The following is a 57,671-nucleotide window of genomic DNA, read 5'->3' as shown; positions in this document are numbered from 1 at the left end:
CGGACTCATCGTTTTCGCACTTGGATTTTGGGCCTGGTATCGATTAGAAGAAACCTTTCATAAAGATTTAAATTATACCGAATAATGGGAAAGAATTCTGTTGTCATAGGTGCATCTCCGAATTTTGAGCGTTATAGCTATAAGGCAACCGTTAGGTTAAATCAGTATGGGCATAAAGTATATCCGATTGGATTAAGAAGCGGAAAGATTGAAGGGATAGACATCATTACTGATAAACCACAAATTCCAAATGTAGATACTGTAACCTTGTATGTTGGTCCGCAAAATCAGGAAGCGTGGAAAGAGTATATCTTTAGTTTAAAACCCAAACGTATAATTTTCAATCCTGGTACTGAAAATCCTGAATTTCAAAATCAAGTTCAGTCAAAAGGAATTGAGTGTGTAGAAGCCTGCACATTAGTTATGTTATCAGTTGGAAATTACTAATGCGATTTATCATAAAGCCTTATAAAGAATTAAGTATTGATGAGCTGTATGAAGCTTTAAAATTGCGTTGCGCTGTTTTTGTGATTGAGCAAAATTGTAATTATCAGGATATGGATGATAAAGACAAAAAAGCGCATCATATTTTAGGTTATAACGAAGGTGAATTAGTAGCTTACGCAAGAATTTTACCACAAGGAATTTCATATAAAGAAGCTTCTATTGGCAGAGTTGTAACTTCAGGTAATTATAGAGGGAAAGGCGCAGGTAAAGAATTAATGCAAGAAGCCATTAAACAAACACTTTCATTATTTAAAACCAATGAAATTGTTATTTCTGCTCAATATTATCTACTTAAATTTTACCGTGATTTAGGTTTTGTGGAAGAAGGAGAAATTTATCCGGAGGATGATATTCCGCATATTCAAATGCGTTTGATAAAATAATCAGAGCGCGATTTCAGTTTTCAATTTATCGTGAACCAGAGGTTTAACTTTTTCCATAAACAGGCGCATTGATGATTCAACGAGTTCCGGTGCTAATAATCCGAAATTTTGTAGAAGTAACAAATGATGAATACCCATATGGTAAAGCTCAACTAATTTATTTGCGACTGTTTCAACCGAACCAAATAAATGAATGCCGCTTTGCATAACATCATCGTAAGTTTGTTGTTTTGCATACAAGCGAGTCTTTACATATAAGTTAAAAGCTTCTTCTGCATTTAGGCGAGCTTGCGCGTCTGTTTCGGCAACGTGCGCATGAAATGCAAATAAGCAGTCGGAAGGATTAGAATTACCGGACTCTGAAAATCCTTTTTTAAAATCGGCGACAAGCAACTTAATTTCAGAAAAATTGTTTACGGAAGCATACGGTACGCAAATGATATTGTGACCTTGTTTACCCACATGATAAGCCGCTTCAGAACGTAAAATAGCGACATATAGAGGAACATTTTTCTGTACAGGAAAAACATTGATACCAACATTATTCAGCGTATTGTATTTGCCTTTATAATTTATTTTTTGGCCGGTTAAGGCTTGTTTTAAAATAAAGAGATTCTCATCAAAGCGTTCACGTTTTTCATCAGGGTTTACGGAATAGCCTTCAAATTCATGCTTTAAATAACCGGAGCCTAGTCCAAGTATTAATCGGCCGTTCGATAAAACATCCAACATGGCATAATTTTCGGCCACCGTTAAAGGGTTATGGAAAGTTAAGATGGATATAGCCGGACCTAATTTTATTTGTTTGGTTTTTTGTGATAGAGCAGATAGAAAAACAGCAGGATTTGGAACAGCGCCATATTCATGAAAATGATGTTCGGCCACAAAAAAAGAATGGTAACCTAATTGATCTGCCAGAACACCTTGGCGTAAAACTTGAGCATATAAATCGGGAATAGAACGCTTAAAAGCAGGATGATGATCTTGTACAGAGAATATCGAGTATTTCATGCAATAAATGTATATATTTGCGTAATAAACTCCTAATTTTTAGTTAATTAAAAATACTATAATTAATATTATGTTAAATAAATATGTGAAAGAATAAGGAGGTTTTTAGGGCCTCCTTATAAATTTTTATTTCTTCAATTTAGCGCTAATCTCATTCGCTTTCGCCTCATCACCTGTCAATAAATACAATTTTCTTAACGATTGTAATGTACTTATATCATCCCCTTTTATTTGTAAAGCTTGCTCGAAATAAGGAATTGCTTTTTTGTATTGTTCATTCACTTTAGCGGTAATCTCCTTTTGCTTTTGAGCCAGCTTTGCAATGGTTGCATCGTTCATTTCTTTGTTATACATATACGTTCCGTAATTGTAATACAAAGCGCCCAAATTATACAAAGCGTTAAAACTGTACTCCGTATTACTTGGTTTTAAATCTACCGTCTTTTTATAATGCTCTTCCGCTTTAGAAAACAATTCGCTAAAGTTGGCCGGCTTCTCCAAATCTTTACCATCAGCGCCTTTTGGATTGGCCATGTTATCTAAAGTATTAGCCGCTATTAAATGTAACACCGCGTTATTTGGATCTTTCTCCAATGCTAAATTTAAATTATTAAGGGATTCTTGTTGCTTGCCTGACTTAATGTAATAATCTGTCTCCAGATTTAATAAAGTCATATCGTTTGGATACAAACTACGACCTTCCTTTAAAGAAGTTAATGCTCCGGTCGAATCATTCACAGCGCATTTAGCATTGTATAAATATTGATACGTGCCGGCATTAGCCATTTTCTCATCAATAATACGCTGATTAATCTTTACCACTTTACCGTAGTTTTTAGCTTTTGAAGCAGATAAAGATGCGTTAAATAAACTAACGGTATCTTTTCGCCCCTGATTAATCATATTACTTAATCCGAATGAATTTTCGAAATAATCAGCCGCTTCATCGTATTTTTTTGCTTTGTACGACCCAACTGCCAAATTATTTAAATCATCTACCATCGATAATGAAGTAGATAATAATTCCTGGAACGCGTCTTTTTCTTTTGTATTAGCTTTAACTGCTTCTACTGATTTAATGGCATCGAAAAACTCTTTAGTAGAAACAGTGCTATAAGCCATTTCCATTTTTTGCTTTTTGTCGCCACCCGCCGCTTTTTCTTCTTCTTGTTTTAAATTGTATTTAAACAATTCATAATAAATCTGCGCCCTATAGGTGTGCATTTTTACATTGTCTTTAGTTTCTTCATTGGCAGCTGCTAAATCAATGGCCTCTTTTGCCTTATTTAAATAAGAAACATCCGGCTTCTCTTTTACAGTGGCCTGATAATCGGTTAAACCGCGCCATGCGGCGTTAACTTTTGATTTTTGTGCTACTGCTCCACTTACGCAAACAGCTAAAGCTAAACTTAGAAAATTACGGATCATGAGAAAAATATTATTGTTTGTACTTAGCAGCCTTTTCCGGCTCGCCTAATTTGTTTAATAACTGAAACAAACGTTGTTTTGTTGCCTTATCAGGAGAAACTTCGTAAGATTTCTCTAAATAAGTAACGGCTTTCTTCCATTCTTCAATAGCTTTGGCATCATATTCCTTAGCTTTTGCCGCGTCTTTTGGAGGTAAATCACCTGCTTTTTTATTCCACTCATTTCCTTTATTAAAATAAACCACACCTAAGTTGTAGTTAGCAATTTCATAGTCCGGTTTAATCTCTAAGGCTTTTAAATATTCCTGTTCTGCTTTATCAAATTCATTCTTTTTAGTGTAGATGTTAGCTAAGATAGCATGCAGCGACTCATTATCGTTTGCCTTGATAGCAGCCTGTAACTTATCAATTAACTCTACCGATTTCCCTTGCGCTAAGTAAATATTAATTTCAGAATTGATTAAGTCCATGTTGTCATCAAAAATGGCTTTACCCTTTTCAATGTATGATAAAGCTTTCGCTGTATCTTTTGCGCCTAACATGATTTGCGACATGTAAATATAAATTTTAGGTTCTTTATAGTTCATGGCAATCAACTTATCGGCAAACTCCTGCATTTTTGGAATATCATTTGCACGCGCATACATTTCATAACGGTTATAAATCAACTTTTCTTTGGTAATGTTATTACGTTTCATCCCTTGATCGAAATCATACGGCAAAGCCTGCTCTACTAATTCATAACATTTTAAAGCTTTCTCAATTTGCTTTTCCTGCGAATACCAGCCTGCTTTACGATTAACGGCAGATGCTGCGATTACAACCGGACCTTTTACATCTTCTTTGTAAATGTTTTCCTTCGCATCCAGCTTTAAGCAGTTGATGTAAGCTTCTAACGATTTCTCTTCAGCTTCCAAATCTAAATTTCTAACTTTCTCGTCTTTGTCCTCAAAAATGGCCTGATAAACTTTGCCTCTGTACATCCACATTTTGGCGCTGCCTTTTGTGCTTTCATGTACAGCCGCCGCGTCTGTTGCAGCCTTAGCTTTATCGTATTCTTTATTCTTTAAATAGTTGTACGAGTTTACAACCTGATTGTTCTGAGCCATTACTAATGCAGTGAACGCGGCCAGACTAAAAGTGATAATTGATTTCATATTTGTACTTTTTATTTATGCAAAAAACCAAACAGGTTCCTTGCGGCGCACTGTTTGGTTTTTATTGTTTGTTTTATTTATTAAGACTCAATAACTGTGCAAATCCACAATTAGTCTACCGAAATCTTTTTAAACTTAACGTTGTTTAACACTTCCTTGTTTTTAGCATCTTTCATTGCTCTATCTAAAGCTGCTTCAATGTAAGCCTTATCTCCAACGATAACTGTTGTTAATTTGTTTGGATCATACACCTTCTTAATGTGAGCATTCAACTCATCTTTAGTGATTGTCTTTAAAATCTGATTTTGTTGTGCTACATAATCTTTTGGTAAATTGTATCGAGCGATGTTTGCTAAGAAACCTGCCTTTTGCCAAGGTGATTCGTAACGTAAAGCCTCCACATTTAACATCGATTGCTTAGTAAATTCTAATTCTTTATCAGTAATACCGTTTTGTACGTAGTTATTAAACTCTTTCGTAATCTCTGCTAAAGATAACACAGTAGCAGGACGCTTAACAGATGAACTGATTAAGAATGTACCGTTAAATTTATTACCACTGAAAGATGAACGGATACCGTAAGTATACCCTTTGTCTTCACGTAAATTTAAATTCAAACGACTGTTGAATGCACCACCAAATGCGAAGTTTGCAATCTGGCTCTTGAAATAATCGCCTGTTGCATCATACTTCATCGCAGGATATCCCATCATGATAACTGAAGAAGGAGCAGCCGTTTTTTCCTGAATAAAGAACTGTTGCTCTGCTTTTGCAGGAGGCTCAGGAATAGCTTGCATCTTTACCTCCTTATTATTCATTTTATTTAAGAAATCTAACTTGCTTACAATTTCAGCGTCTGTTACATCACCTACTACCACGATGTTACCACCTGCAGTTGAGAAACAATTATTATAATAATCCTGGCAATCCTTTAATTCGATAGCATCAATGGTTTTTACGGTTGGCTCCATACCTAATACAGATGATGGTCCGTAAATAGCCTGATTAAATGCCTTGTTTGCTAAAGATTGTGCGTTTGTTTTTTGATCCTTCACACTCTCTTTGTATTGTTTCTTCGCTAACTTGAAATCTTCGGCACGCCATCCCGGATTCAATAATTTTTCTTCCAATAATTTTAATGTTGCATCTAAGTTTTTCTTCAAACACGATACATTAATAGTATTGTTCATTTTTCCGGCACCGATGCTAATAGAACTTCCTAATTTTTCTAATTCGGCAGCCATTTGCTCGGTGGTATAATTTTTAGTTCCTTCATTCATCAATCCGGTAGCTAATTGCGCTAAACCGAATTTCTTTAATTGGTCAGGAGTTAAAGCCATATCTCCACCATCTAAGTTAATAGTGATGTTGATCATCGGGCTTTCAGTTGCTTTTGTTCCTAATACTTTCATTCCATTTTTTAAAGTGGTTTGATAGAATTCAGGAGCTTTTACAGTTTTTGCTTCTCCGGCTTTCGGACGTTCAGCACGGTTAAAGTTATCTACATTTGGTTTGTATGATAATCCCGCATATTCCGGATTTGCAGGGAATGTTGCACCTGCGTTAGGATTGATACTCTTCACTGAATCTTTCTGATTCATGATTGGATACGTATTCAAAATAGCAGCACCCGAACCTTTGATGTATTTATTAAATACACGTGTGATGTCTTCTTTAGTTACTTTAGTGTAACGCTCAATCTCATCAGTAATTGTTGAAGGACGACCTAATAAGCGCTCCCACTCAGAAATTACACTTCCTTTATTGAATACTTCATCTAATCCATCGTAATAACGAGATTCCATCTCTGCTTTTACGCGAGCTAAAGCTTCATCGGTAATTCCGCTTGTTCCGAACTCATCAATGGTTGCTTTTACTTTCTCATCCAACTTGGTGAATAATCCTTCTAAGTTGAAGTCTTCAGGTGGATAAGCAAAAATTTGAATGCTGAACTCACCCGATAATTCTTCCGAACGGTGATCAACACCAGCCTGAATTGCCATTTCATTTTTAACGAAGTTTTTATAGAATAATGAGTTGTTTCCACCACCCATCATCATCGCCAATAAATCTAAAGCCGGTTCATCTTTGTGGTACTGACCAACAGTTGGATAAACACGTAAGTTTAATGGGAAATAAGTACGGTCTTTGTAAGCTGTATACTTATCGGTAGGAATTACAACCGGCGGTACACGTAATTTTTTCACTTCCGGACATGGTTTAATACCACCAAAATATTTGTCAATCATTTTTAAAGCATCTGCCGGTGTGAAGTCACCGCTAACGGTTAAGATTGCGTTGTTTGGTCCGTACCAACGTAAGAAGAAGTTTTTAACGTCATCTAAAGTTGCACGGTTCAAATCATCAACGTAACCAATTACCGGCCAACTGTAAGGATGTTTGAATGGATATAATGCCTTCCCGATTTCTTCTACGAATGCTAAACCATAAGGACGGTTTTCGAAGTTTTGTGACTTCTCATTTTTTACCGCATCACGTTGGTTTTCGAATTTTTTAGAAGTTAATGAGTCTAATAAAAAGCCCATACGGTCAGCTTCTAACCATAAACCCATTTCTAAGTAGTTAGATGGTAAAGTTTCGAAGTAAACTGTTTTATCACGTTGCGTAAAACCGTTCATGTTACCACCCGCAGTACTTACCATTTTAAAATGCTCTTCATCGGCCACGTGTAATGAACCTTGGAACATCATGTGCTCAAAGAAGTGAGCAAATCCAGATTTTCCTAAATCTTCGCGGTTTGAACCTACTTTATAAGTAACCATTACGTTCACTACAGGATCAGAATGATCTTCGTGTAATAAAATGGTTAATCCGTTTGGTAATTTCCATCTTTCATATGGAATTGATAGTTTACCAGGCTTTGCCTCTACCTTTTCTACTAGTGTAGGTTGAGCTACATAAGTGCTTATTGCAAAAACACTTAATAAACCTAAGATGATCGATTTTCTTTTCATGTGCTATTGTTTGTTAATTATTTGCCACATGGAATAAGCAAAGCTTATTTCATTGTTTGTTTTTATTGAGTCGCTAAATTATGTTTTTAATCTCTTTTTTTTACGCCATTTATTAGGCATTATTGTCCGTTGGTGTAGAATTTTCGGTGTTTTCAGGTGTCACCTCCGGATTTACCGGATTTTCACCCTCTCCCCCATTCTCACCGTTTTCGGTTTCATCTTCATGATCAACCTTCGTTACAGCGGCAATTTCATCATTATCCTGAATATTAATTAAACGTACACCTTGCGTTGCACGGCCCATCACACGAAGTGCGCTAATATTCATACGGATGGTAATACCATTTTTGGTAATAATCATCAAATCATTAGCATCGGTTACCGATTTAATAGCTACCAGATTACCGGTTTTGTCGGTGATGTTAATGGTTTTAACACCCTTACCGCCACGGTTGGTAATACGGTATTCATCAATTTCTGAACGTTTACCATAACCTTTTTCAGATACAACTAATACGTTTGCATTAACATCATCAATGCAAATCATACCAATCACTTCATTATTACCACCTTCTTCATCATTTAAATCGATCGCAATTACACCGGATGCGTTACGCCCCATCGGACGAACTTTTTCCTCGTTAAAGCGACACACCTTACCCAATTTAGTGGCAATCATGATTTCATTTTTACCGTTGGTTAAAGCTGCTTCTAATAATTGATCGCCTTCACGGATAGTTATCGCGTTGATACCATTAGCGCGTGGACGGGAATAAGCTTCTAAAGTCGTTTTCTTAATGATACCTTCTTTAGTACATAAGATAATGTAGTTGTTATTAATGTAATCTTCATCTAATAAATTCTTCACATTAATAAAGGCCTTCACTTTATCATCAGACGGTATATTCAATAAATTCTGAATAGCTCTTCCTTTACTTGTTTTGTTTCCTTCCGGAACTTCATACGCACGCAACCAGAATACTTGTCCTTTTTCGGTAAATAATAAAAGATAGTTGTGTGTGGTGGCGGTAAACATATGTTCAATAAAGTCTTCATCGCGCGTTGCGGAACCTTTTGAACCTTTACCACCTCTATTTTGCAAGCGGTATTCATTTAAACTGGTACGTTTGATATAACCCATGTGAGAAATGGTAATTACCACATCCTCATCAGCAATCATATCTTCCATTTTAAAGTCATCGCCGGCATAAACGATATCCGTTCTTCTGCCGTCGCCGTATTTTTGTTTTATTTCCGCAATTTCATCCTTAATGATTTTGTAACGCAAAACTTCGTCATTTAAAATAGATTTTAGATAATCGATTTGCTTCATTAATTCAGCATACTCTTCTTTTAACTTATCGCGTTCCAGTCCGGTTAATGCGCGTAAACGCATATCCAGAATAGCGCGGCTTTGAATTTCACTTAAACCAAAACGGCTCATTAACTCTTCGCGTGCCGAATCAGGCGTATCGCTTTCGCGGATGATTTTAATAACTGCATCTAGATTATCGATGGCAATTAATAAACCTTCCAAAATATGAGCGCGTTTTTCAGCCTGCGCTAATTCATATTTCGTACGGCGTACAACTACATCATGACGGTGTTCAATGAAATAATGAATCTGATCTTTCAGATTCAACATCATCGGACGACCATTCACTAACGCGATGTTATTTACTGAGAATGAAGTCTGTAAAGATGTGTACTTGTATAAATTGTTTAATACAACGTTTGAAATGGCATCGCGCTTTAATTCGTAAACAATACGCATACCATCTCTATCCGACTCATCACGTATATCGGAAATTCCTTCGAGTTTTTTCTCATTCACCAATTCAGCAGTTTTTTTAATCATTTCTGCTTTATTCAATTGGTAAGGAATTTCACTAACGATAATCCGCTCTCTGTCTTTTACGGTTTCAATATTTGCCTTTGCGCGTAACACAATACGCCCGCGGCCGGTTTCAAAAGCTTCTTTTACGCCTGAGAAACCATAAATAGTTCCGCCCGTTGGAAAATCAGGAGCTTTTACATATTGCATTAATCCCGCGATATCTATATCACGGTTATCGATATAAGCCATACAAGCATCACAAATTTCTGTTAAGTTATGTGGTGCCATGTTAGTAGCCATACCGACAGCGATGCCGGATGCGCCATTCACCAATAATTGAGGGATACGGCTTGGCATTACAGTTGGCTCTTGTAAAGAGTCGTCAAAATTCGGACGGAAATCAACCGTATCTTTTTCGATATCGGCAATAATTTCTTCGGCAATTTTTCTTAAACGCGCTTCGGTATAACGCATCGCAGCAGGAGGATCGCCATCCATACTGCCAAAGTTTCCTTGTCCGTCAACCAACATGTAACGTAAGCTCCAATCCTGAGCCATACGCACCATGGTATCATAAACGCTCGCGTCACCGTGCGGGTGATATTTACCTAAAACCTCACCAACGATACGCGCCGATTTTTTATACGGACGGTTGTGCATTAAACCTAACTCCAACATACCGTAAAGTACGCGGCGGTGTACAGGTTTTAAACCATCACGCACATCGGGTAAAGCACGTGATACAATAACCGACATCGAATAATCGATGTAGGCCGTTTTCATTTCATCTTCAATGTTAATGGGGATAATTTTCTCTCCGTCTGCCATATTCCTTAGTTCTTAAAATTTATAATTTGCTGTGTTTTTGAGATCAATCATGAATTTTTGTCAGCCTGTTTTGTAACCAAAATAAATTCAATTCGTACACCTGAAAAACCATCATACATCCCCCTAAACTACCAATAAATCCGGTAGTTGAACTACATATTTATCAACAAATTTTTTGTTAAAAAAAGGGAGGATTTTCACAATCAAACCTCTTTTTAAACGTTACTTTTGATTGTGGCATAATAAATGCTATATAAATTTTAAAACGTACATTTTATGGAAGCAAAATTTTCGCCCAGAGTAAAAGATGTTATTACATATAGCCGCGAGGAAGCACTTCGTTTGGGGCACGACTTTATAGGAATAGAACACCTGATGTTAGGGATGATTCGTGATGGTGAAGGTGTTGGTATTCGTTTATTAAAAAAACTGAATGTGGATATTCAGGAACTTAGAAAAGGTATTGAGGGTAGCCTTACTCCCGGTGCCCGTAAATCTAACAACCTGGCTAATATTCCATTGGTAAAACAAGCTGAAAAAACATTAAAGCTTACTTACCTGGAAGCTAAAACTTTTAAAGCTGTTCAAATTGGAACCGAGCATTTATTATTGTGTATTTTAAAAGATAACGATAATGTTGTTTCTAAATCTCTCTTAAAATTTGGGGTAGATTATGATGCAGTTCGTACCGAATTGGAAGGATTTATGGATAATCCTCATAAAATTGAGAACACAGCTGCAGATGATGATGAAGGAGAAGATAGCGGCTTTAGTTCGGCCGGCGGACAAGGTGCTGCCAAAAAGCCGGGCGACAGTAAGTCAAAAACGCCTGTTTTAGACAATTTCGGCAGAGACCTGACCAAAATGGCAGAAGACGGTAAATTAGACCCTGTAGTAGGTCGCGAAAAAGAAATTGAGCGTGTTTCACAAATCTTATCCCGCCGTAAAAAGAATAACCCAATATTAATTGGTGAACCTGGTGTAGGTAAATCTTCAATTGCAGAAGGTTTAGCTTTACGCATTGTTCAACGCAAAGTATCGCGTGTGTTATTCGGAAAACGTGTGGTGACTTTAGATTTAGCAAGTTTAGTTGCGGGTACAAAATACCGCGGACAATTTGAAGAGCGTATGAAAGCCGTTATGAACGAGCTTGAAAAATCGCCGGATGTTATTTTATTCATTGATGAAATTCACACTATTATTGGTGCAGGTGGTGCAAGCGGTTCGTTAGATGCGAGCAATATGTTTAAGCCTGCTTTAGCTCGCGGAGAAATCCAATGTATCGGTGCTACTACTTTAGATGAGTACCGTCAGTATATTGAAAAAGACGGAGCTTTAGAGCGCCGTTTCCAAAAGGTATTAGTAGAACCGGCTACTCAAGATGAATCGTTACAAATTTTAAATAACATTAAATCGAAGTACGAAGATCATCATAACGTAACTTATACTGATGAAGCGATTAAAGCTTGCGTTAGTTTAACAGCGCGTTATATTACCGACCGTCATTTACCGGATAAAGCAATTGATGCTTTAGATGAAGCGGGTTCTCGTGTACACATCACTAACATTAATGTTCCTGAAAATATTCTTGAATTAGAAAAGAAGATGGAAGACATTAAGGAATTAAAAAACCAAGTGGTGCGTTCGCAAAAATATGAAGAGGCGGCTAAATTACGCGATACCGAAAAACAATTACAAGCGCAATTAGACGCTGCTAAAAAAGCCTGGGAAGAAGAAACTAAATTAAACCGTGTAGTTGTAACAGAAGACAATGTAGCGGAAGTGGTAAGTATGATGAGCGGTGTTCCTGTTCAACGTGTGAACCAAAACGAAGGCGAGAAATTAGTGAAGATGAATGAACTTTTAAAAGGTAAAGTAATCGGACAAGATGCTGCGCTTTTAAAAGTGGTGAAAGCTATTCAACGTAACCGTGCCGGATTAAAAGATCCTAATAAACCAATTGGTTCATTTATTTTCTTAGGTCCTACCGGTGTTGGTAAAACACAATTAGCGAAAATATTAGCACGCCATTTATTCGATAACGATGAGGCATTAATCCGCATCGATATGAGCGAATACATGGAGAAATTTGCGGTGACTCGTTTAATTGGAGCGCCTCCGGGTTATGTGGGTTATGAAGAAGGCGGGCAATTAACTGAGAAAGTACGTCGTCGTCCTTACTCTGTTGTTTTATTGGATGAAATTGAAAAAGCGCATCCGGATGTATTCAACATGTTATTGCAAGTATTGGATGATGGACAATTAACTGACAGTTTAGGTCGTAAGATTGACTTCAAGAATACCATTATCATTATGACTTCAAACATTGGTGCCCGTCAGTTAAAAGAATTCGGAACCGGTGTTGGATTTGGAACTAAAGCGAAAGAAGACCAAGTTGATGATCATTCAAAAGGGGTTATTGAAAGTGCTTTAAAGAAAGCCTTTGCTCCTGAATTCTTAAATCGTATTGATGATGTAGTTATGTTTAACTCGTTAAGCCGTGAAGACATTCATAAGATCATTGATATTGAATTAGGTAATTTATTTAGCCGTGTAAGTTCATTAGGTTATACAATTAAAATTACTGAAGCTGCTAAAGACTTTATTGTAGAAAAAGGTTACGATGTTAACTATGGTGCTCGTCCGTTAAAACGTGCGATTCAAAAATACCTTGAAGATCCTATGGCTGAAGAAATCATCAAAAGTAATTTAACTGAAGGTGATGAAATTGAAGTAGACTACAACAAAGAAAAAGATGAAATCGTTGTAAGCACTCATAAACCTAAAGCTAAAAAAGGAAAGAAAGAAGATAAAGCGTAAGAGGTGGAAGGTTAAAGGTGAAAAGTTGAAAGTATAATGTGAAGGCCCCGGAGAAATTCGGGGCTTTCGTTTTATGGTCGCTGATACCGATAGCTATCGGGATGTTGAAGCGCCCTCACACTTTTGTTATAGAAGAAGCAATTTTTATCTTTATAGCATGAAAAAATTCTATTACCTCTCCTCCTGCAGCACCTGCGCCAGAATTATTAAAGACTTAAACCTCGAGAAACACAAATTCGTTTTTCAGGATATAAAAACAGACAAGATAACAGCCGCGCAATTAGAAGAAATGAAAGAAATGGCCGGTAGTTATGAAGCTTTGTTCAGCCGCGTGGCATTAAAATACAAAACCCTCGATCCAAAACCCTCGAAGGAAAGCGAGTATAAAAAACTGATACTCGAAGAATACACTTTTCTGAAACGCCCTGTTATTATTAACGGTAAACAGATTTTTGTAGGCAACAGTAAAAAGGTAGTTGAAGCGGCAGGCGCTTCGCTTTAATGCTAAAAAATGTTTTTTTGATATACATCAAATGTTCCTCCTTTTTCATGGTTCATCTTTGCTTAAAATTTTAAACCATGAAAACAATCAAATTAGTATTCGCAAGTTGTATAACGTATCTGTTATTTATTTCCTGTGCGCCATGGGAAGTACCCACTCACTTAGTTGGTAATTGGCAAGCCAAACAAAAAGTAACGGTACGTCAAAAGCAAAACGGCAAATTCGTTTTTATTGCAGCCCCCGACTCTATTCTAGTAAAATTCAGTATTGACAAAGACGGGAAAGTAAGCGGACAAATCGGAAACGCTACTTTTGAAAATTGTAAAGTAGTAAAGAACCGTGGCGATTTAGGCCGCAAATTAAATTTGGCGACCGATTATGTAATTAAAGGTGAATTAAACGGCGCTATCTTTGAGGGCGATCCTCATTTGAAAAAAGAAATAAGCGCACCATTTGATGTAAACGAAAATAAAATGAAGGGCAGTTTATTTCAAATGTTCGGAATAGATTTATACCCTATAACTGGAATGGATGCGGTGAAGGTAAATTGAGTTGGATTCATTTGAGGACAGATTACAAAGATTCATGAAAAAGATTAATCAAGAAATCAAAGGACTTGATTTGAAAAATGGAGTAATTTTTTCTCTCATCTTTTCCTTGTTATTAAAATGCCTTGAAATTTCTTGAGTCTTTTCAAAGAAATCATTTTCAGTCAAAGATTTTTTGTGATAAAATATTTTAATACCTCTACAATTTCTATTTTCAAAAATACTATTTAATAATACTCTATCAGAAAGACCGCAAGAATGTCCCATTATTAACACCTTAAAATTACCACCATTCAAAAAATTAATGAGTTTTATATAATTCTCTGTTTTGAAATAGGAAAAAGATTTGAAATTATTCAAGAATTCATTATTGTTTAAATTTTCAATTAATTTATAATATGGATTAACTTCGTCTCCATATCCAAAAACCAATGGATTAAGCTCATCCTTTAATTTTCCGTGAATATAGTTTATGTTTAAATTATAACCGCTTAGCTCTTGCTTGTATACTTCTAATGTACTTGTGTAATTAAAATTCAATATTAAATTGGCGTCCATGATTGGTGACACAACACCTTTTGGTATATCAGAAGCAATACTAAATTCTTGTGTAAAATGCTGAAGAATTTCTGAATTAACTTCTTTTGTAAGAGAGTCTATCGTAAGCAAATATTCTTCAAGTTTTGATTTTAAAAAGATACATATATTATTCAATTTACGCACCTCTTCGATTGCTAAATTGATTAGTTCTGTTCTTGAAGGAGGGATTACACTTTTATATTTCTCAAAATAATCACTATAAATTTCAGTAAGACTGTTAAAGTACGCATATTCTAAATCAACCCAAATTGGATCATTCGTGTGATTAAATAAATATTCTGAAAACTTAGTGCTATAAAATTTTCCTTCGCCTTCATTATAAATTCTTTTAAAATCACTAATATCCTTTACGTCAAAAAAAGAATCGTGGAAAGCTCCAAACTTAGATATAGTAATTAAAGGGTCGTGATATTTTTTATCTGAATTTAATTTTTTAGAAATATCATTTAAATACCATAGAAAAAATTCTGAATACTTGGTTTTTAATCCATGTGCAATATCGAATCCGTTTCCAATTATAACTAAAGTATTCATTTTTCGTAAAAAAACCGGCCTTTAATCAAGAACCGGTTTTTTGTATTTTGTTTTTTAAATTATTACTTCACTTCTTCGTAATTTACATCTTGTACATTGTCGCCATTACCGTTAGCGCCTTGTTGTTGCTGTTGGTTGGTTTCTCCTCCTCCTTGTTGTTGGTTTTGGTTCATGGCTTCATACATTTCTTGCGAAGCGGCTGTCCAAGCTGTGTTTAAGGCTGCTAATCCTGCTTCTACTTTCGCCATATCTTTTGCAGCGTGTGCAGCTTTTAAGTCTGCCAAAGCACTTTCAATTGGCGCTTTTTTCTCAGCAGGAATTTTATCGCCGTATTCTTTCATTTGCTTTTCCGTTTGGAAAATCATTGCATCCGCCTGATTTAATTTTTCAATTTCCTCTTTGGCTTTAGCATCAGCGTCCGCATTGGCTTCGGCTTCACGCTTCATTTTATCGATCTCTTCTTTGCTTAATCCTGAAGAAGCTTCGATACGAATGTTTTGTGCTTTACCTGTTGCTTTATCTTTCGCTGAAACGGATAAGATACCATTCGCGTCAATATCAAAGGTCACTTCAATTTGAGGAACACCACGTGGTGCAGGCATAATGCCATCTAAATTAAACTGTCCGATAGTGCGGTTATCTTTTGCCATTGGACGCTCACCTTGTAATACATGTAATTGTACACTTGGTTGGTTATCGCTGGCCGTTGAGAACGTTTCTGATTTTTTAGTCGGAATGGTTGTGTTGCTTTCAATTAATTTAGTGAACACGCCACCGTAAGTTTCAATACCTAAGCTAAGCGGTGTTACGTCTAACAATAACACGTCCTTTACTTCTCCGGTTAAAACTCCACCTTGAATTGCTGCACCTAAAGCTACTACTTCATCCGGGTTCACACCTTTGCTTGGTGCTTTACCGAAGAATTTTTCTACTGCTGCTTGTACCGCAGGAATACGAGTAGAACCTCCTACTAATATAATTTCGTTGATATCAGAGGTGCTTAATCCCGCGTTTTTTAAAGCTGAGCGACAAGGCTCAATGGTGCGCTGAATTAAACTGTCGGCTAATTGCTCAAATTTTGCACGGCTTAAGGATTTCACTAAGTGTTTAGGAATTCCGTTTACCGGCATGATGTAAGGCAAGTTGATTTCTGATGATGTGGTACTTGATAATTCAATCTTAGCTTTTTCTGCCGCTTCTTTTAAACGCTGTAAAGCCATTGGGTCCTGACGTAAATCTACACCTTCTTCTTTTTTGAATTCATCTGCTAACCAATCGATGATAACTTGATCGAAGTCGTCACCACCCAAGTGTGTATCACCATCGGTTGATTTTACTTCAAATACACCGTCACCTAATTCAAGTACTGAAACGTCGTGTGTACCACCACCGCAGTCGAACACTACAATCTTCATGTCTTTACCTTTTTTATCAAGGCCATAAGCTAAAGCTGCAGCAGTTGGTTCGTTGATGATACGTTTTACTTTTAAGCCTGCAATTTCTCCGGCTTCTTTGGTAGCCTGACGTTGCGCGTCGTTAAAGTAAGCAGGAACTGTAATAACAGCTTCGGTAACTTCTGTCCCCAAATAATCTTCGGCTGTTTTCTTCATCTTTTGTAAGATGATAGCAGAGATTTCTTGCGGCGTATATTTTCTATCGTCGATTTGAACGCGAGGTGTGTTGTTGTCACCTTTTACCACTGCATACGGTACGCGTGCGATTTCTTTTGTTACTTCATCATAAGTTTGTCCCATAAAACGTTTAATAGAGTAAACAGTTTTACGAGGGTTGGTGATAGCCTGGCGCTTTGCAGGGTCTCCTACTTTGCGCTCGCCACCTTCCACAAATGCCACTACAGATGGAGTTGTGCGTTTGCCTTCGTTGTTAGCTATAACAACTGATTCGTTACCTTCCATTACTGCTACGCAGCTGTTGGTGGTTCCTAGGTCTATTCCAATTATTTTTGCCATAGTTCTAAAGTTTTTCCTTTATATAGTCAATAGTTATGCCAAAGCCCGAATAGGCTTATTTTTCTGACAGGCTGGCAGAATGTTAAAAAAGGACACTAATTTTGACAGTAAAGCCTTGGTTTTAAGGCAAATTGACATTAGTTACAAATGGCAGAAACATTGCCATCGCTCTTCAAAAATCTCAGGTTGCAGGTTGGTTTGGTAGTAGCCATATAATCAATCCAACTTACTGAAATTTGTTTTGAAACGTGTAAACGTGAACGGCTGCTGAAAATACCGAAGCCTCCTTCTATATTGGAATAAACCGGTTTATCCTGGGCTACTGAAGTTGATGGAGCGCTGATTTTTAAGAAGTCAACAAAATCCTGAGCGCCTGCAATAACAATAAAGTCTACTTTAATAATTTTTCTAAACAATAAGTTCGAAGGTTCATCAGCATTTAGTTTACTCACTAAAAAACTATAAAATTCACCGGAAGTAAATGTTAAAGCTAGTTGTTCGCCACCGCTTAAATCCGTTGATGAAACCGTTGGGAAATTATAATCTATATATTTTGGAACCAATGCGCCGGTGTTCAAAGAATCGGCATAATGAAAGCGCATGATAAGATCATAATCGCGTGCACCGGGAATTGAATTAAAACGAACAGTGCGATTAACCGTTGGTAATGAAAAGTCGATGTAATACGAAGACGGATTACTTGGATTATACGCTACCGGATAATATGGCGGTGCTATTGGCGGAAACGGAAATGGCTTAACGCTATCAATGATGGCTCCTTTTGATGTAAATACATTCCCCGTTTTATTATTGGTGATAGTTAATTTGTAATCGCCCCAGGTGTATAATTTATCATCGGTATAAAATAAACGCTGGTTAGTATTAAAAACACCGGATTGTGTTTGAATCACCGTATCATTAAGAGTAATTAATTTTTTCGTTGGATTTCCTACAGTGGTTAAAGCTAATGCGCCATTATCATAGCGTTCTAAGGTAACTGTTAATTCTCCTTTTTTATAATTGATGGAGTCGTTAACCTGCGCCATTTGAAAGGAGTTTCCTTCGCCTAAAAATATGCGGTTTATTCTAACGTAATTACGGGTTTCCTGCGGATTTAAAATCGCATAAACCGAAATAGATTCTTTGTATGGGGCTAATATATTAAGCTCGTTTTTGCAGCTGTTGAAAATAACGGCAACTAAACAAAATGCTGATACTATTTTTAATTTAAATGACATAAAGCAAAAATAGCATTAAATGAGGGATTTAAAAAACAGATTTCCGCTATTTTATCAGGTGGTGAATTTGGCTATATAAACGGCGCCATCCGGGGTATAATTGCTCGGCAAAACTCCGTTCGTGAAATACTGTGACGAAGAGTCCGTTTACTTTTTTTGTCTCTTCTATCAGCAATTCAATCTCTTGTTTGGCTTCCTCAATTTTAGCGTTAGCGTATATATAATAAGCCCCATCCATTAAAGCAAAAGGCACAGCCATTACTTTTAAGACTTCCTCTCGCTCGAAGTTGTAATAATAAAATGGTAAAGTGGTACCCGCCCTGAATCCGGAAGCGGAAGCGAAGCCCATCGTAAAATCAAACTGTATGCCGGCTGCTTCTAAATACTGTGGCGTTGTTTTAATATTAAAACGCAAATAATGCTGCCGCGACAAAATGGTATTTTGTTTAGAATGTTCGCTTAATAAATCTGTTTCGGTTTTAATGCCATCATTAGTGTCGGATGAAAAATAAGAAGGATGTATGCCGAAACTTATCTTTTCCAGCTTTAACTTATCAAACAGTTGTAGGAATAACGGATGACCCGGACGAATGGTCCGATCGAACTCTGTATTGTTTTTGTAAAGAAAGAAATAAATAAGCGGGGTTCCGGTTTCATTTGCTAATTTAATTTGCTCTTCATATTTATCAAATGGATCTTTCTTACCAAATAACACAGATGCCAATCTAGCCATAAACATGGAAGTATTTAAACGCATTAGATCTTTTATGGCTCCTCCGGCATTGCGAAAGAACGGTTTTCCTTTAAACGCATAGAGATTATCGACATCGATGGTAGAGATGAATTTAAATTCACGTTTTGAAAAAATTACTTTGGAAAATTTATTTCTTAAGGCTGTTTTAAATTCTTCTAGCCAAATATCCACTACAGGTTTCTTTAAAGCCGATAACTTATATAAAATAGAATTCCTTTCTTCAAATCTTCCGTGTATATCCTTTACGAATTTTTGCCATTCTTCATAGCGAGAAATAAAATAAAACACGGCGGAAAAAACATCAAAGGACATATCGCCGCTTTGTTGCGGAAAAAAATAAGGAATATTATTATGCGATTTTATTGGTGGTGGTGTTTCTTCCACGACTACTCTATCTATAAAACCGGAAGGCTGTATATGAAAACTACCTTCGATTTCAAATGAAGTATAATTGACTTTATTAAGTTTGGATGATTTGAAATCACTGCTATTATCGGTAATCACATAGTTACATAAAAGCGCTTGATGAAAAACAAAATCACAAACGTAACTTAAACGATTACTTTTCTTATTAACCAAAACGATAAACTGAGGCTCTGCTTGTTTTCCTTCGTATAGAAAACCGCTTAACTCAGAAACTTTATCGTTTTGCTTATTGATCATTACAGTTTGGAAATGGCTTCAAATATTCGTTCGGTTGCTTTTCCATCCCATAAGGGAGGAATATCGCCTTTTTTATACGTTCCTTTTTCGATGGTGTTGATATATTCTAATACCACCTGTACATCAAAAGGAATTAATGTATTAGTGCCAATGGTGCACGTCACAGGTCGTTCGGTGTTTGGTCGTAATGTTAAACAAGGTATTTGAACGAATGTGGATTCCTCCTGAATGCCACCACTGTCAGTTAAAATAAATTTACTGTGCTTAATTAATTTCTGAAAAGCGAAGTAATCGAGCGGCGGTGTGAAAATTAATCCGCTTAAACTTTCAAAGTCTTTTTTAAGACCGTGCAACTCTATATTCTTTGTAGTACGCGGGTGTACCGGAAAAAGTATTTTGTATGTTTTGTTGACTTCCTTTAAAATCTGTAACAATTTATCCAAACCTTCTTTACTGTCAACAGTAGCCGGGCGATGCATAGTCATTAATACAAATGCTTTGCTTTTCAGATTTAAATCCTCTAATACCGGTGAAGCTTCAATTTCATTTTTAAAAGCCACCATGGTATCTATCATGGTATTGCCGACAAAGAATATGTTTTCACTTTTTACTCCATCAGCTTTTAAATTATCTAATCCGCTTTGTTCGGTTACAAAGAAGTAGTCGGTTATTTTATCCGTCTCAATCCGGTTAATTTCTTCAGGCATGGTTAAGTCATTACTTCTCAAACCACTTTCAACGTGCGCTAACTTTATGTTCAATGATTTACCGGCCAGAGCTCCTGCCAGGGTTGAATTAACATCACCTACCACAACTAGCAAATCGGGCTTAAATTGCGTTTGCATGAGTTGAATTAATTCTTTGGAAATGGTTTGAATTAATTCTTCTCTCGATAAGTTTTGCGGAATATTTAAAAAGAAATCGGGTACTAAATTAAATTGTCGGAAAAACACATCCGCCATTTTATCATCGAAATGCTGACCGGTGTGTACTATTTTAAGTTCACTATTTTTTTGTTGTGCTACCCTTTTAAATTGAGTCACTTTGATAAAATTAGGGCGAGTACCTACAACAACCAGAATTTTTTTATTTGCCATCTTAAATTACGCTTCAATTACCTTTATTAATTTATCTGTTAACGATTCGAGTGAATATTGTTCGATATCGTATGTTGAATTCCAAATTTGCGATTCGCCGGTTAATCGCTTATTAATTATATCCGTAAGATTTTTAAAGGCATCACTCGGATTAATCCAGTATCCTAAATTGTTACCTACTATGAATTCTGGGGCAGTTCCTTTATTTGAAAGAACTACTACTTTTCTCTTCATCGCGATGTATTCAAAAAATTTAGTACTTAAATTGAAACTGTACACATCGTTGAGAACAAGCAGGCAATAATCTGATTTTTTTATTTCGGATAAAACCTCACGCAGTGGTTTATTTCCTTTGATACAAATCGCCTCTTTGATGTTATATTGGTTTATATAATCCACGTATTCTGAAGGAAACTTCCCGATAAAATTAAATTTAATTTTTTTATACAAATCAGGCTTTTCGGTTTTAATTTTTCCTATGGCCGCTAAAAAAGGATCCAATACATAGTGCAAATTCAAATAAAGCGTTCCGGCGTAGGTAAAAATTATTTCATCCTTGTTATCACGTTCAGTATTCTTTAAGTCAGAAAAATCATCTTTATCAAAACCATTTGTAATGGTATGAATTTTATTTCTATCGGTTAAATTGGAATAGTAATCCGACATACTTTCCATGGTAGTGATCACCTGATCCGCCCATTGAACAGTTTGCTTTTCCATTTCCAGCTCTAGAGCTTTACGACTCTGTGGCATTACTGAAAAAAAAGTAATTTCAGAATCCTGAGTCCACAAGTCCCGGAAATCAACAATGAATTTTACATTTGGAAACTTCGGTTTTAGTGAGCTTACGTGATGCGTTAATTGAAATGGTCCTCCGGTGACAATCACACAATTAATGCCTCTGGATTTTATTAAATCAGAAATTTTACTTTGTACAGATTCTTTCCAAAGCGCTGTTCTATCAAAGTAGTTTCCTTTAACGAGTAATTGTAATTTTTTAATGGTGGCAAAGTATTTGAATTTGTTTATCAATCCGGGCTGCGGATTGGAAACAATACTTGGATAATTGGTAGGAATGCGTTCAATGTTCAATCCATCGATGTCGGATGTCCATTCAGATTTTTGTTCAGACGAAATATCGGCAGCTAATACCGTTAAGTCATATCCTTTTCTTTTCAGATACTTAGCAAACTTTGCCCATCGTCTTCCACCAATCCCGGAAGTTGGAGGAAAAGTATAAGAAACTATCAGGAGCTTTTTTGGCATTTACCTATAAAAATCCACAATCTTAACGCGATTTTTATGAATAAATTGCAAAGTTATTAAAAGAGGAAAGTTAGTTTAGTTATTCACTTTAAACCATGCTCCTAAAGCATACTTTAAAAATGGATCCTTCACGTTTGAAAGATTGTATGTTTCAGGTATAAATTTCAAATATTTTTCGAAATCACTTTTATATAAATTAAGCCATTTGTTTTGAGGGGTAGTATAGCCTTTTTTATCCTTTCTATATCTGATTTCAGGATGCATGGTATCAATCGATTCGCGCAGTAGATACTTTTGCCAGCCATCATTGATTTTCATACTATCCGGCAAACTATAACAAAAATCAACTAATCTGTAATCCAGAAACGGATGACGGGATTCAATATGAAAAGCCATTGAATTTCTGTCGTCAGCCCTTAAATAAAAAGGAATATTGGTTTCGGTTAAATCGGTTTTTAATAGCTCAATCAGCTTATTGGCTTTGTTCCATTTATCGGAAAGTACGCCTCCTGTTTTAGCAATTCCCAATTTAAACTTAAAGGCCAGCTTAACATCATTTAAAATAAGATGATGCAGCTTATTGGAATCCATGCCTTTTATTTCGGCGTATTTTTTCAATTCCGATAAATACTTTAGGATATGTCCGCCCAAAATCAATTGCCGTGAATAACGATAAAAGTGATGATGATAGCCTGCTAAAATTTCATCGGCTCCCTGCCCTACCATTAACACGGTAACATTTTGCTTACGTGCCAAGCGTGCTACACTCCAGCCAGCGTAAAATGCCGTAGTTAATACAGGCTCATCCTGATGATAAATATGCTTCTCAAAATCTTCGATTGAAAATTCTTCAACAGGATTTACATAGAAAGATTTTACTTTTAAATCCTTTTCTACCAATTTAATAAAATAAGATTCATCACCTTCCTCACCGGGAAATATGGCTGAAAAAGTATTTACATTGGAACTAAGGTTCAAATCGCTTAAAATCTTATGTGATAAATAAAGAATAGCACTCGAATCTAATCCGCCTGAACTTGAAAAGCCCACCGGAACATCACTGCGCATGCGTAAGCGAATCGCACTTAGTAATAAATCACGAAACTGTTCTTTTGCATCATTAAGTGTACAATTCAAGTTGTTATGAAGTGATACATCATAATAAGCGGTTTCACTGATTTCAATTCGATTTTCTAAAGATACTTTTGCATACGATGAGGGTTTGTGTCGACTAACCTCCTTGTAAAATGTTTCGCAATTGTAGTTAATGTAATGCTCTTGTAAAAAAACATTCACAGCATTGCTGTTAGTGCTTAGATTTATTTTGTATTCCTTTAATTGTTTTAATTCGGAAACATAAATTAAGGAATGTTCATCTTTAAAAAGATATAAGGGTTTTACGCCGTAACGATCATTCACCACAAACAACTGTTGCTTCTTTTTATCAAACAACACGATGGCGAACATGCCGTTGAATTTTTTCACACAGTCATTTCCCCAAACACGGTAAGCCGCTAAAATGACTTCGGTATCCGATTCGGTTTTAAAAACACAACCTTCACTTTTTAATTCTTCACGAAGTTCGAGGTAATTATACACCTCTCCGTTAAACACTATCCAATTACCCGCCTCATCTGTCATTGGCTGATGACCGTTAGCTGTTAAATCTATGATGCTTAAACGACGGTGACCCAACAATAAATCAAATGAAAAGTCTTTAGCTTCGTTTAACGAGATTGTATTTTTAAAATTACCGGGAGGTGTTTCGTCGGTTAATAAAACCCGATAGTCGCCGGTTTTGGAATTGATTAAAGTCACTCCTTCTCCATCGGGTCCGCGATGTTTGATTTTTTTTAAAGCCGATAAAGATTGATTTAGCTTTTCGCCATTGATGCCATTGCGGTTATAATATGCTAATATACCGCACATGCATTATTTGTCGTAAGGCAATCTTACGAAGTGTAGTTTGAAAGTTGGTTTATAAGCACTGTTTATTCCGCCCAAAACAACACGCTCGCCTTTATTATCACGACGCGCCACTTGAAGTAAACTGGTATTTGCCACCACTAAATTAAATCCGTGGTTTTCCAATTTACCACTCATAATATCCTGAACATGTCGCGCGATATTGAAAACGTATTCCTTAGCTACCGGATTATATGCTCCACCGTAACGGGTTAAATCGGCAGTGTAATATTGATCTTTTACATAAATTTCATTTCCGGATGCATCAAGTGCTACCAAAGAAAGATAAGAAGGAGGTTCGTATGTGCCAATGGCCGCTAAAAAACTTTGGTCTACTTTTAAAACAACTTCGGCACGGTTCACTGAAATGGGACAAGAATCGGCGTAATTTTTCAAGTACGGTAACCGATAAACAACTTTAGTTCCGCCTGTCCCTTTCAAAAATAAATTTTGTTTTCCTTTTGCGGAATCTTTATCAGCAATTTGTTGCACCAATAAACTGTTTGCTCCGGAAGAATAAATGTATTCGATGTTATTGAAGCGAGACGAATTACTGCCACTAAAAGGAAAACGGTATTGCTTAGGCTCTTTAGAGGCAGGTGAAGAACCGTTGTGATAATAAACGTACATACCCGAAATACCATTATCCAAATCTATTTTCAACAAAGCTCCCGGTTTGGAAGTTGGATTTAAATTGTTGGTGCTTTTTGTGGTAATGTAAAAACCTTTGTAAACAGATTGAAAAGTAGCATTATCGATTAAATATTGTGAGTTGGTGATCATGGCCGATGCAAAAGCGGCATCTACCGGAATTTTAATTGAATAATAACTTCCTGTTTTACTGATCCTACGCCACGCGCTTCCTAAAGGCAAAGTATTATACGTTAAATTTTGATCCATATAGTACGATGAATCTTTGCTCATTGTTTGTGTAAGCTGATGAACCTGATAATACAAAGCGTTTGTGCTATCGCCAATGAAATTTTGTGTAAACGCCACAATAATCTCTGCCGAATCTAAAACGGCATCTTCCCCAAAAGAAATATTTGAAACGTTATTTGGTAAAGAAATATTGGTATATACACTCGCATTAGTGCGGCCAAAAACGGGATCCTGGTTAGAGCCAAGGTATTTGAATTGATCCTGAAATGAACGTGATCTTTGATGAATAATCGTATGAGCCTGAATAGTGGATGTGTCTGAAATTTCAATATTCAGTTCATCAATTTCAGGCTGAACATCTGTTCCTAAAGTTGTATTCTGTTTCTTTTTACAAGATAAAAAGGCAATGATTAGAATCAGGACGAAAGCGTGTATGAATTTCAACTTCAAAGCGTATTATAATTTATTAGGTTTCAAAAGTAGTAAAAACTAAGTCAGTTAAACTATAAACGCCAATTAAATTAAATTATTTTATGAAATAGAATTTGTGAGTTAAAAGCAATAAAAAAGCCCCTTTTTGAGGGGCCTTTAATTTTATACATTCACTTCTTCCAGAACCATGTCGTAGAAATCGTTACATGCATCCATGTACTCAGTTTCGTTTTTAAAGGTTAGGAATGGTTTTCCTGATTTTTTAATACACTTTTCAAGTTCGGCGTTAATTGTTTCGCTTCCCTGAATAATACCATCTGCAAAATCAAGTGATTGCTTTACAAAATTCACATAATTCGCTTCTTCTGCAATAGACTTAAGGTCTTTCTTAGTGAAGCCATCATGTCCTAACTTATCCACTAATTTTTTATTTAATGCTTTTGGGAATTCTTCATCATAAATAGACACTACTATTTTAGTATCTGCAAATAATGGATCCTCGGCATAATATTTCTTAATGTAAAGAGGCATTAATGAAGTAAACCAACCATGGCAATGGATAACATCCGGGGCCCAGCCTAATTTTTTAACGGTTTCAACAACACCACGCACAAAAAACATAGCGCGCTCATCGTTGTCATCAAAATATTTTCCGCTGGTTTTATCGGTTAATATTGATTTGCGTTGGAAAAACTCTTCATTATCAATAAAATACACCTGCATACGTGCACTAGGGATGGAAGCAACTTTAATGATTAGCGGATGGTCAACATCGTTAATCACTAAGTTCATCCCCGATAGGCGAATTACTTCGTGTAATTGGTGACGGCGCTCATTGATACAGCCGTACTTAGGCATAAATGTTCTGATTTCTTTACCTCGTTCCTGAATTCCTTGCGGTAATTTCCTCGAAATTTTACCTACATACGTCTCGTCTAAATAAGGGGTAATCTCCTGCGACACGAAAAGCACTTTAGCTTTCTTCATAATTGTATGGGGGTTTTGATTAGTATACAAAATTAATAAAAAAATCCCCAAATTTCAAAGTAAATTGTAGCTTTAGCCCGTTTTTTAATGATTATTATACGAAATAAGGCCGAATTAATGCCCATTCTTGACAAGCAAAGAGAAAATGGGAAAATTATTGGTTTTGTGCCTACTATGGGTGCCTTGCATTCCGGGCACATTTCCTTAATCGAAAATTCATTAAAACAAAGCGATTTTACAGTTTGCAGCATATTTGTAAATCCAACCCAGTTTAATGATAAGGCCGATCTGGAGCGCTACCCTCGTATGCCCGAAAAAGACGCGGCTATGCTCGAAAAAGCAGGCTGCCATTTGCTTTATATGCCGGAGGTGATGGATATTTATCCGGAAACTGACACCCGCGTTTTTGATTTTGGGCATTTAGATAAAGTTTTGGAAGGCAAACACCGTGCAGGGCATTTTAACGGGGTCGGACAAGTGGTGAGTCGCTTGTTTGACATTGTAAAACCTCATAAAGCTTTTTTCGGATTAAAGGACTACCAGCAAGTCGCTATCATAAAAAAGCTGTGTGAGATTCAGAACTACTCTATTGAGATTATTGCTTGTCCTATTTTGCGTGAGAGCGATGGTTTGGCTATGAGTTCAAGAAATATGCTACTAAATGAACAAGAACGCAAAGCGGCATCCTTAATCCCTCAATTAATGCAGGAGGCTCAAACCAGACTAAATAACGCTGAACCTATTGAATCTGTCAAAAAATACGTTTTAGAAACGTTAAGCCATAATCCTCTTTACAATCCTGATTATTTTGAAGTTTGTGATGCTAATACGTTATTACCGCTTAATTCCCTAACTATCAAGGCCTCATCAATCATTTTAATAGCCTGTTTTGTCGGAAAAATCAGATTAATTGATAACTTAGTTATTAATTAGTAATACGTCCCAACCTTTTGGCGTTATTACTCGTACAGTTATTTAATTGAATTCAAGGAATGAACATTCAGCCTCAACTGATAAAGGATTGTATTAGCCGAAACAGAAGGTCTGAATATGAACTGTACAAACTAACCTATAGTTATTTAATGAGTATTTGCGTGCGTTATACACGCAATCAGGATTTGGCAAAGGAAATCCTTAATGTAGGCTTTCTTAAAATCCTGAATAACCTCGATAAATACAAGGAAGAAATTCCGTTTAAGGCATGGATCAGACGCATTATGATTAATACGCTGATTGATGAGTACAGAAAAAACAAAAAACAAAGTGAGGTGATTGATTATGTGGAGGAGTATTATGATAACAGCGAGTATGCCGAGTTAAATTCAGCTCTCGATCGTATCAATACAGCAAAAATCCACGAATTAATTACCAAACTGCCGCCTATGGCACAACAGGTTTTTAACTTGTTTGTGGTGGATGGCTATTCGCATAAAGAAATTGCCGAAATGTTAAGTATTGAAGAGGGGACCTCTAAATGGCACCTTAACTCGGCACGCACCAAATTAAAAGAAATGCTCGAAAACATTGTTGCACCGTATAAAATAGAATTATGAAAAAGGATTTACACGAATTCGAACAACACCTAAAGCAGAAGCTCGATAATGCGGAGTTTCCGTTTGATGAACAAAACTGGGAAAAGGCCCGCGCCATGATTGATGCCTCGCGTAGCAATAACAGGCCTAAATGGATATTTTTCCTCTCATCGATAGCATTAATCTTAACTCTTGGTGTAGTGTATTACACACAAAGCGGCAGCTCAAACAACGAGCAACCGCTTTTGGCGTTAAATGATATTAGCAAGAATCAGCAATCTGTTCAGCCTTCCGATATGCAACCCGTAAATCCTGCAACATCTGAAGTTGAAACTGCTGCAAACGTTAATGAAAATAAATTAAATAACAACGACGATAATAATCAACACACAAATCGTACAACCACCAATAATAACACTTCAGGGACTAAAAAATCAATCGGCGGTAAATCTTCGTCTAACGTTAGTCACACTGAGGCTAGTTCTGATAAAACTCAAACTAACAGTAATTCTTCTTCAGAAAACAGCAATTCAACCACCTCTCAATCCACTCCAGCAAGCAATACCAATCCCGGTTCCGGTTCTTCTTCACCAAACGGAACAGCTGCCGGAAAGGAAAGTTCTGAAACCATTAAGCTTGCTAAATCTGAAAAATCAAAAAGCACTACGCAAACTGAAATTCCTGTTATTCTTGGCAGTAACTTAAGTGCCACAAATAAAAACAACACCGTTGTAAATTCAGAAAACAAAGGCATCAACAGCAACCGTGAAGGCAATTTAAAATCGGAAGGAACAGCTGTAATAACTAATAACATTTCCGGTAACGATTCGAAGGTAACCGACTCCTTAGCGGCAGTTGTAACAAAAGATGTCATTGAAATGAGCTCTCCTATTGCCGATACAAACAATACACAAACACCGGTATTGGCCAAAGTAGATAGCACGTCAACTGCGAATGACCTAAATCTTCCTTCTTCAGTAAAACCAAAAATCCGTCCGAAGTTTTTATATGCGGAAGCTGGTGCTACTTATTTGTTTGGTTGGAATGTAAATGGCAGTCAGGAAGCTAACGGTTTTAATGCAGTGGCAGGTATCAACTATCAGCAATATATCAGTCCTAAAGTTTCTTTAACCGCAGGCTTACAATACAACAGCATTGGCAATTTAAGTAACAGTACCTACACGGCTAGTACAACTGAGTATAATTTTGGTGTACAGCGCGATGTTACGGCCATTAAATACATTCGCATACATTACATTTCTGTGCCAATTAAATTGGGTGTTGATTTAGGTAAAAACAATACCATTGGTTTTGGAGCAAACACCGGATTCCTGTTAAATAGCGATAGTCAGACTGAAAAATACCGCACCAATAACGCAGAGCCAATGAACGAGAGCAATCGTTTAAGCACTAAAAAAGAAACCGGTTATGTAACAGGGTTTAACAGTTTAGATGTTCAGGCATCTGTGTTTTACCGCCGCCGTATTTACAAAGGCTTAAGCGCGAATGCAGAGTTTATTTACGGCTTTACCGATATTAAGAAAAACGATCATTTTAAAAACAATACAAACGAAAGAGCCATGGGTGTTAAAGTTACACTATGTCTCGATTTATTTAAAAAGTAACAACGAATAATGAAACCAAAACACCTGTTCCTTTTAATTGCAGTAAGCCCCGCCCTATTAACGAACTGTAAGAAAAAGGAATTACCCACCGACAACGAAACCAACGACCCGCAGTTTTATTTTTCTGCGCAAGTAAACAATGTACCTGTTGAATTTAAAGCAGGCGTTGATAATTATTACATGTACTCTTCATATGAGCAAGATGTAAATAACTTATACGGATTTAAAGCCAATTTAAAATCGCACAATTGCAGTGGTGTTTGTCCAAACAGCATCGAGATACAAATTAATGATCATCGCATCAGTGCTTATAATGGAACATCCGGTGCCGATTCGGCTTTCATGTATAAATTTTATCCGTTTATGGCGGGTAATCCCATGCCGGTGTTACACAATGTTCAATTTTACTCCCTCTTCAATAAATATTCTACCAATTACTTATGGAACTTTGGGGATGGCGCTACTTCTACCATGCCTAACACATCCCATGTTTTCAGAACCGGACAATACAATGTTTGCTTAAGTGTTCAGGATACCGCAGGTTGTACGAACTCTGTATGTAACATGCAAAGTTTCGGAAATACCGGTGCTGATTGTCGTACTTCCATAACTGCCAGCTCTACTTCTACTCTTACCGCTACATTTACGCATTCAACTTTAGGTGTGCCGCCTTATAATTTTTTATGGAATTTCGGTGATGGTAATACATCCAATATGGCTATTCCTTCGCATAGCTACGCATTGCAAGGACGATACCCTGTAAGTTTACGTGTTATTGATGCCGTAAATGATACCGCGGTTGCACATCTTAATTACTTAACGCCAAACGGACTCGATTGCACCACCAATTATTTAATAGTTGGTGTAACCCCAATCCAAAATCCAAAAGGCTATTCTAATATTATTATTAAATATACCGATGCAGCAGGTAATGTTTATACTTCTGATGATTTTGGTCAACCTGCAAACAGTTATTTTAAAATTATTGGAGTTGAGAATTATGAGAACAATGGTAACGGACAAAAAACAAAGAAGTTAACCTTAGAGTTTAGCTGTAAGGTATTTAGCGCAACAGGCTCATTAACAATAGAAAAAGGTAAAGCTGTTGTAGCTGTGGCATATAAATAAAATATTTTTTAATCTTCACCCAACCTTTCAAAAATTGCCGGCGTATAGGTTAGTAATGATGGTAAAATACGGTTGGCCATTCATAAATAAATAATCTGATACCAACCAACAAAAAAGCTGCCTTTGGGGATGGAGGCAGCTTTTTTAAACGAATGCTCTTATTGTTTTGTTAGTGAAAAAGCCCGGTGTTTGTTCCGGGCTTTTTGTTTTTAGCCAATGATTAAAGCTAGGAATCGGTATTTTATCAAATCTATACTGCTAATAAGTTCAGTAGGCAAATAAGCTAAAATCCCTATTTTTGTGGCTCAAAGTTTATTAGCATGTCACAGAAGCCTGAAGATTTTTTTAAGAATGTTATCTCTCATTGTAAAGAGTACGGTTATATTTTCCCATCCAGCGAAATTTATGACGGACTAAGTGCCGTTTACGATTATGGTCAATATGGTGCCGAATTAAAGAAAAACATCCGTGAATACTGGTGGCGTGCCATGGTACAAATGCACGAAAACATTGTTGGTATCGATGCGGCCATTTTCATGCACCCAACTACCTGGAAAGCCAGCGGACACGTAGACGCTTTTAACGATCCATTAATCGATAACAAAGACAGTAAAAAACGTTACCGTGCTGATGTGCTTATTGAAGAGCATGTGGTAAAGATTGAGGATAAGATTAATAAAGAAGTTGAAAAAGCGGCTAAACGCTTCGAGAATTTTGATGAAGCCATGTTCCGCAGCACCAATGCACGTGTAAAGGAATATCAGGATAAAATTGACAGTATTAATAACCGTTTTAAAAACGCCATGGACAAAGGCGATTTAGCGGAGGTAAAACAAATTATTGTTGACTGTGAAATTGTTTGTCCGATTAGCGGAAGCCGTAATTGGACGGACGTTAGACAGTTTAATTTAATGTTCTCAACCAGCATGGGCTCGGTAGCTGAAGAAGGTAACACCATTTATCTTCGTCCGGAAACCGCACAGGGTATTTTCGTTAACTTCCTGAATGTGCAAAAAACCGGACGCATGAAAATTCCGTTTGGTATTGCTCAAACCGGTAAAGCTTTCCGTAATGAGATTGTAGCCCGCCAGTTTATTTTCCGCATGCGCGAATTCGAACAAATGGAAATGCAGTTTTTTGTTCGTCCGGGTACTGAAATGGAATGGTACGAATACTGGAAAAAAGCACGTTTAAAATGGCATCAAAGTTTAGGATTAGGGAATGAAAAATATAAGTATCACGATCATTTAAAACTGGCGCATTATGCAAACGCTGCTTGTGATATTGAATTTGCTTTTCCGTTTGGATTTAAAGAATTAGAAGGTATTCACTCACGCACCGATTTCGATTTAAAACAGCACGAACAATTCAGTGGAAAAAAATTACAATACTTCGATCCTGAATTAAATCAGAATTATGTGCCTTATGTTGTAGAAACATCTGTTGGTCTGGATCGTTTATTCTTAGCCATATTAAGTGCGGGATTAAAAGAAGAAGAATTAGAAGGCGGAGATAAGCGCACCGTTTTAAACTTACCTCCTGCTCTCGCCCCAATAAAAGCCGCTATTTTACCATTAGTAAAAAAGGACGGTTTACCGGAGTTAGCAGAGAAAATCATGAAAGAATTAATGTTCGATCATATTGTTACTTACGACGAAAAAGATACTGTAGGTCGCCGTTACAGACGACAAGATGCCATCGGTACACCATATTGTATTACGGTTGATCATGATAGTTTAAATGACAACAGCGTTACGATTCGAGAACGTGATACCATGAAACAAGAACGCGTAAAAATCAGCGAACTTGCCAGAATTCTGGATGAAAAAGTAAGTCTGAAAAGTTTACTCAAACAATTATAAAACCGAAGAGTTAATTTTAACCATTTAAATAAAAGGAGTCATAGTCAAGGCTCCTTTTTTAATTTATATCAGAAGCCAGTATTCCTAAATGTACAATCCATTTTAAACGGATGAATAAAAATATTATAAACACTTGTAAATCTCAGGTTTAATTGTATTTTAGTGCATTAAACTAAAAGGTTGTTAAAGCAACCATACTTAATTTAAGCATGGACTATAAAGACGTAAAATATAAGAAGGAAGAAAAAGACAGTTTTTTTTATACCGTTAACAAACGCGTAAACGATTATTTCGTTTCAAATAAAATTTCCAAAAAAACTAACGCCTTTGGCATTTTTAAAGCAATTCTTTTTTTAGTTGCTTTTGCGGTTACTTATACTTTTATCCTACGTGCCAACGGTAATTCACCATTACTTTTAACTTGCTTTGCATTGTTGGGATTTATACAAATTTGTCTGGTACTTAATCTCGGCCATGAAGGTGTACATAGCTCATTTTCTAATAATAGAATCATTAATCATCTTTTTACTTATACGTTTGATTTGTTAGGTTCTTCCGGTTATTTATGGAAAATGCGTCATGTTTATTCGCATCATCCTAACCCTATGGTACCGGAACATGATGTGGATATACAGCAAACAGGCATGCTAACATTTCAGCCACTTGAAAATCCTCCTCCAAGTTATAAATACCAAAAAATTTACGCCCCTATGCTTTATTGTTTTTATTCGCTGAATGCAATTTTAAGAAGAGACTGGACCGATTTCTTCTCTTATAAAATTGGGTCTAAAGAAGTAAAACACTCTACAGCGCAAGTGATTTCATTCATCGTTTCGAAAATAATTTATTTCAGCTATGCCCTAGTTCTTCCATTAATTTTTTCGGGGTGCAGCTGGCCAATCGTTTTGTTAGGATTCTTTTTCATGCATGTTGTAGCAAGTTTAGCAGCAGCAACAGCTTTATTTCCTGCTCATTTATATGAGGAATCTATTTTTCCCGAGCCGGATAAAAATGGCGATATGAAATCCACATGGGCCGAGCATCAAATGAGTGTAACCATGGATTTTGGTACTAAATGGCCTTTTGCAAGTTTCTTTTTTGGAGGAATTAACTATCACGCGGTGCATCATTTGTTTCCTGCTATGGCACATGTTCATTTTCCTGAAGTAAGAAAAATCATGGTAGAAACTGCCGCCGAATACAATATTCCATATCGCCACATGCCAACGTTATCGCAAGCCATGGTTTCTCATTGGAAACTACTTCGAAAAAACGGCGTTGCGCAATTGAATGAGATTTTTTAAGGAAAAGTATAACCGCTAATAATGTAATTCATTTAGTTCTGTAACTATTAAAAAATGTAGTAACAATCCTTCTCTCAACTTAGCATAATTTTAAATTATGACACCTAATACCAATACCAAACAAGTTGATCAATACCTTATTGATGGCTGTGGCAGATGTAAGCTTTACAAAACTCCACAATGTAAAGTCCATACCTGGTCCACCGAGTTAAAAGTATTAAGAGCAATAATACAAGACTGTGGGCTCACCGAAGAATTAAAATGGAGTGTACCATGTTATACATTCGAAAACAAAAACGTTTTGATATTAGCGGCTTTTAAAGATTATTGCTCTGTTAGTTTTTTTAAAGGCGCGCTTTTAAAAGATGCTAAAAAACTTTTGAGTTCTCCAGGTGAAAACTCACAAGCTGCTCGTCAGTTTAGATTTACCAGCGTAAAAGAAATTGAAAAACTTTCCACCAACATTAAAGCTTATATTAAGGAAGCCATCGAATTAGAAAAACAAGGAAAGAAAATTGAATTCAAACAAACTTCAGAGGATTTAATGATTGAGGAACTGGAAAGCGCTTTCAAGAAAAACGCCTCACTTAAAAAAGCTTTCTATGCTTTAACTCCAGGCCGACAAAGAGGTTACTTGTTATTTTTCTCTCAGGCTAAACAATCTGCCACACGTGCTTCGCGCATTGAGAAATGTACCGCCGCTATTCTTAAAGGTAAGGGCTTGAACGATTAAATTTTTCACATTTTTTATTAATTGAAGACACAATTTATAGGATACACTAAACGTTAATACCAAAAATATCGCATTATGGAAAACAAACGACTCATCATTATTTTAAGTATTGCAACTACTCTTCTTTTAATCCCATTCGCAGCCATGCAATTCACGAGCGAGGTAAACTGGAGTTTATTCGATTTTATTATTGCCGCTATCTTGCTTTATGGTACCGGTCTTAGTATTGAGTTTGTTTTAAGAAAAGTAAAACAAACTAAATTTCGCATCCTCATTTCACTTTTAATATTGGCAGCACTTGTTTTAGTATGGGCCGAATTAGCTGTTGGGATTTTCGGTACGCCTTTTGCAGGCAGCTAATCTATTTAGGAATAACCAAGATGTGTCTTAAATCTAATTCATCTCCTCTGCGGGCTATGAGTTGAATAAAATGAAAACCATATTTAGTTTCAAAAACTTCAGAAACATCTCCCGGTTTTAAACTGAAAGCTACATCTTCAAATTCCTTCACCATCATTCCCTTTACCACATTTTTATAAATACCCCCATTTTTCGCGGAACCGGAATCGTCACTATACAACGCGGCAAGACTTCCAAAAGATTCCCCTCTCAAAACTTTCCTACGATACCCTTCAATATCCTCTTTGGCACGTTGTTTCATTTCCTCCGTTCCCGGACTTTGCGCCAACAGTATAAAAGGAAATAACAAAAGTAATATGACTTTTTTCATACACCTAAAATACAAAATTCTAAATACTAATATTTAACAATGATCTTAACATTATTAAACAAAAACAAATCAGTCAATTTGATAGCTTTACCCTGATGAAAAAGTTTTTATTAATTAGCAGTTTAGGTATTATTATTAGCCTTTGCTCGTTTTATACGTTTGAGAAATCAGACAAACGCATTGACCAACTTTTTATTCTCATGGAATCCATTGACCTTAAAACCTGTCAGGGAATCGATTTTGAAGAAGGTGGTATACAGGGTGGTTTGTATTTCACTCCGAAAGGACATGTTATTTTTGCGCCAATGAGTTTGGAAAACGACACGTCGCGTTACTATTGGGGAACGTATCAATTGACAGAAGGACCTTTTACTTATGAGTTAACAAATGAATATTATACTTATCTCACTACTCTTAATTATATGAAAAACGGTGGTGATACCGAAATGAATCCCGAATACCTGAATGGTAAAACCAGAAAAATTAAACCAATTAAACGAAGTTTGACTAAACACAACTGTAAAGATGTGACCTACGCCTACAATTACACCAATGAGGAAAAAGCACAGGCAAAAAAACGATTTAAGAATAGATTTCATCCGGATGGTTTTACACTTATGCCCTATACAGAAACCAAAAACATGAAATTTTATACTTGGCTGTTCAAACAAATTCCTTGCTTGGCCAATTTGTGATTTTAACTAATTTAGTTCGCATGACAGACCGAAACTATTTAAAACAATTAAGAGTACCCAGCAAAGAAGAACCATTAAGAATATTAATGAGTGCCTGTTTAGCCGGTATCACGTGCGGTTACGATGGAACTGCCAATGGAGAATATCCAAGTGCATTAAAGTTACTCACGTATCCCACCGCCAAAATCGTAAAATTTTGTCCCGAAGAATTTTCATTTGGCAGTCCGCGTGAAATGTGCGATATACATGGAGGAACAGGATTTGATGTACTGGATGGAAAAGCCAAACTCTTAAGTGAAAGTGGTAAAGATTGGAGTGAGGGCATTATTAAAGCGGCAGAAAAAATGTTAGCACTTGCAAAAGCTGAAAACATTGAACTGGCTGTTATGATGGATATGAGCGGAGCATGCGGTAGTCAGGTTATTTATAATGGCAATCGCTTTTCCGAAAACAAAGTGTATCAAATTGGAGCCGGCGTTTGTACAGCCCTCCTAATACGAAACGGATTTAAAGTGATTAGTCAGCGTGATTATGCTTCTCTTGAAATTCTTTATTCTAAAATAAACCCTAGTCATCAAATTGATGAAAATAAAATCGATCACCACGAAATTGCCTGGTATAAGGAGTATTTTAAGATTCAACCCTAACAATTTTAATTTTCCATATTAATTCCCTTAATTAATGTTAAGCCGCATTTGGCTATTTGTTAAATAATGAATCCTAAATAAGCTTCTTTGTATCTTTTCTGAAATTATTGAATTTACAATATCACACACCATAATTATGAATTTAAAATCTATCGCTTTAGGATTAGCAGGACTTGCTATCATTGTTGCCTGTAACAGTACGAAAAAATCGACTACATCCACGGCTGTGGCACCGGCCACTCCCACTACTCCTTCAACACCTGCTGTTGCCAGTAAACCGGCCAATGGTGTATATGCACCAGGAAATGATGAATTAGTTGCTATTCAATCCAAATTTCCGGATGCCACTTTAGACAAACTAAAGGAAGGTTACGCTCTCTATGCACAGGGTCCGTGTACCAATTGTCATGGCGTTAAAAATATATACGCCGGCAGTGATGCGCATTGGAAACCGGTAATCGATAATATGGCAGAGAAAGCCGGCATTAGTGCTTCACAGAAAGATGCTGTTTTTAAATATGTAATGGCCATCCGTGCCGCCCAAACAAAATAAACATGAAAAGAAACCTGCTTTTATCTTTAATTGTAATAGGTTCAGGCCTGTTATATTATCAATGTAACAACTTATCCGGCAATCATAATCAGGCAAACATTCAAACTGATAATAAAGAATATTTAAGCAGTGTAACCAAAGAGAATGGCTTTTATAAAATTGATACGAGTTTAATCGTGGCTAAAAAAAATAAATTCACATTATTAGCGGAGCTCGATAAAGAAAACCTCGCGGAGATAAGAGATGTCAAGCAAATCCCAACTTTTATTAAGGTTTTTTTATTGATGAAAAACTTCAAGTGCATTAACGACATGGCCAATACCGGTGAAGAATGGAATGCAGGTAGCATAACCGATTTCCATGATCAGGTTATTAAAAACATTTATGATCCGGTGAAAAAAGACTCCGTTCCAACCGTTCTATGGGTTGGAAATTCATTACCACAAAACCAAATGGTATATTTTGGTATTGGCAAAAACATAGCTTTGTTTACTTACTTCAAAGGCGGGTATTATAAGAGAGAATATTCAACCATCATAAAATTTAATGGCGAGGAAATAATTGATTTTTGGTATGAAGATCATCCGGAGGACGTAATAACTAAAGAGGAAATTATTAAAGACATACACATTGTAAAGCGTCGAAATAATTGTTAAGCCTCCCCTTTTTACTGCTTATTTTAATTATATTTAATGCAGTTTTAGCTGCATGCTTCCTTACAAAATCGCTTACATAACAGTTACCGATCCACATAACAAACATTCGTGGAGCGGAACCGACCATTACATCTGGAAAAGCTTACAGACACAATTTAAACAAGTTGATTTATTAGGACCTGCCGAACCACGTTTTACTGTTTTTATTTGTAAAATCATTCACGCCTTTTCTCTGTTGGTTGGTAAACGATTTGATTACCGACATTCTACTCTTTACGCAAAGGCATGCGGTCGTTTATTTGGTCAAAAGCTTAAGGGCAAAAAATACGATTTAATTGTTTCTCCGGCGGGTGTGGCTTATATAGGCTATATAAAAACGGATATTCCAAAAGTGTTGGTGGTAGACCGAACCATTGCCGGCACTATTAACTATCACAGCATATTTAAAAAACTCTGGAAATTCAGCGAAAAGCAAAGTATCAACACCGATAAACACGCCATGCTTGGCAGTGCACTTACAGTGTTTTCTTCACCCTGGGCTGCCGCGATTGCCAAAGACACTTACGGCTTACCGGATAAACAAATTGCGGTAATACCATTTGGCGCCAACATGGATGAATTACCTTCATCCGAATTTGTGTTTAAGCATCAAAAAAGCGGAACATGTAATTTACTGCTGGTAGGAACCTATTGGGAAAACAAAGGCGCTGATATTGCAGTTAATACTTTAAACGAATTAGTAAAAATGGGCGTTGATGCGAAGCTAACGGTTTGCGGATGTACCCCACCGGAGCCCATCAACAATAACAGATTAACCATTATTCCTTTTGTCAATAAAAATACAGCGGAAGGAAGAAAACAATTGGATGAATTATTCCTGAATCATCACTTTTTCATTTTACCAACCCGTTTCGATTGTACACCAATCGTTTTTTGTGAGGCAGCAGCATATGCGCTTCCTGTTTTATCCGCTAATACCGGAGGCGTTGGAGGGCATATTACAGAAGGACAAAATGGTTATTTAATTGACTATAACGACAAAGGCATTTCTTACGCCAAAAAAATAAAAGAAATTCTGGATACTCCAGGTCAATACGAAAAGCTCAGAGTTAGCACACGTAAGGAATATGACGAACGCTTGAATTGGAATAGTTGGGCAAAGAAATTTGTGGAAGCGATAAATCCAATCATTAAATAACGAATGCAGAGTCTGATTAAATATTTAAATTCTTTTATGCCCCTCAGTAAGGCCGCCAAGGAAGCTTTAGTAGGCATTTGTAAAGAATTACAGTTTAAGAAGAACAGCGATATACAGCCAATTGGCCATACTTGCAAAACCATTTACTTTTTAAAAAAAGGTCTTGCCAGAATTTATTATTTTAAAAATGACATTGATATAACGGAAAGTTTTTCGTTTGAAAATCATTTAGTGGTACGTTACGAAAGTTTATTCACCGGTCGTCCAAGTAAAAAAGCCATTCAGGCTTTAGAGGACTCTGATCTAATTGCCATTGATGCCAATCAATTATTTAAACTTTATTCTAAATTTCCTGAGCTAGAAAGTGTTTTTGCCCGGGTTTTTGAAGCCGCGCATGTAGAAACCATTAACCGCATCGAGAGCATACAGTTTCATACAGCTGAAGAACGCTACAAAGCACTACTCAAAGAGGCACCTGATGTGATTAAACGCGTTCCTCTCAAATACATTGCATCCTACTTAGGAATTACACCGGTTAGTCTGAGCCGAATAAGATCACACAAATAATTTCTTATCATATGATAAGTAGTTCTGAAATGAACTGGGGTAATTTTGTATCAGAATTACTGCCATGTCGAACATACAACTCGGACTAAAAGAAAACCTCAAGCAATTTATTTTACTGATTGTTGTGAATGCCTTTGTTGGCGGTATGGTTGGTTTAGAACGCTCCATACTTCCACAAATAGCAGAAGGGGAATTTCATATTGCCGCTAAAACCGCCATTCTTTCATTTATTATTGTGTTCGGTGTAGTAAAAGCACTCACAAATTATTTTACCGGCACCTTGGCGAATAAATTAGGAAGGAAAAACTTACTGATTATCGGTTGGATATTTGCTTTGCCGGTACCTTTAATTTTAATGCTAAGCAATGGTTGGAATTGGATTATTGCTGCCAATATATTACTGGGTATTAACCAAGGGTTAACCTGGAGCAGCACGGTGGTGATGAAGATTGATTTAGTGGGAGAAAAAAGTCGCGGTCTGGCCATGGGACTCAACGAATTTGCCGGCTATATTGCCGTTGCCTTGGTTGCCTTTTTTACCGGATGGATAGCTTCTCATTACGGTCTTCGCCCCTACCCTTTTTACCTGGGTATTGTGATGGCTATTTTAGGATTAATCATTTCCATCCTCTTCATTAAAGACACAAAGCATCATGTAGCTAAAGAAGCGTCCGATAATAAAGTGCCACGTTTGAAAAATGTGTTCTGGGACACAACTTTATTCGACAGAAACTTAGGCTCTGTTACTCAAGCCGGACTTATCAATAATTTAAACGATGGAATGGCATGGGGTTTATTTCCAATACTACTCGCAGATAAAGGATTTTCCATTTCGGAAATTGGAATTGTAACCGCTGTATACCCGGCAGTGTGGGGCATCGGTCAATTAGTTACCGGAAAAATGAGTGATCATTTTTGTAAAAAAAGTATGTTGTTCTGGGGTATGTTCTTACAAGGCTTAGCTCTATTATCTTTAATATTTGCCAATACTTTCGCTCATTACATTATAATATCTTCTTTATTGGGTTGGGGAACAGCGATGGTGTATCCAACTTTTTTAGCAACTGTAGCAGAAAACACACACCCAATCGACCGCCCAAAAAGCTTAGGCGTATTCAGATTATGGAGAGATTTAGGATATGCCATCGGTGCCATTTTAACCGGATTTATGGCTGATGTATTTGGTTTAAATAGCGCGGTAATTTTAATTGGTGTATTAACCTTAGCTTCTGCATTTTTTATTGAAAGACGTATGCGTTGTAAAAATAACGCTCCAAAAATTTCATCCTTGTTCTTTTTTAAGAAACAACACGAGCTATTATCTTAAAATAAGACGAGAGTTTACTCAAGAATTACTTTAAACACGATTTATATCATTGTTTTAATGAAACAGAATGATGTTGGTCATGGTGTTAGCCTGAAAGGTTATTTGTACCTATCTTTAATAAATATAATTCTTACTTATGAATGTAAATAACAAAACAATTCTTGTTACCGGAGGAGGAAACGGTATGGGACGTGAATTAGTTCTACTCCTTTTAAAAAAAGGTGCCCGCGTTGCGGCCTTAGACGTTAGAGAAGATTATTTAAATGAAACAAAATCTTTAGCAGGTGCCAATGCGAATCGTTTATCACTTCATGTGGTGAACATAACAGATAAATCTGCCGTTGAAAATTTGCCTCAGCAAATTATAAATACGCACGGACAAATAGACGGCATTATCAACAACGCCGGCATCATACAGCCATTTGTAAAAGTGAATGATTTGGATTACGCATCAATTGAACGTGTCGTAAACATTAATTTTTACGGTTTACTTTACATGACGAAAAGTTTTTTACCACATTTATTAAAGCGACCGGAAGCTCATATTGTAAATATCTCGAGCATGGGTGGATTTTTACCCGTGCCAGGACAAAGCATCTATGGCGCAACTAAAGCTGCCGTAAAACTTTTAACGGAAGGATTACGTTCAGAATTATTAGATACAAACGTAAGAGTCACTTTGATTTTTCCGGGTGCTATTGGAACTAACATTGCGAATAACTCAGGATTAAAAATGCCAAGTGTGTCCAAAGAACAAGAACAGAAATTTAAATCTTTACCTGCAACAAAAGCTGCAGAAATGATTATTGAAGGCATGGAAAAAAACAAATATCGGGTAATGGTCGGCTCCGATTCACGCTTTATGGATTTTCTTTACAGATTAAGTCCGAAATTTGCCGCCGAGTTTATTTATAAAAAAATGAAGGAGCTATTACAGAAGTAAATAAATACGGCCCCCTCGACAAGCTCGGGGACCATCCTTAACATGACAGTCGTTAGCAAGTGTCATTCCGACTGTAAGGAGGAATCTGTTTGAAAAAATGTCTCGACTCCGTCTACCTTCATCACCATTTCGGTAGATAAACTCGACATGACAAATAAAAGCCCCCGAAAATCGGGGGCTTTTATTTTAATAATTCCATAAATCCTGAAGTTTCTTTTTGAAACGATCTTTAGGTAAAAAGTTCCATTCCAAGTCAACATTCATTGGTACCGGTGTATCTAAACTACCTTCACGCATAACCGGCGCATCCAGATATTCGAAACAATTTTCAGTTATCAAGGCAGCAATCTCTCCTCCTATTCCACCAGTTAAAGTATCTTCATGCAACACTAAAACTTTACCTGTTTTACGAACGGATTCATAAATAGTATTGGTATCTAATGGCGCTAATGTTCTTAAGTCAATTAAATCAGCACTAATATCACTGAATTCATCCAACGCTTCCAATGCCCAATGTACACCTAAACCATACGTAACAATGGTAACATCTTTTCCATGACGTAATACTCTTGCTTGCCCGAATGGAATCGTGTAATAATCATCCGGAACATCTTCTGTTATACTTCTGTATAATGCTTTATGCTCAAAGAACATGACAGGATTCGGATCTTCAAACGCTGTCAATAATAATCCTTTTGCATCCACCGGAAATGCCGGATACGCAATTTTTAATCCCGGAGTTTTGAAGAACCATGCTTCATTACTCTGACTGTGGAATGGTCCGGCTGCTACGGCACCGCCTGTTGGCATTCGCACTACCACATCAGCGTTTTGTCCCCAGCGATAATGACTCTTCGCTAAATTATTAACGATTTGAGTAATACCCTCACTTACGAAATCAGCGAACTGCATTTCCACCATCGCCTTATGACCATTAATAGATAAACCAAAACCGGTTCCTAAAATGGCGCTTTCACATAACGGTGTGTTCCTTACTCTTCCTTTACCAAACTCGTCTACAAAACCTTCAGTAATCTTAAATACACCGCCGTACTCCGCAATGTCTTGTCCCATTAAAACAAGATTAGGATGTTTACGCATCGCTAAACGCATTCCATCAGAAACAGCATCAATTAAACGCTTGTTTGTTTTGGAGCCATTTGTATTTGAAGTATCAGTTGTTGAATAAGGTTTAAATATTTCAGATAATTCCTTTTGTGTATCAGGAGCCGGATTACTTTCAGCGAACGCAATCTCCAGACCGTTATCAATTTCTTTTTTAATATCCGCGCGAATCGATTCGATATTTTCTTCGCTCAATACACCTTCGGTAATTAAGAATCTTTCATAGTTATTTACCGGATCTTTTTTACCCCACACATCAAACAATTCCTTCGGTACATATTTTGTTCCACTCGCTTCTTCATGTCCGCGCATACGGAACGTAATACATTCTAAAATTATCGGACGAGGTGTTTCACGAATCGATTCCGCTAATTGCTTTACGGTTTCGTACACTTTCACCACATTATTTCCATCAACGGTTACTCCTTCAATACCGTAACCAATCGCTTTATCGGCAAAAGATTTACAACGGAATTGTTCGTTGCTTGGTGTACTTAATCCGTAACCGTTATTTTCAATCACAAAGATTACAGGCAAATCCCAAACAGCAGCTGTATTAATACTTTCATGGAAATCACCTTCACTGGCTCCACCATCTCCACTAAAAACAACTGTTACCTTTTTATCTTGTTTTAATTTATTAGCTAAAGCAATTCCATCTGCGACTCCCATTTGAGGTCCTAAATGGGAAATCATCCCCACAATTTTAAACTCTTGTGTTCCGAAATGGAAAGAGCGATCGCGACCTTGCGTAAAGCCACCAGGTTTACCCTGAAACTGAGAAAATAAACGGTTAAGCGGAATTTGACGGGTTGTAAAAACACCGAGATTACGATGCATTGGAAGGATGTATTCGTCCGGGTTTAAAGCACTGGCCACTCCTACAGAAATAGCTTCCTGTCCGATGCCACTGAACCATTTTGCAATTTTTCCCTGACGTAACAGAAGGAGCATCTTCTCCTCAATCATTCGGGGTTTTAATATGTTTTTATAGAGCGTTAAAAGCGTATCGTCTTTCAGCTTTTTACGATCGTATTTAATTGGAGTTTCGGCTGTAATTAACATGTGGCAAAGATAGGAATTGTATTGAGGAATCATTGACAGATAATTAACAAAAGTGATTGAAATTTAGGTCAGTTTTAGGACGGAATATGGACAAAATTGAGCGAAACAAGGTATGTGCTTATTGTAAAAAGAAAGAAAATAGCATGATAATTGTATTTTTACCTTTAAACTAACCCCTTAAAGCATGAAAAAAAATCTACATTTTATTGCTGCTTTGTTTATGGTGAGTTCAATAACATCTATTGCTCAAAATAAACAACCTTTATTAAATAACAGCGTCTCTCTACTGGAAGAATCAAATACACTTACTTTATCGAAAGTAAAACATAATGATTCTCTGAGCGGATTTAACGAACAACAAGCGCGTGACTTAGCTCCTCTAAAGGGAATTACCGCTGAAGAAATGGATGTTTACATGGCAATTTCTAGGCGTGATTTTATTAAAAGCAAATACAATCTAGTTTCGAAACCTATCAAGAACGACTCTTATTCTAATGTCACAAAATTAGCAACTGCTTCTTGCGTTAATGAGGATTTTGAAGAACAAGGACTCGTTACTTCGGTTCCCGCGGTAGTAAACGTAACTACTACTACTGATGTAAATGGCTGGACAGTGACAAGCGGAGTTAACACCGCATCTAATGGCTCTTGCGTTCTTGGGGGATGCTGTACATCTAGTACTGGATTAGTTGTAGCTGAAATTGGTATTGGATCCTCTGGTTATGTTGACGCTGTAATTGGCGCATCCTATCCAATATTTTCTGTTTTTGGTAATAATGCAAACAACGGAAGTCTAATAAGCGGAAATCCTACTAATATGCGTGGCGACTGGATTGTTAGAGTTAACAATCAAACTGCCGGTGCAGGAATTTCAAGAATCACTAAAAGCTTTATTGTTAGCCCTGCCAACGCGAAATTTAAATTCGCTTCAATTGCTGTTGCTCAAGGTGCGCACTGTTGTTGTGATAACGTTGGGATTGCTATAAACTTTAAAGATTGTTTAGGTAATATGTTAGCAACATCAGGTCAATTTAGTGTTTCTCCTTCTGCCGGACCTGGCTGTACTCCAACAGGACCTTGCACCACCGGTGCACCACTTACATTTACAAATGCTGCAATTGCAGGATGGGTTTATAATAAATGGCGTGTTGATTCAGTAGACCTTTCATTTTGGATTGGAAGCTGTATTTCAATTGAGGTAACCGGAATCGATTGCCCTTACTCCGGCCATGCAGGTTACGCGTATTTTGACGCACAATGTTCACCTATTGCCGTAAGTAGCGGTGTAAGCACTTTACATCAGTCTGAAATGTTTAACCTATATCCTAATCCTAACAACGGAAGTTTTAATTTAGATATTGCTAAACCTATCCAAAACGGTGAAATTGAAATACGAAATATTTTAGGACAAGTTGTAATGCGTGAAGAAATCAAACAGGGCAGCAACAAAATCAACTCACAGAATTTATTAAAAGGCATTTATACTTATGCCGTGTTACAAAACAAAGAAGTAATTCATATTGGTAAAGTAATAATTGAATAATCAACTTCGAGAATGAAATGAAGCAATCTAAAACAGATTGCTTCGCTTCATTACATTGCGCTCGCAATGACGGCCCTTTAATCCTCCTTAAACTTTAGCCAAGTCAGTTCTTTTATTTTAAATCGCAAGCCGGCATAAATCATTCGTCCGTAAATTGGTCCCCACACCATACTCGCGTCGAAATATTTACTAAACGGTGCTTCACTGGCAACGATTGGATTCTGCTGTTTATAGTCCAAGGCATTCTCTACCCCAACATAAATATGTAATTCCGCCTTAGGGAATTTGGTGAGATAAGTGATTTGTCCTAATACATTATAGAAGTCTGGCGAATACGAGTTTCGTTTATAAACCTCCGGATTTGATTGTGTATACGGTAATCGCTTTGAACCATTGTATTGTAGAGTTGCGTCAAACTGCCAGTGATTCCGCTTGGTTTCGTAACTGAAATTAACAAAAGCACGGTGCATGCTAACCATTGGCTTCTGCATTAATCCCTGCTCGTACTTCATCTTTGTATCCACATAACGATAAGCGGTCTTAACAAAGAAACGCTTGCGCGGCTCCATATTAAATTCAAACTGAGCAGTGTTGGAATACGACGGTCCTTTAAGATTGTAGATATTTACTTCCTGAGTATTTTTATCTACATCAACAACCACCTGATTCGTAAAATCTGTTCGGTAGGCGTCGACCGTTATATAAGCCTCGCGGTAATTGATTTTAAACTTTTGAGTAAAGTTAAAACCATAATTCCAACCATCTTCAGGTTTTAATCCATAAGGCATACTGAAATCCGAAGGTGTTACTACCCATGTTCGCGATGATGCCATCAAATAAGTATTATCCGCAAAAATATTAGCTGTGCGTAATGCACGGCCTCCGCTCAATCTGAAAACAGTCTTACTTTCATTTAAGGCATAACGCAAATGTAAACGCGGTGTAAAGAACAATCCGTAGTAATTATGATAATCAGCCCTTATCCCTGCTACCAAATTAAACTTGTCTTTTGTGTTATGCGCAAACTCTGCAAATGCCCCGCCTACTTTTTCATTACGGTTGTACTTAAATAGCTGAAACTTTTCATCAATCACATCATCCATATAACTCGCTCCCACTTTAAAGCTGTTATCTGTGGTTTTAATGATACCCTGATAAATATAATTGGCATAAAATGTTTTTTGCAATCCTGAATACTTACTGTGACCATAATAATTATTCTGGTTATGATTTAAATAGGATAACTGCAATCCCATACTGGTACCCGGTTTTTTAAGAACATAACCCGTTTTGCTGTAGACTTCCCATTTTTCATTATTAATTCCTATTTCATAGGGATGAATAGAATCGTTGTGGGCATGCGCGGTAGATAATTGTCCGCCCTTTCGTTCATCAATCATATATCCGCCGCCAAAACGCGCCTCAAAACCTTTTTTCCCTTCATAGGTATATTTTTTGATGACGTTGTATTGTCTTCCTGTTGGGATATCCAGAAACAAATCATGATTGTGATCCTCAGCGAGGGGATTAAAACTGGCATGCGCCAACCATCCGGTAGAAAAACGCTTTGTTACTTTCTGCACGAAATCCAAATTATACTCGTTACGTCCGTTTTGATTTATATAGGTATTGAAATTTAATTTGTCGGCATTAGCCGGATCGTGCAACTCAGTATTGATTTGACCGGTAAAACTTTCATAGCCATTTACAACTGAACCTGCACCCTTACTTAATTGAATAGATTTTATCCATGTTCCGGGAATAAAAGTTAATCCATAACTGTTGGCTAATCCACGCATATAGGGCATGTTTTCCTTGGTAATTTGCGCGTATTGTCCGGATAAACCAAGCATTTGAATTTGTTTGGTACCGCTAACGGCATCAGCAAAATTCACATCAATACTAGGATTGGTTTCGAAGCTTTCCGACAAATTACAGCAAGCCGCTTTCATGAGAGAGCGCTCCGTTAAAATTTCAGTTTTAATTGGATTGAGGTAAGAAATTTCGGTGCCACTGCTGATGTATTCAATTTCAACTTCAGAGAGGTTTACACCACTGGTTAAGATAACGGTTATCGGCTTACTATCATCTTTCACAATTACACCTTCGGTTTTATAGCCTGTTAGTGAAAATAAAACCGTATCGCCTTTGGTTGCGTGTATCAACTGAAAATTGCCGGCTGTATCTGTCATGGCAATTTCACCGTGCTTCACCTGTATGATAGCATTCGGCAAACCAACAGGCTTTTTTTTGGCATCGAGTTCAACAACTCGACCTTTAATTTGGGCCGAGGTTAAAAACGAACAACCAATTCCAATAAGGAAAAGGAATAATTTTTTCATTTTAAACGAATGAATTATTTCTTATCCTCACATTTATTATCACGGTATTGGCAGCATTTAGGCAGCTTTTTGTAAACTGCATCTGTTGATTTTATATCGCCCACATCATGTCCTGCTTTTGCAATGGCTTGCTTAATTTGATCAGGACTTACTTTATCCGGACTGTAAACACAGGTTGCAACCTGTGTTTTTTCCTCCCAGGTGCAAACTTTAACGCCTTTTATATCGGCGGCATTTTCGATACGTTCTTTACATTGTTCGCAATTGCCCTTTACGGAAAATGTTACGGTTTGAGTTGATTTGGTTTGACTAAATACATTAACGGATAAAAACAATCCGATCAATAAAAATAAATTCTTCATGTTAATTTGATTTAATGGTTAAATAATAAAATATAAACTGACGAAAGGAATCAGCTCACCATTAAATTCTGAGTACGGAAGTCTTTATAATATCGCTCTGCAAGAGCTTTGGAGGTGGAACAAAAGACTCCGATGAAACATTGGATGTATGAATCAATATATCTGATAGCTGAAATGTAGTATTAAAAATTAAATCCACTGTAGGAATCTGAATATCGGAGCCTACATTGATCTTTTTAGCAATAAAATCAGGGGCATAACGCGCAAACGTATTCTCATTATCGCAACAACCGGAAGGCATTTCCTCTTCTTCCTCCCCACAACAAGTATTATCCTTTACTAAAAAACTCACGGTTTCCAATTCACCGCCACAATAATGCATGTAAACAGGAATACCAATAGCCGTAGTTACGTAAACTGCAACCATTAGTCCGAAAAGATATTTTTTAAAGGCTTTAATAGTGTTAACTTCTTATCACAAATTTCGTTATTTTTTAGGTACGTTTTTCACAAATTTGTTAAATCATCTAAATTATGAGTAAAGAGGCGATAAAGACGAGGATAGCAGAGCTTTCGAAGGATATTGAGGCTCATAACTATAATTATTATGTGCTGGATAAACCAAACATCAGCGATTATGATTTCGACATGATGTTGGAAGAACTCATTAAACTCGAAAAAGAGCACCCTGAGTTCGCCCTCCCTGATTCACCTACACAACGCGTGGGCGGACAAATTACTAAAGAATTTAAAAGTGTAAAGCATAAATATCCTATGCTTTCTTTGAGTAATAGTTACAGTACCGAAGACATGGAGGATTTTGATCGCCGTGTACGTGAAGGTTTAGGATTAAGTAACGATTTATTTGGCGGAGCCGTTGATTATGTATGCGAACTAAAATTCGATGGTTTATCCATTGGACTCACTTATTTAAACGGCCAATTACAACAAGCAGTAACACGTGGTGATGGCGTTCAGGGTGATGATGTAACAACCAATGCAAAAACGATACGCTCGATTCCTTTAAAGTTAAAAGGTCATTTCCCCAATGAATTTGAAATACGCGGAGAAATATTTTTACCAAGAAAGGCTTTCGATCAAATTAATAAAGAACGGGAAGAAATCGGTGAAACGCCGCTAGCTAATCCACGCAACGCTGCCTCCGGCACCATGAAAATGCAGGATTCTAAAGTGGTGGCGAAAAGAAAACTCGATTGCTTTTTGTATTTCCTATTGGGAGAACAAGTTCCACATCAAAAACATTCAGAGAATTTAGAGGCTGCAAAAACCTGGGGATTTAAAGTATCGGAGCACACCAAAGTTTGTCATGGCATTAACGAGGTATTAAAATACATAGAACATTGGGATAAAGCCCGACATCAGTTACCTTACGACATCGATGGAATTGTAATTAAAGTAAATGATTACAAGCAGCAACAACATCTGGGCTTTACGGCAAAATCACCTCGTTGGGCCATCGCTTACAAATTTAAAGCAGAGCAAGTAAGTACACAATTAGAAAAAATAACATACCAGGTTGGAAGAACCGGTGCTATCACGCCGGTCGCAAATTTGAAACCGGTTTCATTAGCGGGGACAACCGTAAAGCGGGCTTCATTACACAACGCTGATATTATAGAAAAACTGGATGTACGTGAAGGCGATTTTGTGTTTGTAGAAAAAGGCGGAGAAATCATTCCGAAAATTATTGGTGTTGATTTGACTAAACGTCCTGAGCATTTAGCAAAAACAAAATATATCACACATTGTCCGGAATGCAATACTGAACTCATCCGCCATGAAGGTGAAGCCTTGCATTATTGTCCGAACGAAAATGGATGTCCTCCACAAGTAAAAGGTAAAATGGAACATTTTGTTTCCCGTAAGGCTATGAACATTGATAGCTTAGGTGGAGAAACGATTGAACAATTATACGAAGCCGGACTACTACGAAACATTGCGGATATTTATGATTTAAAGAAAGAACAACTTTTACCTCTCGAAAGAATGGCAGAGAAAAGTGCTCAGAATTTAATTGCCGGTATTGAAAAAAGTAAAGAGGTGCCTTTTGAACGCGTTTTATTTGCCATTGGTATCAGACATGTTGGAGAAACAACTGCTAAAAAAATTGCACGCAAAGTAAAGAACGTTGATACACTCTCCTCTCTCAATAAAGAACAATTGTCAGAGATTGATGAAGTCGGCGAAACAATTGCGGATAGTATTCTTGACTTCTTTTCAAATAATGACAACAAAATAATAATTGAACGATTAAAACGAAGCGGTTTGCAGTTTGAAATAAACGAAGAGGATGTACAACCGGGAAGCGATAAACTAAAAGACTTAACCATTGTGATTAGCGGCGTATTTAGCAAACATAGTCGCGATGAATATAAAGACATGATTGAAAGAAACGGAGGCAAGAATTCAGGTTCCATCTCCAAGAAAACAAGTTTTGTATTGGCGGGTGATAATATGGGTCCGGAAAAATTAAAAAAAGCGGAAAGTTTAGGTGTAAAGATTTTAAATGAAGATGATTTTTTAGAAATGATAAAATAAAACAACATGAATCAATTTAACAACAGAAACACAAGTACCGGCAGTAAAATATTACGCGGCTTAAAATTTGGAGGATTAATTTTCATTGTTACCATCATTGGCATGTCATCGTGCAGTTATGTAAGTGTAAATGGTGATGAAGAAGCGGTATTAATTATGAAACCTTTTTTCTTTGGTCATGGTGGTGTAGATGAAACACCCGTAAGTTCAGGGCGAATCATGGTGGCCGCTACTACTGATGATGTCATTTTTAAAATTACGCCTGTTGCCTATGCAGAGAAATTTGAAAATCTGATTTCTGATGATAATGTTCCTTTAGACTTCGAAACGCATTTAACATTGCGTATACATAAAGGCAGCACACCTGATTTATATAAAAATTTCGGGTCGGATTGGTATGAGCACAATGTTTCTCCTAAATTCAGATCATTGGTACGCGATGTGGTAAGTGCATACAAAATGCAAGATTTAATTAGTAGTCGTGAAATCTTAACAGCTATTGATGAAAAATTATATAAAAGCATGGAAACTTATTTTAAGGCCATAAAGATTCCGGTTGAAATTATGCAAGTAACCATTGGTGCCGCTACTCCGCCTGATGAAGTATTAGTGGAAACACAAAAAACCGCTGCGCAAAATCAAAGTATTTTAACACAAGAAGCGCGCGCAAAAGCTGAGTTATCTCGTAAGCAAGCAGAAATCAACAAAGCCATAGCCGACGAAGCTTACAAACAACAAATGGGCATGAGCATCAGCGATTATTTAGAATTACGTCAGTTAGAAATTGAAAAAGAAAAAGTTGAACTCATAAAAGACAAACAAAACGTGTCGATTATTTTCGGAGATGTTAAGCCGGTAAAAACTATTAAATAAAAATGAAAGGTCGGAAAAAATATGTTCTTTTATTTTTTACCGTCTTTCTTGTATTTAAAAAATTTCAAGCCCAAAATCTCAGTCCTAAAATTAAAGCCTTTACCAGAGGTGAAGTTTTAGAGTACGATGTATTTTACAATTGGGGAGTTATTTGGGTGAATGCCGGCTATGTGAACTTTTCAGTAAAACACGAAACGGTTAAAGACAAAACATTGTTTCATTTTATCGGTGAAGGTTGGAGTAAAAAAAACTGGGATTGGTTTTACAAAGTGCGCGATAAATTTGAAGCCTTTAATGATACTGCTACGCTTCGCCCATTTAAATACATCAGAAACAGTAACGATGGCGGCGAATGGGTGTACAACGATGTAACTTTTGACCAACGGAATAACAAAGCCATTGGTTACATTAAAAGTAAAAAGCGCCCCACTTTAAAAATTGATACATTAAAAATTACGTCCCTTACCTTCGACCCCATGAGTATGATTTATTACGCGCGGGCATTAGACTACAATAATTTTAAAGTGAAAGATGAAATACCAATTAGCATTTTACTCGATAACGAAGTATTTAAACAAAAGATTACCTATTTAGGAAAAGAAACTATAAAAACCGAACTGGGCACATTTAATTGCATAAAGTTTAAGCCCACTTTAATCCCCGGAACCATTTTTAAGGAAGGAGATGAAATGACGGTTTGGGTAACAGACGATGACAGGAGATTACCTATAAAAGTAGAAACACCGATTGTAGTAGGTACAGTAAAGGTTTATCTAAAAAAATACAGCGGGGTTGTTACCCCTTAAAAGTGATTTTTGTCATTATGCACACAATTTAACAAATAAATAAAGGATATTTTTGTCCGAATTATAAAAACACATTACATTTGTGTAAACAAATAGATAATGTTTTCAAAAGCCTGCGAATATGCCATTAGAGCCACGATTTATGTTGCCGAGCAATCTAATCTAGGAAAAAGAGTTAGCCTTAAGGAAATTGCAGCTGCGATAGATTCACCGGAGGCTTTTACAGCAAAAATCTTACAACAATTAAGCCGCGCAGAAATAATTGATTCTGTAAAAGGTCCAAGTGGTGGATTTAGTATAGAAAAGAAAAAGGCGCACCAATTAAAAATAGGTAAAATTGTGTTGGCTATCGACGGTGATAGTATTTATAAAGGTTGCGGCTTAGGTTTTAAAGAATGCTCTGAAAAACGCCCCTGCCCTGTTCATCATAAATTTAAAAAAGTGCGTGATGAATTAAGACATATGCTTGAAACGACAAGCATTTATGAACTATCAAAAGAGCTTGAAAAGGGCTTAACATTTTTACATCGATAAAAAAATTTGAATAAATAAAGGATATAAAGGTCTTTTTATATTAATTAAAAACGTAAAATCATGAATACAACAAAAGCACAAGTGGCTACAAAGCCTAAATCACAACTAAATACCATCGGCATCGATGGTTGGTTTAATAAACAAGCGGAGAAATTTGAAAAAAGCCGATTCGGTTGGATGGCCATGTACATGACCGCTCAAAGCTGTTTAGGTTCTATAGCTTGTCTTTATATTTTACAAAATAAAGCAAGCGATATTTTACTTGTTTTGTGTGCGGTAATTACAATGGCATGCAATGCAATATTTATTGCACAAGGTCCGGGCAAATGGTGCTTGGCTTCGTTCTACTTAAGCATTTTCGCTAACTCACTCTTCATTTTAACGAATATTTAAAAACATGGGCGACATAACCAACATAAATGACATCAAATTACTTGTTGATTCGTTTTACGGAAAAGTAAGAGAAAATGAATTATTGTCGCCCATTTTTGAAAACATCATTAAAGACCGATGGCCCACACATCTTGATAAAATGTATCGTTTTTGGCAGACTGTGTTGTTAGATGAGCATACTTATTCGGGCAGTCCGTTTTTACCGCATGCAAAGATGCCAATAAGCAATCTTCACTTCGGTGTATGGTTAGAGTTATTTTTTAAAACCATAGATGAAAATTTTTCAGGTCCAAAAGCCAATGAAGCAAAATGGCGGGCAGAAAAAATGGCTGAGATGTTTGAGCTAAAAATTGAACATTATAAAAACAACCCTCAACTAAAACCGCTATGAATATTATTGTAAAAGCCCCTATTATTTTGGCAGCCGCCTATTTATGGATAGGATTTGTTGGAGCCATTAGTTTCATGGAAGCCTGGATAAAGTTCAGGGCTCCCGGCGTAAATCTGCAAATAGGTTTAGGTATTGGCCGATTGGTGTTTAATGCGCTAAACAAAGTAGAATGGATTTTAGCACTTGCAATTATTGCAGGTTATTTCTTATCAGAAAAATCATTTAGAGATTCTGATGCCATGCTGTTCTATGTTCCTCTAATTATTCTGTGTATACAATCAATCTGGCTATTACCTGCACTCGACCAACGTGCAGAAATGCACATTCAAGGTATTGATGTGCCTTCATCTCCATTACACCTCTATTATGTAATTGCAGAAATCATAAAAGTAATGTTCTTATTCGTATTTAGTTTGCAACAATTTAAATAAAAAAATATGGAAACAATTGAAAAAACAATCGGACAAATAGTAGCCGATAATTATAAAACAGCAGCCGTTTTTGAATCTTTCGGAATTGATTTTTGTTGCAAGGGTAATAAAACAATTGATGAAGCCTGTGACGAAAAGAGCATAAGTAAAACTTTACTTATACACGATTTAAATAAAGTAACCTTATTAAAAAATGAAAATAATACCAATGAAGACTACAACTCTTGGGAACCTTCCAGACTAGCAGAACACATTGAAAACAAACACCACAAATATGTGGAAGAAAAAACACCATTAATAAAACAATATCTTAATAAAATTTGTCAGGTTCACGGTCATAAACACCCGGAACTCCATACGATTAATGAGCTCTTTGGCGAATCGGCTTGGGACTTGGCTGTACATATGAAGAAAGAAGAACTTATTCTTTTTCCATTTGTAAAAAGATTAGCCTTAGTTCAGAACAAACAAACAAGTAGTTTGGGCAAACAAGCTTTCGGTAGTATTCAAAATCCGGTTGATGTTATGAAGCATGACCATACCATTGAAGGAGAACGATTCGAAAAAATCACGCAACTCACAAATAATTTCACGCCACCCCCAGACGCTTGTAATACTTATAAAGTAACTTTTGCCATGTTAAAAGAGTTTGTAAATGATTTACATCTTCACATTCACCTTGAAAATAATGTGCTATTTCCAAAAGCGATTGAATTGGAAGAAAAGTTAAGACAAACAAACTTTACAGACCGTAAATAAACTCATATTCTTTATAGGAAAATTCAGCCGGAATAACTTTCTATTCTCACTTTAGTCAAAATGTAAAATCATGACTTAAATCTGCATAAAACTAAAAAGGCACCGTAAAGGCGCCTTTTTAGTTTTTCTGCGGGCTCAAATTTACCCTGTTCGAACCAAATAACCAACGAAAACTCCGAAGAATCGAAAGAAGCCCAAATTCAGCGATTTTTAGCCGATTTAAGGGCTGTAAGCCACTTCTGCAAGGTGTTTAGGGTTGGTCAGAAATAAGGACTGTTATCGTATTTTACGGTAATTTTACCGTAATTAACAACATTTATCTCCTGCCTGAATCGGCGGACATTTTTCCGACCCGTAACTGCAATAAACGCAACAATCTCCTTTTAAAGGCTTTAGTACAGATTTACATTTTTCGCATTCGTAAAAGTAAACGCAGGCATCTGTAGGCATGATTTCTTCTTTTTTGTGTCCACAATTTGGGCAAGTCAATGTTGAATTTAATTCAACTGTCTTACCATTGTATGTTGTACAGGTTTTACAGGTCATATGTTTTTTATTTATATAGTAGTTAAGTCCCGTTGCAAACAAAAGCCCAAACATACCAATATAAAGTAATATTGTCCAATGGTCGCTGTCATAAAAGTTGTATGAAAAAATAATAAGGCCTCCTGAAATAACAGAAATGATAGTCGGCATTATATTTTTATGCGAACGATAACTAACATAAAGTCCAATAATTGATATTACTGCCATAATCTGAAAAACCCACATCGTCCATCCGCCAAATAATTCAAAGCTACCAAGTCCAAGAGCAGATGCCCCAAAGGCAAAAAGTGGGAAACAACAAGGAGAGAATATAGCCGTTAGGAAAAGCCCAAGTGTTCCAAATTTATCTATGTTACTGAGTAATTTCATGTTTTATTTTTCCCTAATATATTTACAACAATCTGGTAGCTTAATGTATTTGACTTTGGGAGCATATATGTTTTCAGTATCATGTCCAGCCAAGGCAAGTTTCTCATGAATCTTTTCCAATGAAACAGTTTTAGGATTATAGGTCAATTCAAGCATCTTGGTTTCCATATTCCAAAAAGCTTTTTTGACCCCTTTGACTTTTGCTGCTTTTTCAATCCGGGTTTTACATTTACCACAATTCCCCCATACTTTTATTTCAGCAATTACATCTTTCTTTTTTCGCTTTAAAGAATAAAGATATTCTTCTACTACAAATGGTATTATGCTCATATTGCGTCCTTTTTACATTTTGCTCATATCATGTCCTTCCATCGGATTAGCACCTTTTTTGAACATGTATTCGCTATTTAATAGATATGCGCCCGATACAACTATCGTATCTCCTTTCTTCAATCCGTGCAGAATTTGTGTGTATTCGTTTGTTTCAAGCCCAGTATGCACCATAACACTTTCAAATTTGTTATGGCCTTTTTTTACCCAAACGGAAGCTCCTTTGCCTTCTAATAAAACCGCATCGGTTGGTAGAGCTAATACAGATTTGGTATTCAGTAAAATCGAAAAATCTACTTGCATTCCAACTTTCAGACGATTGTCAAGATTGGGAACTTCAACTCTCACTAAATTAATTTGAGTTCCTGAACCTAATTCCGGATTCATAAATGTTATTTTACTTTCAACTTTTTTTTCGGTTAATCCAGGAAAACGAAGTGTAGCATTCATCCCTTCTTTAACCTTAGATAGATCATCAATAAAAACCTGTGCTTCTGCCCAAAGATTTCCATAATCAGCTACATGGTAGATACTGCCTCCTTCCATCACATAGTCTCCTTCTTTAATATCCACAGAAGAAACAATCCCCGAAACATTACTTGTAATTTTGAAAAGATCGTTGGACAAATCGGTATCATTTAGTTTTTCTATTTGTTTATCTGTTAAACCATAGAGCTTCAATTTGTTTTTTGCACTTTGTATTATTTTGTCAATATCAAACGATTCAGTTTTGAGTGAACGTTTTTTATCTAAAGCTAATTTGTACTCCCGTGCAGCTAAATTTAAGTCCTCACTGTATATTTCATAAACCACATCACCTTCTTTTATCGGTTCTCCTATGTTCTTTATGTATAGTTTATCAACTCTGCCCATTACCCTTGAACTTATAGACCATTGTTTATTTTGGTCAATGGTCAATCTTCCAGTCAATTGAATTTCATCGCCTAATTCATGTTCTGTCAGTACATCGGTTTTAATGTTCCCTAATTGAATTTGTTGATCACTAAGATTCAATCCTCCCTCATGTGTGGAGTGATCCTTCTTTACTTTTGTAAGTGGCATCTTACAAATGGGACAATTTCCCGGTTTGGATTCTATTACCTGCGGATCCATTGAACAGGTATAATATACGTCACTTTCCACCTTTTCTTCCTTTTGTGTACAAGCACCCAGTAGTAAGGTAAATAGAATTAAGGAGATAATATTTTTCATGTTTCTAGTTTTCACTTTTAATAAAACTTTCACTGTCCATTAACAATTGAGCATTCTCAGCAATAACGTCCCTTTCTGTAATTCCTGAAATAACTTCAATCATGCCATCTGCAATCACACCAGTTTGAATTTTGCAGGCCCTAAACAA

General features: G+C 36.6%; 54 protein-coding genes (2 of these 54 cut by a window edge). 31 read left to right on the top strand and 23 right to left on the bottom strand.

Annotated elements, in window-relative coordinates; translation table 11 throughout:
- The 3 genes in view from J0L69_08310 to J0L69_08300 are tightly spaced (each overlapping or abutting the next) and all read left to right on the top strand, a layout consistent with a single transcriptional unit that may run on beyond the window.
- On the top strand, window positions 1–85 hold the end of the coding sequence (locus J0L69_08310; GenBank protein MBN8693185.1) for an MFS transporter. Its footprint begins 1,169 nt before the window's first position; the window shows 85 of its 1,254 coding nt (coding positions 1,170–1,254); the start codon falls outside the window, past its left edge; its stop codon occupies window positions 83–85.
- The gene (locus tag J0L69_08305) at window positions 85–447 is read left to right on the top strand and encodes a CoA-binding protein (GenBank protein ID MBN8693184.1); all 363 of its coding nucleotides are present in this window, start codon (window positions 85–87) and stop codon (window positions 445–447) included. Before J0L69_08310 ends, J0L69_08305 begins: the two co-directional genes overlap by 1 nt.
- On the top strand, window positions 447–890 hold the full coding sequence (locus tag J0L69_08300; protein MBN8693183.1) for a GNAT family N-acetyltransferase: 444 nt from the start codon (window positions 447–449) through the stop codon (window positions 888–890). Before J0L69_08305 ends, J0L69_08300 begins: the two co-directional genes overlap by 1 nt.
- On the opposite strand, the gene J0L69_08295 is transcribed toward J0L69_08300, so the two are convergent.
- The 5 genes from J0L69_08295 to gyrA form a co-directional block, all read right to left on the bottom strand.
- Window positions 891–1,901 carry an LLM class flavin-dependent oxidoreductase gene (locus tag J0L69_08295; protein ID MBN8693182.1) on the bottom strand — a complete coding sequence of 337 codons (1,011 nt, stop codon included), beginning with the start codon at window positions 1,899–1,901 and terminating at the stop codon, window positions 891–893. It abuts the gene before it with no gap.
- Window positions 1,902–2,027: 126 nt separating this feature from the next.
- A complete protein-coding gene (locus J0L69_08290) occupies window positions 2,028–3,329 on the bottom strand; it encodes a hypothetical protein (GenBank protein ID MBN8693181.1) in 1,302 nt (433 codons plus the stop codon).
- Between the two features lie 10 nt (window positions 3,330–3,339).
- Window positions 3,340–4,485 carry a tetratricopeptide repeat protein gene (locus J0L69_08285; GenBank protein ID MBN8693180.1) on the bottom strand — a complete coding sequence of 382 codons (1,146 nt, stop codon included), beginning with the start codon at window positions 4,483–4,485 and terminating at the stop codon, window positions 3,340–3,342.
- 110 nt (window positions 4,486–4,595) lie between these two features.
- Window positions 4,596–7,460, bottom strand: a complete 2,865-nt coding sequence (locus J0L69_08280; protein ID MBN8693179.1) for an insulinase family protein — start codon at window positions 7,458–7,460, stop codon at window positions 4,596–4,598.
- 112 nt (window positions 7,461–7,572) lie between these two features.
- Window positions 7,573–10,125, bottom strand: a complete 2,553-nt coding sequence (gene gyrA, locus J0L69_08275; protein ID MBN8693178.1) for a DNA gyrase subunit A — start codon at window positions 10,123–10,125, stop codon at window positions 7,573–7,575.
- 276 nt (window positions 10,126–10,401) lie between these two features.
- Here gyrA and J0L69_08270 point away from each other — a divergent pair, with 276 nt between their 5' ends.
- From J0L69_08270 to J0L69_08260, 3 genes are all read left to right on the top strand, one after another.
- Window positions 10,402–12,945, top strand: coding sequence for an ATP-dependent Clp protease ATP-binding subunit (locus J0L69_08270; GenBank protein MBN8693177.1), 2,544 nt, complete (start codon window positions 10,402–10,404; stop codon window positions 12,943–12,945).
- A 157-nt stretch (window positions 12,946–13,102) separates the two neighbouring features.
- The gene (locus J0L69_08265) at window positions 13,103–13,447 is read left to right on the top strand and encodes a hypothetical protein (protein MBN8693176.1); all 345 of its coding nucleotides are present in this window, start codon (window positions 13,103–13,105) and stop codon (window positions 13,445–13,447) included.
- A 77-nt stretch (window positions 13,448–13,524) separates the two neighbouring features.
- The gene (locus J0L69_08260; GenBank protein MBN8693175.1) at window positions 13,525–13,998 is read left to right on the top strand and encodes a hypothetical protein; all 474 of its coding nucleotides are present in this window, start codon (window positions 13,525–13,527) and stop codon (window positions 13,996–13,998) included.
- 48 nt (window positions 13,999–14,046) lie between these two features.
- Here the strand turns inward: J0L69_08260 and J0L69_08255 are convergent, their stop codons facing one another.
- The 9 genes from J0L69_08255 to J0L69_08215 all read right to left on the bottom strand — a co-directional run bounded on the left by J0L69_08255 (window position 14,047) and on the right by J0L69_08215 (window position 26,383).
- On the bottom strand, window positions 14,047–15,129 hold the full coding sequence (locus tag J0L69_08255) for a hypothetical protein (GenBank protein ID MBN8693174.1): 1,083 nt from the start codon (window positions 15,127–15,129) through the stop codon (window positions 14,047–14,049).
- A 62-nt stretch (window positions 15,130–15,191) separates the two neighbouring features.
- Window positions 15,192–17,099, bottom strand: a complete 1,908-nt coding sequence (gene dnaK, locus J0L69_08250) for a molecular chaperone DnaK (protein MBN8693173.1) — start codon at window positions 17,097–17,099, stop codon at window positions 15,192–15,194.
- A gap of 137 nt (window positions 17,100–17,236) precedes the next feature.
- Window positions 17,237–18,337 carry a hypothetical protein gene (locus J0L69_08245; GenBank protein MBN8693172.1) on the bottom strand — a complete coding sequence of 367 codons (1,101 nt, stop codon included), beginning with the start codon at window positions 18,335–18,337 and terminating at the stop codon, window positions 17,237–17,239.
- 46 nt (window positions 18,338–18,383) lie between these two features.
- Entirely contained in the window at window positions 18,384–19,754 is a 1,371-nt protein-coding gene (locus tag J0L69_08240) for a polysaccharide deacetylase family protein (protein ID MBN8693171.1), read from the bottom strand.
- The gene (gene wecB / locus J0L69_08235; GenBank protein ID MBN8693170.1) at window positions 19,754–20,851 is read right to left on the bottom strand and encodes a UDP-N-acetylglucosamine 2-epimerase (non-hydrolyzing); all 1,098 of its coding nucleotides are present in this window, start codon (window positions 20,849–20,851) and stop codon (window positions 19,754–19,756) included. The genes J0L69_08240 and wecB overlap by 1 nt, the downstream gene beginning before the upstream one ends.
- Window positions 20,852–20,857: 6 nt before the next feature.
- Complete coding sequence (locus tag J0L69_08230) at window positions 20,858–22,117, bottom strand: hypothetical protein (GenBank protein ID MBN8693169.1); 1,260 nt, start codon at window positions 22,115–22,117, stop codon at window positions 20,858–20,860.
- Between the two features lie 75 nt (window positions 22,118–22,192).
- A complete protein-coding gene (asnB, locus tag J0L69_08225) occupies window positions 22,193–24,046 on the bottom strand; it encodes an asparagine synthase (glutamine-hydrolyzing) (protein ID MBN8693168.1) in 1,854 nt (617 codons plus the stop codon).
- 3 nt (window positions 24,047–24,049) lie between these two features.
- Entirely contained in the window at window positions 24,050–25,414 is a 1,365-nt protein-coding gene (locus J0L69_08220; protein MBN8693167.1) for a DUF4270 family protein, read from the bottom strand.
- 144 nt (window positions 25,415–25,558) lie between these two features.
- Window positions 25,559–26,383: a glycogen/starch synthase gene (locus tag J0L69_08215; protein ID MBN8693166.1), complete on the bottom strand. Its 825-nt coding sequence runs from the start codon at window positions 26,381–26,383 to the stop codon at window positions 25,559–25,561.
- An 87-nt stretch (window positions 26,384–26,470) separates the two neighbouring features.
- Here J0L69_08215 and J0L69_08210 point away from each other — a divergent pair, with 87 nt between their 5' ends.
- The 8 genes from J0L69_08210 to J0L69_08175 all read left to right on the top strand — a co-directional run bounded on the left by J0L69_08210 (window position 26,471) and on the right by J0L69_08175 (window position 34,927).
- Window positions 26,471–27,316 carry a pantoate--beta-alanine ligase gene (locus tag J0L69_08210; GenBank protein MBN8693165.1) on the top strand — a complete coding sequence of 282 codons (846 nt, stop codon included), beginning with the start codon at window positions 26,471–26,473 and terminating at the stop codon, window positions 27,314–27,316.
- A 59-nt stretch (window positions 27,317–27,375) separates the two neighbouring features.
- The gene (locus tag J0L69_08205; protein MBN8693164.1) at window positions 27,376–27,936 is read left to right on the top strand and encodes an RNA polymerase sigma factor; all 561 of its coding nucleotides are present in this window, start codon (window positions 27,376–27,378) and stop codon (window positions 27,934–27,936) included.
- A complete protein-coding gene (locus J0L69_08200) occupies window positions 27,933–29,540 on the top strand; it encodes a hypothetical protein (protein MBN8693163.1) in 1,608 nt (535 codons plus the stop codon). Before J0L69_08205 ends, J0L69_08200 begins: the two co-directional genes overlap by 4 nt.
- 9 nt (window positions 29,541–29,549) lie before the next feature.
- Window positions 29,550–30,668 (top strand): PKD domain-containing protein, encoded by a 1,119-nt coding sequence (locus tag J0L69_08195; protein MBN8693162.1) that lies wholly within the window; start codon window positions 29,550–29,552, stop codon window positions 30,666–30,668.
- Between the two features lie 320 nt (window positions 30,669–30,988).
- Window positions 30,989–32,530: a glycine--tRNA ligase gene (locus J0L69_08190; protein ID MBN8693161.1), complete on the top strand. Its 1,542-nt coding sequence runs from the start codon at window positions 30,989–30,991 to the stop codon at window positions 32,528–32,530.
- Window positions 32,531–32,739: 209 nt separating this feature from the next.
- A complete protein-coding gene (locus J0L69_08185; GenBank protein ID MBN8693160.1) occupies window positions 32,740–33,834 on the top strand; it encodes an acyl-CoA desaturase in 1,095 nt (364 codons plus the stop codon).
- Window positions 33,835–33,931: 97 nt separating this feature from the next.
- Window positions 33,932–34,567 carry a DUF1801 domain-containing protein gene (locus J0L69_08180; GenBank protein ID MBN8693159.1) on the top strand — a complete coding sequence of 212 codons (636 nt, stop codon included), beginning with the start codon at window positions 33,932–33,934 and terminating at the stop codon, window positions 34,565–34,567.
- Window positions 34,568–34,642: 75 nt separating this feature from the next.
- On the top strand, window positions 34,643–34,927 hold the full coding sequence (locus J0L69_08175; protein MBN8693158.1) for a hypothetical protein: 285 nt from the start codon (window positions 34,643–34,645) through the stop codon (window positions 34,925–34,927).
- 1 nt (window position 34,928) lies between these two features.
- Here the strand turns inward: J0L69_08175 and J0L69_08170 are convergent, their stop codons facing one another.
- On the bottom strand, window positions 34,929–35,297 hold the full coding sequence (locus J0L69_08170; GenBank protein ID MBN8693157.1) for a peptidyl-prolyl cis-trans isomerase: 369 nt from the start codon (window positions 35,295–35,297) through the stop codon (window positions 34,929–34,931).
- Window positions 35,298–35,392: 95 nt separating this feature from the next.
- Between J0L69_08170 and J0L69_08165 the strand changes: the two genes are divergently transcribed.
- The 8 genes from J0L69_08165 (at window position 35,393) to J0L69_08130 (ending at window position 41,883) form a co-directional block, all read left to right on the top strand.
- Entirely contained in the window at window positions 35,393–35,992 is a 600-nt protein-coding gene (locus J0L69_08165; protein MBN8693156.1) for a hypothetical protein, read from the top strand.
- A 20-nt stretch (window positions 35,993–36,012) separates the two neighbouring features.
- Window positions 36,013–36,639: a DUF523 domain-containing protein gene (locus J0L69_08160; protein ID MBN8693155.1), complete on the top strand. Its 627-nt coding sequence runs from the start codon at window positions 36,013–36,015 to the stop codon at window positions 36,637–36,639.
- A 136-nt stretch (window positions 36,640–36,775) separates the two neighbouring features.
- Window positions 36,776–37,192, top strand: coding sequence for a hypothetical protein (locus J0L69_08155; GenBank protein ID MBN8693154.1), 417 nt, complete (start codon window positions 36,776–36,778; stop codon window positions 37,190–37,192).
- 2 nt (window positions 37,193–37,194) lie between these two features.
- Complete coding sequence (locus J0L69_08150) at window positions 37,195–37,848, top strand: hypothetical protein (protein MBN8693153.1); 654 nt, start codon at window positions 37,195–37,197, stop codon at window positions 37,846–37,848.
- Between the two features lie 52 nt (window positions 37,849–37,900).
- On the top strand, window positions 37,901–39,046 hold the full coding sequence (locus J0L69_08145; GenBank protein ID MBN8693152.1) for a glycosyltransferase family 4 protein: 1,146 nt from the start codon (window positions 37,901–37,903) through the stop codon (window positions 39,044–39,046).
- A gap of 3 nt (window positions 39,047–39,049) precedes the next feature.
- Window positions 39,050–39,613, top strand: a complete 564-nt coding sequence (locus J0L69_08140; protein ID MBN8693151.1) for a Crp/Fnr family transcriptional regulator — start codon at window positions 39,050–39,052, stop codon at window positions 39,611–39,613.
- A 64-nt stretch (window positions 39,614–39,677) separates the two neighbouring features.
- Window positions 39,678–40,940, top strand: a complete 1,263-nt coding sequence (locus J0L69_08135; GenBank protein ID MBN8693150.1) for an MFS transporter — start codon at window positions 39,678–39,680, stop codon at window positions 40,938–40,940.
- Window positions 40,941–41,076: 136 nt separating this feature from the next.
- Window positions 41,077–41,883 carry an SDR family NAD(P)-dependent oxidoreductase gene (locus J0L69_08130; protein ID MBN8693149.1) on the top strand — a complete coding sequence of 269 codons (807 nt, stop codon included), beginning with the start codon at window positions 41,077–41,079 and terminating at the stop codon, window positions 41,881–41,883.
- Between the two features lie 186 nt (window positions 41,884–42,069).
- On the opposite strand, the gene J0L69_08125 is transcribed toward J0L69_08130, so the two are convergent.
- Complete coding sequence (locus J0L69_08125; protein MBN8693148.1) at window positions 42,070–44,073, bottom strand: dehydrogenase E1 component subunit alpha/beta; 2,004 nt, start codon at window positions 44,071–44,073, stop codon at window positions 42,070–42,072.
- Between the two features lie 184 nt (window positions 44,074–44,257).
- Here J0L69_08125 and J0L69_08120 point away from each other — a divergent pair, with 184 nt between their 5' ends.
- Window positions 44,258–45,616 (top strand): T9SS type A sorting domain-containing protein, encoded by a 1,359-nt coding sequence (locus tag J0L69_08120; protein ID MBN8693147.1) that lies wholly within the window; start codon window positions 44,258–44,260, stop codon window positions 45,614–45,616.
- Window positions 45,617–45,693: 77 nt separating this feature from the next.
- Here the strand turns inward: J0L69_08120 and J0L69_08115 are convergent, their stop codons facing one another.
- The 3 genes from J0L69_08115 to J0L69_08105 all read right to left on the bottom strand — a co-directional run bounded on the left by J0L69_08115 (window position 45,694) and on the right by J0L69_08105 (window position 48,747).
- Window positions 45,694–47,958: a TonB-dependent receptor plug domain-containing protein gene (locus J0L69_08115; GenBank protein MBN8693146.1), complete on the bottom strand. Its 2,265-nt coding sequence runs from the start codon at window positions 47,956–47,958 to the stop codon at window positions 45,694–45,696.
- Window positions 47,959–47,972: 14 nt separating this feature from the next.
- Window positions 47,973–48,320: a heavy-metal-associated domain-containing protein gene (locus J0L69_08110; GenBank protein ID MBN8693145.1), complete on the bottom strand. Its 348-nt coding sequence runs from the start codon at window positions 48,318–48,320 to the stop codon at window positions 47,973–47,975.
- A gap of 61 nt (window positions 48,321–48,381) precedes the next feature.
- Window positions 48,382–48,747: a hypothetical protein gene (locus tag J0L69_08105; GenBank protein ID MBN8693144.1), complete on the bottom strand. Its 366-nt coding sequence runs from the start codon at window positions 48,745–48,747 to the stop codon at window positions 48,382–48,384.
- A 107-nt stretch (window positions 48,748–48,854) separates the two neighbouring features.
- Here J0L69_08105 and ligA point away from each other — a divergent pair, with 107 nt between their 5' ends.
- The 8 genes from ligA to ric all read left to right on the top strand — a co-directional run bounded on the left by ligA (window position 48,855) and on the right by ric (window position 55,066).
- The gene (ligA, locus tag J0L69_08100) at window positions 48,855–50,879 is read left to right on the top strand and encodes an NAD-dependent DNA ligase LigA (protein ID MBN8693143.1); all 2,025 of its coding nucleotides are present in this window, start codon (window positions 48,855–48,857) and stop codon (window positions 50,877–50,879) included.
- 6 nt (window positions 50,880–50,885) lie between these two features.
- Window positions 50,886–51,752 (top strand): hypothetical protein, encoded by an 867-nt coding sequence (locus tag J0L69_08095; protein ID MBN8693142.1) that lies wholly within the window; start codon window positions 50,886–50,888, stop codon window positions 51,750–51,752.
- 2 nt (window positions 51,753–51,754) lie between these two features.
- On the top strand, window positions 51,755–52,558 hold the full coding sequence (locus J0L69_08090) for a DUF3108 domain-containing protein (protein MBN8693141.1): 804 nt from the start codon (window positions 51,755–51,757) through the stop codon (window positions 52,556–52,558).
- 99 nt (window positions 52,559–52,657) lie between these two features.
- Window positions 52,658–53,092, top strand: a complete 435-nt coding sequence (locus J0L69_08085; GenBank protein MBN8693140.1) for an Rrf2 family transcriptional regulator — start codon at window positions 52,658–52,660, stop codon at window positions 53,090–53,092.
- Window positions 53,093–53,152: 60 nt separating this feature from the next.
- Complete coding sequence (locus J0L69_08080; GenBank protein MBN8693139.1) at window positions 53,153–53,485, top strand: hypothetical protein; 333 nt, start codon at window positions 53,153–53,155, stop codon at window positions 53,483–53,485.
- Between the two features lie 4 nt (window positions 53,486–53,489).
- Window positions 53,490–53,876 carry a group III truncated hemoglobin gene (locus J0L69_08075; protein MBN8693138.1) on the top strand — a complete coding sequence of 129 codons (387 nt, stop codon included), beginning with the start codon at window positions 53,490–53,492 and terminating at the stop codon, window positions 53,874–53,876.
- Complete coding sequence (locus J0L69_08070) at window positions 53,873–54,307, top strand: hypothetical protein (protein ID MBN8693137.1); 435 nt, start codon at window positions 53,873–53,875, stop codon at window positions 54,305–54,307. The genes J0L69_08075 and J0L69_08070 overlap by 4 nt, the downstream gene beginning before the upstream one ends.
- 6 nt (window positions 54,308–54,313) lie before the next feature.
- Entirely contained in the window at window positions 54,314–55,066 is a 753-nt protein-coding gene (gene ric / locus J0L69_08065) for an iron-sulfur cluster repair di-iron protein (GenBank protein ID MBN8693136.1), read from the top strand.
- Between the two features lie 306 nt (window positions 55,067–55,372).
- Here the strand turns inward: ric and J0L69_08060 are convergent, their stop codons facing one another.
- The 4 genes from J0L69_08060 to J0L69_08045 form a co-directional block, all read right to left on the bottom strand.
- Window positions 55,373–55,981 (bottom strand): MerC domain-containing protein, encoded by a 609-nt coding sequence (locus J0L69_08060; protein MBN8693135.1) that lies wholly within the window; start codon window positions 55,979–55,981, stop codon window positions 55,373–55,375.
- A 3-nt stretch (window positions 55,982–55,984) separates the two neighbouring features.
- Complete coding sequence (locus J0L69_08055) at window positions 55,985–56,311, bottom strand: cation transporter (protein ID MBN8693134.1); 327 nt, start codon at window positions 56,309–56,311, stop codon at window positions 55,985–55,987.
- Window positions 56,312–56,323: 12 nt separating this feature from the next.
- Window positions 56,324–57,454 (bottom strand): efflux RND transporter periplasmic adaptor subunit, encoded by a 1,131-nt coding sequence (locus tag J0L69_08050; protein ID MBN8693133.1) that lies wholly within the window; start codon window positions 57,452–57,454, stop codon window positions 56,324–56,326.
- Between the two features lie 73 nt (window positions 57,455–57,527).
- Window positions 57,528–57,671, bottom strand: the 3' end of a protein-coding gene (locus J0L69_08045; GenBank protein ID MBN8693132.1) for an efflux RND transporter periplasmic adaptor subunit. Its footprint extends 1,236 nt past the window's final position; the window shows 144 of its 1,380 coding nt (coding positions 1,237–1,380); its start codon lies beyond the right edge, outside the window — the gene reads right to left on this strand; its stop codon occupies window positions 57,528–57,530.

The organism is Bacteroidota bacterium (assembly GCA_017303905.1).
Lineage (GTDB): Bacteria > Bacteroidota > Bacteroidia > B-17B0 > Aurantibacillaceae > JAHEYG01.
Note: the sequence above shows the minus strand (reverse complement) of the source record. Positions and strands in the feature narration are given on the sequence as shown.

Excerpts from the sequence above, each read along its gene's own strand:
- J0L69_08305 (MBN8693184.1), top strand. The coding sequence starts at position 85 with ATGGGAAAGAATTCTGTTGTCATAGGTGCATCTCCGAATTTTGAGCGT.
- J0L69_08300 (MBN8693183.1), top strand. The coding sequence starts at position 447 with ATGCGATTTATCATAAAGCCTTATAAAGAATTAAGTATTGATGAGCTG.
- J0L69_08295 (MBN8693182.1), bottom strand. The coding sequence starts at position 1,901 with ATGAAATACTCGATATTCTCTGTACAAGATCATCATCCTGCTTTTAAG.
- J0L69_08290 (MBN8693181.1), bottom strand. The coding sequence starts at position 3,329 with ATGATCCGTAATTTTCTAAGTTTAGCTTTAGCTGTTTGCGTAAGTGGA.
- J0L69_08285 (MBN8693180.1), bottom strand. The coding sequence starts at position 4,485 with ATGAAATCAATTATCACTTTTAGTCTGGCCGCGTTCACTGCATTAGTA.
- J0L69_08280 (MBN8693179.1), bottom strand. The coding sequence starts at position 7,460 with ATGAAAAGAAAATCGATCATCTTAGGTTTATTAAGTGTTTTTGCAATA.
- gyrA (MBN8693178.1), bottom strand. The coding sequence starts at position 10,125 with ATGGCAGACGGAGAGAAAATTATCCCCATTAACATTGAAGATGAAATG.
- J0L69_08270 (MBN8693177.1), top strand. The coding sequence starts at position 10,402 with ATGGAAGCAAAATTTTCGCCCAGAGTAAAAGATGTTATTACATATAGC.
- J0L69_08265 (MBN8693176.1), top strand. The coding sequence starts at position 13,103 with ATGAAAAAATTCTATTACCTCTCCTCCTGCAGCACCTGCGCCAGAATT.
- J0L69_08260 (MBN8693175.1), top strand. The coding sequence starts at position 13,525 with ATGAAAACAATCAAATTAGTATTCGCAAGTTGTATAACGTATCTGTTA.
- J0L69_08255 (MBN8693174.1), bottom strand. The coding sequence starts at position 15,129 with ATGAATACTTTAGTTATAATTGGAAACGGATTCGATATTGCACATGGA.
- dnaK (MBN8693173.1), bottom strand. The coding sequence starts at position 17,099 with ATGGCAAAAATAATTGGAATAGACCTAGGAACCACCAACAGCTGCGTA.
- J0L69_08245 (MBN8693172.1), bottom strand. The coding sequence starts at position 18,337 with ATGTCATTTAAATTAAAAATAGTATCAGCATTTTGTTTAGTTGCCGTT.
- J0L69_08240 (MBN8693171.1), bottom strand. The coding sequence starts at position 19,754 with ATGATCAATAAGCAAAACGATAAAGTTTCTGAGTTAAGCGGTTTTCTA.
- wecB (MBN8693170.1), bottom strand. The coding sequence starts at position 20,851 with ATGGCAAATAAAAAAATTCTGGTTGTTGTAGGTACTCGCCCTAATTTT.
- J0L69_08230 (MBN8693169.1), bottom strand. The coding sequence starts at position 22,117 with ATGCCAAAAAAGCTCCTGATAGTTTCTTATACTTTTCCTCCAACTTCC.
- asnB (MBN8693168.1), bottom strand. The coding sequence starts at position 24,046 with ATGTGCGGTATATTAGCATATTATAACCGCAATGGCATCAATGGCGAA.
- J0L69_08215 (MBN8693166.1), bottom strand. The coding sequence starts at position 26,383 with ATGAAGAAAGCTAAAGTGCTTTTCGTGTCGCAGGAGATTACCCCTTAT.
- J0L69_08210 (MBN8693165.1), top strand. The coding sequence starts at position 26,471 with ATGATTATTATACGAAATAAGGCCGAATTAATGCCCATTCTTGACAAG.
- J0L69_08205 (MBN8693164.1), top strand. The coding sequence starts at position 27,376 with ATGAACATTCAGCCTCAACTGATAAAGGATTGTATTAGCCGAAACAGA.
- J0L69_08200 (MBN8693163.1), top strand. The coding sequence starts at position 27,933 with ATGAAAAAGGATTTACACGAATTCGAACAACACCTAAAGCAGAAGCTC.
- J0L69_08195 (MBN8693162.1), top strand. The coding sequence starts at position 29,550 with ATGAAACCAAAACACCTGTTCCTTTTAATTGCAGTAAGCCCCGCCCTA.
- J0L69_08190 (MBN8693161.1), top strand. The coding sequence starts at position 30,989 with ATGTCACAGAAGCCTGAAGATTTTTTTAAGAATGTTATCTCTCATTGT.
- J0L69_08185 (MBN8693160.1), top strand. The coding sequence starts at position 32,740 with ATGGACTATAAAGACGTAAAATATAAGAAGGAAGAAAAAGACAGTTTT.
- J0L69_08180 (MBN8693159.1), top strand. The coding sequence starts at position 33,932 with ATGACACCTAATACCAATACCAAACAAGTTGATCAATACCTTATTGAT.
- J0L69_08175 (MBN8693158.1), top strand. The coding sequence starts at position 34,643 with ATGGAAAACAAACGACTCATCATTATTTTAAGTATTGCAACTACTCTT.
- J0L69_08170 (MBN8693157.1), bottom strand. The coding sequence starts at position 35,297 with ATGAAAAAAGTCATATTACTTTTGTTATTTCCTTTTATACTGTTGGCG.
- J0L69_08165 (MBN8693156.1), top strand. The coding sequence starts at position 35,393 with ATGAAAAAGTTTTTATTAATTAGCAGTTTAGGTATTATTATTAGCCTT.
- J0L69_08160 (MBN8693155.1), top strand. The coding sequence starts at position 36,013 with ATGACAGACCGAAACTATTTAAAACAATTAAGAGTACCCAGCAAAGAA.
- J0L69_08155 (MBN8693154.1), top strand. The coding sequence starts at position 36,776 with ATGAATTTAAAATCTATCGCTTTAGGATTAGCAGGACTTGCTATCATT.
- J0L69_08150 (MBN8693153.1), top strand. The coding sequence starts at position 37,195 with ATGAAAAGAAACCTGCTTTTATCTTTAATTGTAATAGGTTCAGGCCTG.
- J0L69_08145 (MBN8693152.1), top strand. The coding sequence starts at position 37,901 with ATGCTTCCTTACAAAATCGCTTACATAACAGTTACCGATCCACATAAC.
- J0L69_08140 (MBN8693151.1), top strand. The coding sequence starts at position 39,050 with ATGCAGAGTCTGATTAAATATTTAAATTCTTTTATGCCCCTCAGTAAG.
- J0L69_08135 (MBN8693150.1), top strand. The coding sequence starts at position 39,678 with ATGTCGAACATACAACTCGGACTAAAAGAAAACCTCAAGCAATTTATT.
- J0L69_08130 (MBN8693149.1), top strand. The coding sequence starts at position 41,077 with ATGAATGTAAATAACAAAACAATTCTTGTTACCGGAGGAGGAAACGGT.
- J0L69_08125 (MBN8693148.1), bottom strand. The coding sequence starts at position 44,073 with ATGTTAATTACAGCCGAAACTCCAATTAAATACGATCGTAAAAAGCTG.
- J0L69_08120 (MBN8693147.1), top strand. The coding sequence starts at position 44,258 with ATGAAAAAAAATCTACATTTTATTGCTGCTTTGTTTATGGTGAGTTCA.
- J0L69_08115 (MBN8693146.1), bottom strand. The coding sequence starts at position 47,958 with ATGAAAAAATTATTCCTTTTCCTTATTGGAATTGGTTGTTCGTTTTTA.
- J0L69_08110 (MBN8693145.1), bottom strand. The coding sequence starts at position 48,320 with ATGAAGAATTTATTTTTATTGATCGGATTGTTTTTATCCGTTAATGTA.
- J0L69_08105 (MBN8693144.1), bottom strand. The coding sequence starts at position 48,747 with ATGGTTGCAGTTTACGTAACTACGGCTATTGGTATTCCTGTTTACATG.
- ligA (MBN8693143.1), top strand. The coding sequence starts at position 48,855 with ATGAGTAAAGAGGCGATAAAGACGAGGATAGCAGAGCTTTCGAAGGAT.
- J0L69_08095 (MBN8693142.1), top strand. The coding sequence starts at position 50,886 with ATGAATCAATTTAACAACAGAAACACAAGTACCGGCAGTAAAATATTA.
- J0L69_08090 (MBN8693141.1), top strand. The coding sequence starts at position 51,755 with ATGAAAGGTCGGAAAAAATATGTTCTTTTATTTTTTACCGTCTTTCTT.
- J0L69_08085 (MBN8693140.1), top strand. The coding sequence starts at position 52,658 with ATGTTTTCAAAAGCCTGCGAATATGCCATTAGAGCCACGATTTATGTT.
- J0L69_08080 (MBN8693139.1), top strand. The coding sequence starts at position 53,153 with ATGAATACAACAAAAGCACAAGTGGCTACAAAGCCTAAATCACAACTA.
- J0L69_08075 (MBN8693138.1), top strand. The coding sequence starts at position 53,490 with ATGGGCGACATAACCAACATAAATGACATCAAATTACTTGTTGATTCG.
- J0L69_08070 (MBN8693137.1), top strand. The coding sequence starts at position 53,873 with ATGAATATTATTGTAAAAGCCCCTATTATTTTGGCAGCCGCCTATTTA.
- ric (MBN8693136.1), top strand. The coding sequence starts at position 54,314 with ATGGAAACAATTGAAAAAACAATCGGACAAATAGTAGCCGATAATTAT.
- J0L69_08060 (MBN8693135.1), bottom strand. The coding sequence starts at position 55,981 with ATGAAATTACTCAGTAACATAGATAAATTTGGAACACTTGGGCTTTTC.
- J0L69_08055 (MBN8693134.1), bottom strand. The coding sequence starts at position 56,311 with ATGAGCATAATACCATTTGTAGTAGAAGAATATCTTTATTCTTTAAAG.